The 57,671-nt window shown below is 39.1% G+C and carries 50 protein-coding genes and 2 pseudogenes (2 of these 52 running past the window's edge); 36 read left to right on the forward strand and 16 right to left on the reverse strand.

The window, feature by feature from the left end; genetic code table 11:
- From KO02_RS21015 to KO02_RS23060, 7 genes are all read left to right on the forward strand, one after another.
- Nucleotides 1-349: the 3' portion of an RNA polymerase sigma factor gene (locus KO02_RS21015; RefSeq protein WP_051960165.1), read on the forward strand. The gene continues 284 nt to the left of window position 1, outside the view; the window shows 349 of its 633 coding nt (coding positions 285-633); its start codon lies beyond the left edge, outside the window; its stop codon occupies nt 347-349.
- A gap of 122 nt (nt 350-471) precedes the next feature.
- Nucleotides 472-1,368 carry a FecR family protein gene (locus tag KO02_RS21020; protein ID WP_051960167.1) on the forward strand — a complete coding sequence of 299 codons (897 nt, stop codon included), beginning with the start codon at nt 472-474 and terminating at the stop codon, nt 1,366-1,368.
- A gap of 57 nt (nt 1,369-1,425) precedes the next feature.
- Complete coding sequence (locus tag KO02_RS23055) at nt 1,426-1,674, forward strand: FecR domain-containing protein (protein ID WP_051960168.1); 249 nt, start codon at nt 1,426-1,428, stop codon at nt 1,672-1,674.
- A 119-nt stretch (nt 1,675-1,793) separates the two neighbouring features.
- Nucleotides 1,794-5,534, forward strand: a complete 3,741-nt coding sequence (locus KO02_RS21025) for a SusC/RagA family TonB-linked outer membrane protein (RefSeq protein ID WP_038701469.1) — start codon at nt 1,794-1,796, stop codon at nt 5,532-5,534.
- A gap of 11 nt (nt 5,535-5,545) precedes the next feature.
- Complete coding sequence (locus KO02_RS21030; protein ID WP_038701471.1) at nt 5,546-7,006, forward strand: RagB/SusD family nutrient uptake outer membrane protein; 1,461 nt, start codon at nt 5,546-5,548, stop codon at nt 7,004-7,006.
- Complete coding sequence (locus KO02_RS21035; protein ID WP_081918451.1) at nt 6,997-9,042, forward strand: DPP IV N-terminal domain-containing protein; 2,046 nt, start codon at nt 6,997-6,999, stop codon at nt 9,040-9,042. The genes KO02_RS21030 and KO02_RS21035 overlap by 10 nt, the downstream gene beginning before the upstream one ends.
- 10 nt (nt 9,043-9,052) lie before the next feature.
- A complete protein-coding gene (locus KO02_RS23060; RefSeq protein ID WP_051960173.1) occupies nt 9,053-10,210 on the forward strand; it encodes a TlpA family protein disulfide reductase in 1,158 nt (385 codons plus the stop codon).
- A gap of 641 nt (nt 10,211-10,851) precedes the next feature.
- On the opposite strand, the gene KO02_RS21045 is transcribed toward KO02_RS23060, so the two are convergent.
- Both KO02_RS21045 and KO02_RS21050 read right to left on the reverse strand, forming a co-directional pair.
- Complete coding sequence (locus KO02_RS21045; RefSeq protein WP_038701473.1) at nt 10,852-11,241, reverse strand: hypothetical protein; 390 nt, start codon at nt 11,239-11,241, stop codon at nt 10,852-10,854.
- Nucleotides 11,242-11,354: 113 nt separating this feature from the next.
- Complete coding sequence (locus tag KO02_RS21050; RefSeq protein WP_038701475.1) at nt 11,355-11,885, reverse strand: hypothetical protein; 531 nt, start codon at nt 11,883-11,885, stop codon at nt 11,355-11,357.
- Nucleotides 11,886-12,460: 575 nt separating this feature from the next.
- Between KO02_RS21050 and KO02_RS21055 the strand changes: the two genes are divergently transcribed.
- Nucleotides 12,461-12,802, forward strand: coding sequence for a Fic/DOC family N-terminal domain-containing protein (locus KO02_RS21055; protein WP_038701477.1), 342 nt, complete (start codon nt 12,461-12,463; stop codon nt 12,800-12,802).
- Between the two features lie 409 nt (nt 12,803-13,211).
- Entirely contained in the window at nt 13,212-13,622 is a 411-nt protein-coding gene (locus KO02_RS23675; RefSeq protein ID WP_158500329.1) for a hypothetical protein, read from the forward strand.
- Between the two features lie 166 nt (nt 13,623-13,788).
- Here KO02_RS23675 and KO02_RS21060 read toward each other — a convergent pair whose 3' ends face one another.
- Entirely contained in the window at nt 13,789-14,937 is a 1,149-nt protein-coding gene (locus tag KO02_RS21060) for an IS4 family transposase (protein WP_200878581.1), read from the reverse strand.
- 119 nt (nt 14,938-15,056) lie between these two features.
- Between KO02_RS21060 and KO02_RS21065 the strand changes: the two genes are divergently transcribed.
- From KO02_RS21065 to KO02_RS24435, 6 genes and pseudogenes are all read left to right on the forward strand, one after another.
- Nucleotides 15,057-15,371: a transposase gene (locus tag KO02_RS21065; protein WP_038701479.1), complete on the forward strand. Its 315-nt coding sequence runs from the start codon at nt 15,057-15,059 to the stop codon at nt 15,369-15,371.
- Complete coding sequence (locus KO02_RS21070) at nt 15,368-15,880, forward strand: IS3 family transposase (RefSeq protein ID WP_235212404.1); 513 nt, start codon at nt 15,368-15,370, stop codon at nt 15,878-15,880. Before KO02_RS21065 ends, KO02_RS21070 begins: the two co-directional genes overlap by 4 nt.
- Nucleotides 15,881-15,906: 26 nt before the next feature.
- On the forward strand, nt 15,907-16,278 hold the full coding sequence (locus KO02_RS23065; protein ID WP_051960177.1) for a transposase: 372 nt from the start codon (nt 15,907-15,909) through the stop codon (nt 16,276-16,278).
- Nucleotides 16,279-16,406: 128 nt separating this feature from the next.
- Entirely contained in the window at nt 16,407-16,514 is a 108-nt protein-coding gene (locus KO02_RS24425; protein WP_410528219.1) for a hypothetical protein, read from the forward strand.
- Between the two features lie 796 nt (nt 16,515-17,310).
- Entirely contained in the window at nt 17,311-17,478 is a 168-nt protein-coding gene (locus KO02_RS24430; protein WP_081918453.1) for a group II intron maturase-specific domain-containing protein, read from the forward strand.
- Nucleotides 17,479-17,695: 217 nt separating this feature from the next.
- A pseudogene (locus KO02_RS24435) lies at nt 17,696-17,893 on the forward strand (IS3 family transposase); the annotation flags it as partial.
- Here KO02_RS24435 and KO02_RS21085 read toward each other — a convergent pair.
- The gene (locus tag KO02_RS21085) at nt 17,867-18,283 is read right to left on the reverse strand and encodes a Fur family transcriptional regulator (protein WP_081918454.1); all 417 of its coding nucleotides are present in this window, start codon (nt 18,281-18,283) and stop codon (nt 17,867-17,869) included. The pseudogene KO02_RS24435 and the gene KO02_RS21085 sit on opposite strands and share 27 nt — an antisense overlap.
- A 411-nt stretch (nt 18,284-18,694) precedes the next feature.
- Between KO02_RS21085 and KO02_RS21090 the strand changes: the two genes are divergently transcribed.
- The 7 genes from KO02_RS21090 (at nt 18,695) to KO02_RS21120 (ending at nt 29,289) form a co-directional block, all read left to right on the forward strand.
- Nucleotides 18,695-19,939, forward strand: coding sequence for a GTP-binding protein (locus KO02_RS21090; RefSeq protein ID WP_051960181.1), 1,245 nt, complete (start codon nt 18,695-18,697; stop codon nt 19,937-19,939).
- Between the two features lie 63 nt (nt 19,940-20,002).
- Nucleotides 20,003-22,363: an outer membrane beta-barrel family protein gene (locus tag KO02_RS21095; protein WP_038701481.1), complete on the forward strand. Its 2,361-nt coding sequence runs from the start codon at nt 20,003-20,005 to the stop codon at nt 22,361-22,363.
- A 25-nt stretch (nt 22,364-22,388) separates the two neighbouring features.
- Entirely contained in the window at nt 22,389-24,605 is a 2,217-nt protein-coding gene (locus tag KO02_RS21100) for a TonB-dependent receptor (RefSeq protein WP_051960184.1), read from the forward strand.
- Nucleotides 24,606-24,713: 108 nt separating this feature from the next.
- Entirely contained in the window at nt 24,714-25,415 is a 702-nt protein-coding gene (locus KO02_RS21105; RefSeq protein ID WP_038701483.1) for an ABC transporter ATP-binding protein, read from the forward strand.
- An 8-nt stretch (nt 25,416-25,423) separates the two neighbouring features.
- The gene (locus tag KO02_RS21110) at nt 25,424-26,836 is read left to right on the forward strand and encodes a DUF3526 domain-containing protein (protein ID WP_038701485.1); all 1,413 of its coding nucleotides are present in this window, start codon (nt 25,424-25,426) and stop codon (nt 26,834-26,836) included.
- Nucleotides 26,833-28,146: a DUF3526 domain-containing protein gene (locus KO02_RS21115; protein WP_038701487.1), complete on the forward strand. Its 1,314-nt coding sequence runs from the start codon at nt 26,833-26,835 to the stop codon at nt 28,144-28,146. Before KO02_RS21110 ends, KO02_RS21115 begins: the two co-directional genes overlap by 4 nt.
- A 564-nt stretch (nt 28,147-28,710) precedes the next feature.
- A complete protein-coding gene (locus KO02_RS21120) occupies nt 28,711-29,289 on the forward strand; it encodes an MliC family protein (RefSeq protein WP_038701489.1) in 579 nt (192 codons plus the stop codon).
- Between the two features lie 1,012 nt (nt 29,290-30,301).
- Here KO02_RS21120 and KO02_RS21130 read toward each other — a convergent pair.
- The 3 genes from KO02_RS21130 to KO02_RS21140 are packed head-to-tail and all read right to left on the reverse strand — an operon-like array spanning nt 30,302 to nt 33,898.
- On the reverse strand, nt 30,302-31,186 hold the full coding sequence (locus KO02_RS21130) for a hypothetical protein (RefSeq protein WP_038701493.1): 885 nt from the start codon (nt 31,184-31,186) through the stop codon (nt 30,302-30,304).
- A 10-nt stretch (nt 31,187-31,196) separates the two neighbouring features.
- Nucleotides 31,197-33,266 carry a TonB-dependent receptor plug domain-containing protein gene (locus KO02_RS21135; protein ID WP_038701495.1) on the reverse strand — a complete coding sequence of 690 codons (2,070 nt, stop codon included), beginning with the start codon at nt 33,264-33,266 and terminating at the stop codon, nt 31,197-31,199.
- A 17-nt stretch (nt 33,267-33,283) separates the two neighbouring features.
- Nucleotides 33,284-33,898, reverse strand: coding sequence for a hypothetical protein (locus KO02_RS21140; RefSeq protein WP_038701497.1), 615 nt, complete (start codon nt 33,896-33,898; stop codon nt 33,284-33,286).
- Between the two features lie 330 nt (nt 33,899-34,228).
- Between KO02_RS21140 and KO02_RS23425 the strand changes: the two are divergent.
- Nucleotides 34,229-35,470, forward strand: a pseudogene (locus tag KO02_RS23425) (IS3 family transposase).
- Between the two features lie 137 nt (nt 35,471-35,607).
- Here the strand turns inward: KO02_RS23425 and KO02_RS21155 are convergent.
- Nucleotides 35,608-35,922, reverse strand: a complete 315-nt coding sequence (locus tag KO02_RS21155) for a transposase (protein ID WP_038701501.1) — start codon at nt 35,920-35,922, stop codon at nt 35,608-35,610.
- A 31-nt stretch (nt 35,923-35,953) separates the two neighbouring features.
- On the reverse strand, nt 35,954-36,151 hold the full coding sequence (locus KO02_RS21160) for a DUF4172 domain-containing protein (RefSeq protein ID WP_038701503.1): 198 nt from the start codon (nt 36,149-36,151) through the stop codon (nt 35,954-35,956).
- 216 nt (nt 36,152-36,367) lie between these two features.
- Here KO02_RS21160 and KO02_RS21165 point away from each other — a divergent pair, with 216 nt between their 5' ends.
- The 8 genes from KO02_RS21165 (at nt 36,368) to KO02_RS21205 (ending at nt 46,893) form a co-directional block, all read left to right on the forward strand.
- The gene (locus tag KO02_RS21165; protein ID WP_038701505.1) at nt 36,368-36,589 is read left to right on the forward strand and encodes a hypothetical protein; all 222 of its coding nucleotides are present in this window, start codon (nt 36,368-36,370) and stop codon (nt 36,587-36,589) included.
- 379 nt (nt 36,590-36,968) lie between these two features.
- Nucleotides 36,969-37,547, forward strand: a complete 579-nt coding sequence (locus KO02_RS21175; RefSeq protein ID WP_038701508.1) for an outer membrane beta-barrel protein — start codon at nt 36,969-36,971, stop codon at nt 37,545-37,547.
- 399 nt (nt 37,548-37,946) lie between these two features.
- Complete coding sequence (locus tag KO02_RS21180) at nt 37,947-39,122, forward strand: IS4 family transposase (RefSeq protein ID WP_038694773.1); 1,176 nt, start codon at nt 37,947-37,949, stop codon at nt 39,120-39,122.
- A 308-nt stretch (nt 39,123-39,430) separates the two neighbouring features.
- Nucleotides 39,431-40,768: an IPT/TIG domain-containing protein gene (locus KO02_RS21185; RefSeq protein ID WP_038701510.1), complete on the forward strand. Its 1,338-nt coding sequence runs from the start codon at nt 39,431-39,433 to the stop codon at nt 40,766-40,768.
- A 118-nt stretch (nt 40,769-40,886) separates the two neighbouring features.
- Nucleotides 40,887-41,282, forward strand: a complete 396-nt coding sequence (locus tag KO02_RS24190) for a carboxypeptidase-like regulatory domain-containing protein (RefSeq protein ID WP_235212301.1) — start codon at nt 40,887-40,889, stop codon at nt 41,280-41,282.
- Entirely contained in the window at nt 41,233-43,926 is a 2,694-nt protein-coding gene (locus KO02_RS21195) for a SusC/RagA family TonB-linked outer membrane protein (RefSeq protein WP_235212302.1), read from the forward strand. Before KO02_RS24190 ends, KO02_RS21195 begins: the two co-directional genes overlap by 50 nt.
- 20 nt (nt 43,927-43,946) lie before the next feature.
- Nucleotides 43,947-45,977 carry a RagB/SusD family nutrient uptake outer membrane protein gene (locus KO02_RS21200; protein WP_038703179.1) on the forward strand — a complete coding sequence of 677 codons (2,031 nt, stop codon included), beginning with the start codon at nt 43,947-43,949 and terminating at the stop codon, nt 45,975-45,977.
- A 19-nt stretch (nt 45,978-45,996) separates the two neighbouring features.
- Nucleotides 45,997-46,893, forward strand: a complete 897-nt coding sequence (locus KO02_RS21205) for a BT_3044 domain-containing protein (RefSeq protein WP_038701514.1) — start codon at nt 45,997-45,999, stop codon at nt 46,891-46,893.
- A 192-nt stretch (nt 46,894-47,085) separates the two neighbouring features.
- Here the strand turns inward: KO02_RS21205 and KO02_RS21210 are convergent, their stop codons facing one another.
- On the reverse strand, nt 47,086-47,556 hold the full coding sequence (locus KO02_RS21210) for a hypothetical protein (protein ID WP_038701516.1): 471 nt from the start codon (nt 47,554-47,556) through the stop codon (nt 47,086-47,088).
- A 731-nt stretch (nt 47,557-48,287) separates the two neighbouring features.
- On the opposite strand from KO02_RS21210, the gene KO02_RS21215 reads away from it, so the two are divergent.
- On the forward strand, nt 48,288-48,572 hold the full coding sequence (locus KO02_RS21215) for a helix-turn-helix domain-containing protein (RefSeq protein WP_038701518.1): 285 nt from the start codon (nt 48,288-48,290) through the stop codon (nt 48,570-48,572).
- 79 nt (nt 48,573-48,651) lie between these two features.
- Here the strand turns inward: KO02_RS21215 and KO02_RS21220 are convergent, their stop codons facing one another.
- Entirely contained in the window at nt 48,652-49,479 is an 828-nt protein-coding gene (locus KO02_RS21220) for an AraC family transcriptional regulator (protein ID WP_200878582.1), read from the reverse strand.
- 165 nt (nt 49,480-49,644) lie between these two features.
- Here KO02_RS21220 and KO02_RS21225 point away from each other — a divergent pair, with 165 nt between their 5' ends.
- The 4 genes from KO02_RS21225 to KO02_RS21240 all read left to right on the forward strand — a co-directional run bounded on the left by KO02_RS21225 (nt 49,645) and on the right by KO02_RS21240 (nt 54,171).
- Nucleotides 49,645-50,991, forward strand: a complete 1,347-nt coding sequence (locus tag KO02_RS21225; RefSeq protein WP_038701522.1) for a TolC family protein — start codon at nt 49,645-49,647, stop codon at nt 50,989-50,991.
- A 109-nt stretch (nt 50,992-51,100) separates the two neighbouring features.
- On the forward strand, nt 51,101-52,165 hold the full coding sequence (locus KO02_RS21230) for an HlyD family secretion protein (RefSeq protein WP_038701524.1): 1,065 nt from the start codon (nt 51,101-51,103) through the stop codon (nt 52,163-52,165).
- Nucleotides 52,125-53,747, forward strand: a complete 1,623-nt coding sequence (locus tag KO02_RS21235; RefSeq protein ID WP_200878583.1) for a transporter — start codon at nt 52,125-52,127, stop codon at nt 53,745-53,747. Before KO02_RS21230 ends, KO02_RS21235 begins: the two co-directional genes overlap by 41 nt.
- Before the next feature lie 19 nt (nt 53,748-53,766).
- The gene (locus KO02_RS21240) at nt 53,767-54,171 is read left to right on the forward strand and encodes a hypothetical protein (RefSeq protein ID WP_038701527.1); all 405 of its coding nucleotides are present in this window, start codon (nt 53,767-53,769) and stop codon (nt 54,169-54,171) included.
- 154 nt (nt 54,172-54,325) lie between these two features.
- Here the strand turns inward: KO02_RS21240 and KO02_RS21245 are convergent, their stop codons facing one another.
- The 5 genes in view from KO02_RS21245 to KO02_RS21260 are tightly spaced (at most 10 nt apart) and all read right to left on the reverse strand, a layout consistent with a single transcriptional unit that may run on beyond the window.
- Nucleotides 54,326-55,855: a sulfatase gene (locus KO02_RS21245; RefSeq protein WP_038701528.1), complete on the reverse strand. Its 1,530-nt coding sequence runs from the start codon at nt 55,853-55,855 to the stop codon at nt 54,326-54,328.
- On the reverse strand, nt 55,852-56,136 hold the full coding sequence (locus tag KO02_RS21250) for a hypothetical protein (RefSeq protein ID WP_038701530.1): 285 nt from the start codon (nt 56,134-56,136) through the stop codon (nt 55,852-55,854). The genes KO02_RS21245 and KO02_RS21250 overlap by 4 nt, the downstream gene beginning before the upstream one ends.
- Entirely contained in the window at nt 56,137-56,247 is a 111-nt protein-coding gene (locus KO02_RS24440; RefSeq protein ID WP_081918506.1) for a RagB/SusD family nutrient uptake outer membrane protein, read from the reverse strand.
- Nucleotides 56,244-57,419 (reverse strand): aminopeptidase C, encoded by a 1,176-nt coding sequence (locus KO02_RS21255; protein ID WP_051960187.1) that lies wholly within the window; start codon nt 57,417-57,419, stop codon nt 56,244-56,246. The genes KO02_RS24440 and KO02_RS21255 overlap by 4 nt, the downstream gene beginning before the upstream one ends.
- Nucleotides 57,420-57,429: 10 nt before the next feature.
- A protein-coding gene (locus KO02_RS21260; protein ID WP_200878584.1) for an acyltransferase family protein crosses the window boundary here: on the reverse strand, nt 57,430-57,671 show its 3' portion. It continues 886 nt past the right edge of the window; the window shows 242 of its 1,128 coding nt (coding positions 887-1,128); its start codon lies off the right edge, out of view; it ends in the stop codon at nt 57,430-57,432.

Here is a 57,671-nt window from a genome sequence, read left to right on the forward strand (position 1 = left end):
TCTTGTAATCGACTACTACCGCAAAGCAGCGCACGATAAAACCCTTTACGACCTCCTGCTCCAATCGACAGATTGGTATAGCCCGATTGAAGAACAGCTCATAAAAAAAGAGAACAAAGAAATCTTTGAATCACTCCTGAATAAACTTCCGCCACAACAGCGCCGTGCTTTCGAACTACACAAGCTAAAAGGAAAAAGTTACAAGGAGATTGTCGAAATTATGGGGATTACCCCAACAACAATCAACAAACATATTTATCAAGCATCACAGAGTATCAAAGAACAGGTACTGAAATCACCACATCTCTTCAGGGCAATTCTGATTCCCGTTATACTAGCTTATCTATAAGGCTGTAATCAAGATTGTTCTTTATTTCATCTTTAAAAAAAAAAAACAAAATCATATGGATACTTTTTCGGAGTCGACCGTATTAAGATATAGTTTGTTCCCAAAGACCGTACAATTATAAGATGGATGTAGAAAATTTATATTTCAAATTTTTGGCAGGAACCTGTTCCGATGCCGAACTCAGATTGCTGCTCGAACATTTTGAAAGCGAGGAGCAGCGCTCCACCCTGGCGTCTAAGATTACGGCAACGCTGCAGGAAAGTACTGAAATTTCGGATCCTGCTTTAAAAAAACGGGTCGATAAACTTCTTGTACAAACTGACAGTTACTTTGAAGCACTCTTGCAAGAATCAAAGCAACCACCTCTAGACCGCAGCAACACGAGTGTCGGAACCTTCCGGTATTGGAAATACTATGCGGCTGCAGCTGCCTTAATCGTTTGCGCTATCACAGGGATTCTGTTCTGGCAACATTACCATTTGGCAGAAAACCGGAATGCAACAACTCTTGAATTGAAAAAATTCTCACCAGGGACAGACAAAGCCATATTGACACTTGCCGATGGAAAACAGATCATCTTATTGCCCAGCGGTCAGGACACCATCAGTAAAGGACGAAGTATCAATATGCTCAACGGACGTGATGGGCTGACTGTAACAGCACAATCCAAAGAGGATAATCCTATTTTGACTGCATTTAATACCCTTTCCACTCCCAATGGCACGCAATACAAATTGCAGCTCGCCGACGGAACCAAGGTATGGCTAAATGCAGGCTCTTCACTAAAATTCCCTTCTGTTTTCAAAGGGAAAACCAGACAAGTAGAGCTTACTGGAGAGGCATATTTTGAGGTAGCACATCGGGCGGATTGCCCATTTTCCGTAACCTTACCAAAGCTAAAAGTTGAAGTGTTGGGTACACATTTCAATGTCAAAGCATACCCTAATGAAAGTAATATTGAAACTACTCTCCTTCAAGGTGCCGTCAAAGTGAGCACGAAAGACCGCGCAGTACTTTAACCTGGCGAGCAAAGTCGCTACAACCAAAGTAATGCAACGCTCAGCGATGCACAAGCCGTGGATGCAGCCACGATAGCTGCTTGGAAAGAAGGTATCTTTTCGTTTAACAATACCGATATCAGAGAAGTGCTCCGTCAGCTCTCCAGATGGTACAATATCCAGGTCGTATTTCGGGGTAAGGTACCCGATCGCAAGTTTAGCGGTGGATTTGAACGACAAGCCAACCTAGAACAGGTGATCCAAATCTTGAAAGAAAGTAATATCAATTGTATTGTCAAAGACAATAAACTTGTCATATACGACTAACTGCAAGAAGGGTGGATAAAAAACTCTCTCGTTTACGAGACGAGAGAGTCGAAATATAAGGCTATCCAACTTGGTGTCTACACACAACAGTGAATTTATAACCCTAACAAAACAAATTTATGAAATTAAAGGATATTTCCGTCGTAGGATGGAAATTGGCTCCCCCCATAGGGGGGGCACTACCGAAAACCAAACTAGCAATGAAACTAACCGCAGTATTTCTACTTTCGGGAACGCTACTTGTCCATGCAAATGCATTTTCCCAAAAAGTGAGTCTCCATCAGAAAAACAGCTCATTGAAGACAGTGTTTGATGCCCTAAAGAAGCAAACAAAATACCAGTTCTTCTACGAACCAGAGGTTCTCAATAAAGCGATACCCATTTCGCTCCATATAAAAGACAGTGAATTTAAGGAAGTACTGGACGAATGTTTTAGAGGGCAGCCCATGAGCTATTCCATTATTGGAAATACCGTTGTGGTCAAACTCAAGCCTAAAGCCGAACAGCGCAATGCGATCATACAAGAGATGGTCGTTTCGGGTAGAACAGTCAATACAAAAGGAGAGCCCCTGTCCGGAATCACTATTTTAGAAAAAGGTACTAGAAATGCTACTGCATCGGATGACAATGGTCATTTTACATTAAAGAAAGTAAAGGTTGACGCTACACTCCTCTTTTCTAGTGTTGGTATGTTATCTAAAGAGGTCGGCGTGAACAACAACCAAAACATGGGCACCATTACGCTAGAGCCAAAAGTTATCCTTGGTGAAGAGATTATCATAGAGGTCAATACGGGTTATCAAACGCTCAGCCGTGAGCGTTCGACTGGTGCTTATGATATTATAGACAAAAGCAAGATCGAGAAACGAATCTTTACCAATGTAACCGAGATTCTTGAAGGACAAGCGGCAGGTGTAAGTGCCTACAAAGGAGCGCCCGTAGTACGGGGCATAAGTACCTTTTCGAGCAATATCGGAAACGATCCTTTGTTGGTCATAGACGGTCTACCTACCGAACGAAATCTTGACGACATCAATGTAACTGATATAGAGACAATTACCGTGCTTAAAGATGCTGCAGCATCATCCATCTATGGGGTAAGGGCTGCCAACGGTGTAGTTGTGATCACAACCAAAGGAGGTAACCTAACCGACCAGAATAAAACAGCGGTACAGTTCACTTCAGACTGGCGCAGGATAGAAAATCCTTCACTAGCAGACTATCATTATGCTTCGACAAAAGGTATCATCGACTACCAACTCGCTACTTACAAACGAAATGCAGATAAAGCGAACCAGTCCGAGCTAGATTATCTGACAAATAACTTGAAAGGAATAGGTCAAGCTGGCTCGACAAGCAATTCTATCAACTATTATAGTCCGCTTCAAATGACCCGTCTCCAATATTTAAATGCGGAAATTTCAAAAAAGGATTATGACAATGCCTTAAGCGAGTGGGCTAAAAACGATTATAGACAAGAATATATGGATTTGGCGTGGCAGACACCTTTTCGTCAGAGCTACAACCTATCGATAAACAGTTCGGGCAAAAGCCAGAGTACTTTTGCTTCACTAAATTATATCAAAGATGGCCAACAGAACAGGTTTGAAAAAAATCAATACATAAAGGGTTATATCAAATCGACACAGGTACTCAATGAATGGTTTTCATTTGATATAGGGTCGGACATTCAGTATAACGGACGTCAAAACATAAGCAGTGTCTATGGAAATCTGAATCTACTCGAACCCTATACAGCTATATTGGATGAAAATGGAGACAAAATCTACCGTGATTATGTGGATATCATCGGTATGCAGGGAGGTTTACATGTCAATCCTAAGATATTATCAGCCATAAATGGTCAACCCCAGTTTGAATCCTACCGCTTTAATATTCTAGACGAACTGAAGGACAATCAGACCAATCAAAATAATTATACCATACGGAGTTTTGCCAGATTAAATTTTAATCTGGGCAAAGGATTTCGCTTCTCTACTAGCGGAGAGTATGAATTTGGCAAAGCAAATATGGAGGAATTCAGATCACGGGATTCGTACTTTTATCGTTTCTTGCGTAATAAGTTCGCCACGAAAGACCCTGCCAATTCAATTATTCCCATTGGTGGACGGATGCAAATGGAGGAGACTTCCAGAAACAGCTGGGTATGGCGTAATCAGTTAGATTATAACCGTAGTTTTGGAAACGATCACCAAGTAACGGCAACAGGTGGACTTGAGCTACGTGAAATCAATATCAATATTCCTACAAATGCACTATACTATGGATATGATCCCATTGCACTGACCTACACGCAACTCAACAACTACGACATATACCATGTGGGGTACCGCAATTCCTATATCTATAACAATGCAACTGGTCTACCAGATGCAGTCCTCGACGGAAATAATATCAAGATCGCTGACTCCGATATGTATCCAAGCCTGAGTGCGGTGAAAAATCGATATGTAGGTCTATATGCGGTGTCTGGCTATACATATAAAGGGAAATATAGTGCAACAGGGAGTGTACGCGTAGACCAGACCAATCTTTTTGGTACCGATCCAAAATACCGTTACCGTTCTTTATGGTCTGCGGGCCTCAAATGGAACATAGCCAAAGAGGGTTTTATGCACGCATTGAACTGGGTTGACATACTCGATTTCAGGGCATCTTATGGTCTGACCGGAAATGTCGATCAGACGACAACACCTTTTCTGGTGGCAAGTTTGAGCAATCAGTCATCCTATACAGCGCAATCCATTCCTTATGCAAGCATCAGTTCTGCCCCAAATCCGATGCTCCGTTGGGAAAAGACGACATCTTATAATGTAGGCTTCGACTACAGTTTACTGAAAGGGAAGCTATCCGGTAAACTCGACTTATACTATAAAAATAGCGAAGATCTATTAGGATCCAAAGAAGTCCATTTTACTTCAGGGTATACAACACAACGTGTCAACTCGGGAGCCATGCGCAATACCGGTTTTGAGATTACGGTCGGTTCGCCGTGGTTCAAGAATAAAGAATGGGTGGTCTCATCCACACTGCTCTTTGCCTACAATAAAAATAAGATTACCAAGACTTACTACAACCCCACACAAGCATCACATTTGGCCATCAGTGGCTACCTCGTAAATGGTATGCCTTATGACGCGCTTTATGCCTACCGCTATGGCGGAATCACCAGCGGCGGCACCGAATATCAGAACGGTGTACCGATCATTGAACGTGCTGACGGTACGACCATGCATCATTTTCAGGAAGACGGCACCTTGCTCCTAGATGGCTCTTCTTCCATGTCTCCACAGGATCTGACCTATATGGGTACCAAAACACCATTGGTCAATGCCTCGCTGATCCAGAACATTCGATACAAAAATTTCGAGCTATCCGCCATGTTCCTCTACTATGGCGGACATAAAATGTATAGACCTAGCTTTGCTTTCAATTCTACCGATGGCAACGAAGACTGGGTCGCAAAGAGCTGGACACCTGAAAATACCAGCAGCACGGTACCAAAGGCCCCTATTTATTATGAACCCAATATCAGTGTCGTTAACCTAGGCTCCTTGGCTGGAATGTATATCCGCTCGACTGAAAATGTTGTCAAGGGTGACTTTATTCGTCTTCGGAATATTTCCCTCAGCTACCACCTGCCTCAAGTATTTCCTCACTCCCTTAAAATTGAAAGGGTGAAAATTACCGGACAGATCAACAACCCTTGGATATGGAGTGCCGCCGGAAAATCCATTGATGCTGAGATACAGTCGTCTGCAAGCAATACGGCTTCACTGAGCAACTGGGCACTACCGACAGCAAAAAGCTACTTCATTAGACTGGATATCATCTTTTAAAGACAAAACACATGAAATTAAAAAATAGTATTTATAGTTGCATCGTCGTCGTCTTATTGACATCATGCAATAAATGGCTTGATCTGCAGCCTACCGGAAAAATCCTGCTGGATTCTGCCGAAGAATACGGCATGCTTTTCGACAATATTACCACATATGACATTGCCGATATTGCGTACATCAGTGACGAAAACTGGCTCAATGCCCAGAACGTTTCGAGCGTATGGGGCGCTCCGAATCTGGCTACTGCAAACTTTCTTTTTCTGACCGAATATGACCGTAGCCTAAATGCAAGTGGAAATTCAGGAACAAATGGGACATCCATGTACCAAACTCTTTATCAACGGATCACAAAAATAGCCAATACCATTATCTACGAAAAGGATAATATGTCGGGAACAACCGCAGAAAAAGCCAGTGTCATAGCGGAATCCAAGATGTTACGCGCATTTGCTTATTTTATTTTGATCAATACCTATGCGAAACCATACGACAAAGCGACCGCAGCTACTGATGGTGGCGTAGCATTGAAACTGGATCCCCTCATCGAAACACAACCTAGTCTGGCCAAATCAACTGTTGCTGAGGTGTATCAGCAAATTGAGACGGATATCAACGACGCGATCCCCGAGCTGAACATAAATGCCAAAACACCGTATCGTTTCAATAAAGCGGCTGCATATGCATTGAAAGCCAAGGTACATCTCTTTAAAAAAGAATACGATGCATGTATTGCTGCAGCGCTTCAATCTTATAAGCTCAACCACCAAACATATGATCTTGTCAATCTGATCGATGCTTCCAACAATAAACCTAGCACACCGATATATGCTACAGGTGAGGAAAATCTCTTTTTTGCCACAACTGGAACCAGCTATACCTATATCGGAGAAGAAATGATCTATCTTTATCGCAATGGTTTACTGGCTAATGGACAGTCAAATGCAGTAAAAGATGTTCGATTGGACCTTTATAAACAACCTGCATCTACGATCAAAGACTATAAACATATGCGCGCATGGGAACCAAATGCAAAAGAGTTTTCGGTCAACAATGTCGGATTGACTACGACCGAAGTGATGCTCATGCTTGCTGAATGTTATGCGCGCAAAGGAGAATATGAACGCACCAAGCAATATCTCAAACCTTACTTACAGAGTCGTTATAAAAACTACGACCACAACAGTTTCACCTTGCCTAGCAGCGAAGAGAACGTCGTAAATTTTGTCTTAGCAGAACGTCGTAAAGAACTCGTAAGGGGTATCAATCGCTTTTTGGACCTCCGTCGGTTGAATACCGAAGTGGCTTATCAAAAAACAGTTAGCAGACGCTTCCCTGCAGATCCAGTTGCAACACCGAATGTTCCGCAGCAAGACTTTGTCCTACCGGTAAAATCTCCTTTATACATTTTACCATTTCCAAGCAAAGTACTCGAAAATGATCCACGATTAACCTCAAACTCATGGCAATAAAACACATTAGATCCCGTTTTGGCCTGTGTCTTTGCTTGGTACTGTTTGGGATGTTCGCAAAGGGACAGATCCGTTTGGATACCACAGTAGTAAAAGCACTACCGCATATCCTAGGCTGGAAAGATAACGAGCATTATATCCAATCAAAATACATAGGAAAACAACAACATTTGACAGTCATTGCTAGTAAAACTGGAAAAGTAACTGCGGAAGATTCCACAACAAATAGCAACACACGGAGCACTGCAGAACCTGAACCCCTAAAGATAAAAGGTGCTATCCTGCCGCTGCTATCACCAGATAAAAAATGGATAGCTTATCTGAAGAATAATAACCTGTATGCTCGAAATGTGGAAACGGATCAGGAGATTCAGTTTACCAACGACGGTACAAGCACATGGATGAATGGCTATGCCTCTTGGGTGTATTACGAAGAAATTCTGAAACGAGATAGTCATTACCGTTCATTTTGGTGGTCGCCTGATAGCAGGTATATTGCATTCTACCGTTTTGATGATAGCAAAGTGCCAACCATGCTGCTCCACAATCCAATTGGACAGCATGGCAGAACTGAAATAACACATTATCCGAAAGCTGGAGATCCCAACCCAACTGTCACCTTGGGAATAGCATCACTTGAAGAACAATGCGTACGTTGGTCAGATCTTGAGAGTGCAAAAGACCATTACCTTGGGACACCCTTTTGGCGACCTGACAGCAAAGGTTTATTGGTGCAGTGGATGCCTCGTCGACAAAATCAATTGCGATTACTTGACGTCAATCCTACTACGGGCGACTATACTTCAATCTACCAAGAGCAACAGGAAACCTGGGTGGACTGGATAAAAAAAATCTATTGGACCAATGAGGGCTTTTTTCTTATTCGAGATTTTTCAGGATGGGAACAGATTTATCAGTACGCACACGATGGACGTTTGAAAAATATCGTCACAAGTGGGAAAAACTGGGATACCCAAATCTTACGGATCGATTCGGGAGAAAAAGTAATTTATTTTACGTCCAGTGCTGAGAATGCTATCCGTACATATCTTTATAAAGTGCGGTGGGATAGTCGGGAACAAAAGCGACTTACATTTGGCGATTATACACATAATAAAATCTTACTCTCACCAAAGGGAGATAAATTCATCACGCAATATTCCAATGCTTCAACACCCACTCGCATCGGATTGGTTGACAGTAGATCTGGAAAAGTGATCGATATAGCCGATTCTAAAGCAGCTCAATTTGATACGACCCGTATTCGAAAAAAAGAAATTCTCTGGTTAAGGACGGAAGAGGGCATGATGCTACCAGCAAGTGTATCTTGGCCAAAACAGATGGTAAAGGGCAGAAAATATCCCGTCACGATCCGTATTTATGGTGGCCCTAAATATTCAACGGTAACAGATAGCTGGAGCACTCCTATGATCAATAGCAACGATGACCAGGCCATTCGGGTAGTTTTTGAACATCGGGGTTCGGGACATAACGGTAAATCAGGGCTCAACTATCTCTATGGTAACCTTGGCAAATGGGAAATTCAGGATTACATCAGCTGGGTAAAAAAACTCAAGGAAAATCCATTTGTAGATCCGGACCGAATTTTCATCAATGGTGGTAGTTATGGCGGGTATCTAACAGCATTGGCGTTAACCCTTGGTGCCGAGCATTTTAATTATGGTATTGCGGACTATCCGGTCACGGACTGGAAACTTTACGACAGTCATTATACAGAACGGTATATGGGCCTTCCAAAAGACAATCCTGATGGTTACCGATATGGGTCGGTAATGACCCATGTAGACCGATACCAAAGTTATGGTCCAGCCATGTTATTGATTGAGCATGGTGTTATGGATGACAATGTCCATATCCAACAATCCTATCAACTGGTGGACCTATTGCAACGAAAAAATAAAAAATTCGAATTGATGATCTATCCAACTGAAAGACATGGCTGGAAAGGTCCGAAGATACCATTCACGGGGTCGGTAAAAGAAGCATTTCAACAAAAATATATATTCAACAAATAAAAAAAACCAAATGAAATTTTTAAGCAGCATATTACTTTTAGTTTTCAGTATAACAATAGCTTATGGACAGGATTCGGCTGTTATAAAAGGCCATATCTCAAGACTCAACGACCATAACATTTCAATACAGTATAAAGAAGATGGAAAAAGGAAGAAAATCGTCGTACCCTGTACAGCTGGAGAGTTTGAAGTTACATTGTCCGTGGCACATGCCCTCGAGGTTAACATTTATCCGGAAAAGTATTTCGACAATGCGGTGCAGATCAAGGGGAGCAAGAGCTATCTGATAGCTCCCCCACTCTTATTATTTGTTGCACCCGGGGATGTTATAACCGTGGAGGGAGACGCCATGCAATTATGGACAGCAACCACCACCGGTGGACAGTTTAGCAAGCAGTTAGCGCAGTTCAATAAGTCTTTTGTTCCGCTTACCACTGCAATATTCAATTTGAGTTCCAAACAACAAAATTGGAAAAATCAAGATTTACAAGACTCAATAAAAAAGGTCAGGGAAGAAATAAGAGGGCTTGCTAGTGACAAAAAACGTATCGTTATGGATTATATTACCGCATATCCTGACAATCTTTTCTCTCTAAATTTATTTACACAGCGGATGGGCGGTTTATCTACCGATAAAGTCAACGACATTTACAATCAGTTTCCTGTAGATTTACAACAGTCTTTCTATGGAACTGCTGTAAAAGACTTTATGACCAAGAACGAGAATGCAGCACTGGGTAAGGAAATGATTCCATTTTCTGGAAAATCATTGACAGGAGAAGCTATCCATAGTTCGGATTTCCGAGGTAAATACCTACTGCTGGATTTTTGGGGGAGCTGGTGTCAGCCATGTCGTAAAAGCCATCCTCATCTGCTGGCACTATACAACAAATATAAATCCCAGGGATTTGAAATCGTAGGTATCGCTCAAGAGCGGGGATCCGATCCGATTAGTTCTTGGAAAAAAGCGATTAAGGAAGATGATATCAATTGGATACATCTATTGAATAACCAACAGAAGGAAAAACAGGATCTAGTATCAGAGTACCATGTTAGTGCTTTTCCAACTAAGATCTTAATCGATCCGACCGGAAAGATTATCTGGAAAGGGATAGGCAATGCTGGTAACGAATTGGATTCCAAACTCGCTGAACTTTTCGGTGAATAATGTTAACCTGCTTCAATAGCATTTTCAAAATCAACTCCATAATTAATTATAAAACATTGAGTTCTTTGGTATGACTTCCAAAGAACTCAATCAATTAATAGCAATTTCATTAAATGACACGAAATTACTCATTATTACAACAAAGCTTTTACTATAATTTTTCACTGAATAAGATACGCTCTTTATCTGAATCATGGATTATCCGCTGATTTGAGGTCCTAACTTTAAACAAGTAACACAGTGACGAGTAACGCAGTAACGATCAGTCTAACTTACTCACCAAATAACCTGACGAGTAACACAGTGACGATTAGTCTAACTTACTCACCTGATAACGCTAAAAAACGATGAACGTCCAGTAATAGGATTACCTAAGCCAGCTGACAAGGACAAAGGTGAGGGATAGAGGTTATCGGCATCATGGATTATCCACAGGCTTTAGGTTCTAACTTACTCACCTCATAACATGATAACCTTAAAAAAATGGTGAGCGTCCAGTAATAGGATTACCTAAGCCTGCTGATGGAGATGCAAGTGAGGGATAAGGTGATTACCGATGATAGTAAGGCAGATTGACCTATAACAGACATAGCCGAGTGGTCATCCAATCGGCTATGCATATTTTATGGTAATAAATTTTATTATAACTTTTCAATTTCAGCTAAAGAAAGACCTAAAATTTCACTAATCTCTTCTTTTCCGGTACCTCTAGCGAGCATTTTACGAGCAGACTCGCATGCTTGTTCATGAGCTTCTTCCAATAAGGTTTGAAGCTTCAATTCTAATGCATGTTTTTCAGCTGCAATCCTTTTCTTTTCAGCGGCAATCTTAGCGCGCTCTTCGAGCCCTTTCTCAATTCCAGCAGCTAATCCTGCAGACATTCCAGCTTCTCTTTCTTGTTTTTTAATTATTTCTATTACTCCCATGTTGATAGCGCCTCCAGACACTTCGTAAATATATGAATCAAAATTAGTGTTTATTGTTTCATCTTGTATAAAGATAAAGCTTTTTAAGAAAAATAAAAAATGCATAATCCGCTCTTTATCATATTTCTTAGTGCCCAAAAGTGCGCGAACGATCGTACTTCGATCTGCCGCCAACTCCTCTTGTGCAACCTTACCTTCTAGTAAGGCCTTTTGACAGGCTACAACAATATAAGCAAAGATATTGTCACAATCGAGAAGTTCGGTCGCCGAGTTGTCAAAAATTTGATACGACAGATACTTGAATGTATGGAGGTGTGTATCCCCAGCTCCAAATATTCGCAAGGCCTACGTTGCTTGCGATCGCCAGTAAAGACTGCAATGGTCTCTACAGGTACATCAAACTTATCACGTATACGATAGTGATATTGATAAATACGATGTGCGAAATCGGAACTATTACCGCCTTCAATCTCGGTATGCACCATAATCCACTTCTCCGTGCCATCTTTCAGGTAAACTTTCGCAAGTAAATCTGCGATACGCTTACCATCTGAACGCTCACGGTCAGGGATAATTTTAAATAGCTCCTTATTCTTAAAGGAGAATCCACGATCAAAATCAAAAATCTCTTTTGCATTGGGATACATAAACTGTAGAAAATCTTGAAAATTTTCCTCGAATACACCTTTCAGCAACTCATCGTTCTGCTTGCGTGGAAGGCCACCTAAATTTGTCTGTCCTGAATTCATAAATTCATGGTATTGGTTAGTTCTCTAAAGATGCAAAACTAATTAAATTAGCTTAAAATACTAAATTTTATATCAAACATGATTCACTACTTCGAATAGTTCATGATAAGTAGGCTTTGTTCTTTATCGGTATCATGGAATACCCGCAGACTTTAGGTTTAAACAAGTAACACAGTGACGAGTAACGATCAGTCTAACGTTTTAACCTAACAAGTAACACAGTGACGAGTAACGAAGTAACGATTAGTTTAACTTACTCACCTAACAACCTGATAAAATTAAAAAAATGGCGAACGTCCAGTAATAGGATTACCTAAGCCAGCTGATGGAGATGCAAGTAAGCGGGTAAAGCGCTTTGAGAATAAGTAGAATAGAGGAAAATTAAGTCTATAAAAAACGAAACCCGCTAATTTGAATATGAATTCAGGGACCAACGGGAATAAGGTAATACAAAGATACCTTAATTAACTGAAATATAAACAAGGGTAAATATTACCTGCATTAGATAAACGAGAGTAAATTTTCACTATTTTTACTCTTATAAAGAGTACACAAGTAAAACTTACCTTTAAGTTATGAGCACATTCGATGTCAAAAAACCTTATAATGCATTACCTCTATTACCACCAAATGTTGATATAGAAACTAAAATAGTTCTACGTAAAACAATTACTGCTGGTAGAGCTCTAGCACAATTAAATGGAACATTATTAAATTTACCAAATCCCACACTTTTTTTAGACACAATTTATCTGCAAGAAGCCAAAGCAAGTTCAGAAGTCGAAAAGATTATAACAACAAATGATCAATTATACAAATCATTTGTCTCTGACAAAAAGAACGAAGATCTAGCAACTAAAGAGGTTTTAAGCTATAAGGAGGCATTATGGCTTGGATTAGAAGAACACTCTACCTAAATAAAAAATTGATAACAATTCTTGAAGATAAAAAAGTACAGTAAGTCTTTGTGCGATGAGGAATATGTTGTTGCGCTTGAATCTTTGCGCGACAAATCCTCTGCCTACAAACTTTAGGGTCTAACCTACTCACTAAATAACCTATTAACTTTTACAAACGATGAGCGCCCAGTTATTGGCTTGTTACCGAAAGCAGCTGATGGAGATAAAGGTTAATGGGGCTTAAAACTTGAATTTGAAAAAAAGCAATGTTGTCGAATTAATAAGACAACAAAAAAGGGATCCTTACGAATCCCTTTATATCTTATATTTGGTTACATTTCAGAAATGAAAGAGGCTTGACCAAGTCTTGCAATGTAAATATAGTAATTAAGACAAATCAAATACATATCATATAAAATAAAGAAATTTGTTTATAATTGATATCCGTTGGATCTTCAAAATACTTTTTAACTTGGCGATTATTATTATTATCGGCAGGTTATTTTATGCACCGTACGAACCCAAGTTACAGGGTACCAACCTGGTATATATACTACCATGCATTGGTCTGCTGAGCAGTTACCTCTACCTCGCGGTTTGGTTTGGCTGGAAAAAAGGATTTAAAATATTATGCTATGTCGCTGGATATTTCTTATTTACAGGTTATTTTGCCTTGAGAGACTCCTTACCGAAGTGGCTTGATTACACCATAACAGTGGCAATACTCTCCTTAATAGGTTATGGTTGTTACCGCATCATTAAATTCCTGATCAACCTAGTGAAAAACCTAAAAATGAGATTTGAAGCTTACAGGATGCGCAATAAAAATAGAAGATAATCATGGACTGTCTACAGGACTTTGCTTCAAACTTTTAGAAAAGTAACTCAATAACGAGTAACGCAGTAATAATCAGTCTAACTTACTCACCTAATAACATTAAGAAATGGCGACCATCCTATAATAGTGCTATTACCTTAAGATAAAAGTGAGAGGTATGGAGTTGCTACATTTGAACAGACATAAAGTTAAGGGAAATTAATAACTTTAAACTAAGTACATGACAATTTTGTATAGTACAGAAATCCAATTTATTATATCCAGACAGGAGTGTTTCAGCGAGATAATCGAGTCCATATTTGAATACAGATTTTGCTTTTCTGCCGTGTTTCTTGATCGTTATCGGTTTTATTTCCCGATCAATGTAGTCTCCGATAAGATAGCACCAGATAAACGCCAACATAGTAAGCATCATTAATTTTTCAAGTCTGTCGAGTGCCGTTACATGTGTATCTTCGATATTGAACCCACTGGATTTCATTCCTTTGAAAAGGGTTTCGACTTGCCAACGTTCTTTGTAATACCTCAATGCTTCATCAGGCTTATTAAAAGAGACCAGTATAAGCAATTCGATCTTTCCTTGCGCACTAGATTTTGTGGCCGATAGATAGCAAAGTTCTCCGCCTAGCTGTACAATATGCTGATAATGTTGATATTGCTTAACCTTTATCGAATTGAACAGATAGGAAGCTTTGATAAAAGATTGTTTTCTTGGTAAGAAGACCTTAAAGTTATTACGTATCCTGATATGATAACGAATATTATTGAGGTTTAAGAAGTTGAGCCAGAGATCTCCCACAAACTCCCTGTCGGCCAATAGGCAATCAATCTGATCCAGGCCAAACCAATCGATGAAGTTCTGCATCAGATCGATCCGTTCCTGTGTGTTGGAGTTTCCTCTTTTGTCAAGCATCTTAAATAGAAGGGGAATAGCCACACCTTTGTATATCACGCCCAACATCAAGATATTGATATTACTGCTCCCGAACTTCCAATTTGTTCGGTCCATGACCAATATTAGCTTTCCTTTTACAGGTAGCATACTGAATATCAAAGAACTGATAAGCTTCATCGGCAATTCTGCCTCCGCCATAAAGCGCTGTATGCGCCGCATGCAGCTCGAGGCTAGGCTTGCAGAGTCAAATCCTGCAGACACTTTCACAAAGTTCACAGACTTTGTTTTGCATAGCGCTGTTACGAATAGGCAAACAAGTCGGATCCTGGCTAGGTGAAGATCTTTGCTCATATGAGCTTTAAATAGTGTCAATAAGTCTGTATCTTTAGCCCTAAGGCTGGAGTTCTTTTTTAAAGGCATTACCTGAATAATAATCCTTTAATTTACTGAATTTCAGCCTTTTAACCAAATTAACAGGAGATTATTTTATTGGTTTTTAGATACTTGTGAGTTTTGTCATGTACTAAAAACTTTAAAACATGTCAAGAGAGAGAAAAGTGTACACCAAGGAATTCAAGCTAATGAGCGTTGAATTGAGTAATACCAGAAATGATTTGACAGCTCTGTCCAAAGAATTGGATATCACACCCTCGTTGCTTTATCGGTGGCGTAAGGAGTATTCGAGTAAACCAGATACTAGTTTCCCTGGTAATGGGAAAGTAATATTGACAGAAGCTGAGCAGGAAGTAGCTAGGCTAAAGAAAGAACTACGTGAAACGCAGATGGAGCGTGACATCTTAAAAAAGGCTGTCAGCATCTTCTCCAAGAGCTATGGCAAATATTCGGGTTCATAAAGAATCACAGTAGAATATTTTCTATCGGGAAGATGTGTTCGGTATTTAATGTAAGCAGAGGCGGTTATTATACCTGGTTGAAGCGTGTTCCTTCACGCCGTAGTATAGAAAACCAAATGCTTGAGCAAGAAATACTGGAAGCTTTTCAGAACAGCAAATACAGATATGGAAGTCCCCGAATTACCAGGGCTTTGAACAAAAAAAGGATTAAAGTGTCTAGACCCCGTGTGGCCAAGATAATGAAGAGAAATCATTTACGAAGTATTGTAAAGAAAAAGTTCAAGGTTACGACAGACTCTAGTCATAAGTTTACGGTGCCTGCAAACAAGTTGGACCGGAATTTCAAACCAGATACGTTAGGAGCTGCCTGGGTATCGGATATAACATATATAAGAACAAAACAAGGGTGGTTATACCTGACAACAGTTATAGATCTTGGTGACAGAAAAGTAATCGGTTGGGCACTGAGCGCAACTGGAAGTGCTACATTTGAGTGGACATCAAGTTAAGTGAATTTGGTAACTTAACAGAAATTATGTCACAAGAAAGAAAAACCTATCCAAAAGAGTTCAAGTTAATGAGTGTTGAACTGAGTAATACCCGTACAGACCTGAGTGCCCTTGCGAAAGAACTAGATATTAGTCCAGCGATGTTGTATCGCTGTGGGAAAGTCATACTCAGCGCAGCGGAGCAAGAGCTTTCTTTATTGAAGAAGGAATTGCGTGAAACACAGATGGAGCACGGTATCTTAAACTATCTCGATACGGGATATACGGGGGGATGTGGGACGTCTCAAAAAAGGTTATCAGCATTTTCTGCAAGGGAGACAACAAATATTCGGGTTCATAAAGGATCACTGCAGAATATTTTTAGTTGTGAAGATGTGTTCAGTATTAAAAGTGAGTAGGGCTGGATTTTACAAGTGGACGGTCAGCAGTCCATCAAACAGAAGTGTTGAAAATCAGATGATTGAAGCCGAGATTTTTACAAGCCTTTGAGAATAGTAAAAAGAAATATGGCAGTCCCAGGATTACCTTGGAACTGCATAAAAAAGCTATTAGCGTATCCCGACCGAGAGTTACAAGAATCATGAAGAAAGCAAAATTGAGAAGCATTGAGAAGTATAGTGAAGAAAAAATTTAAAGTTACTACAGATTCAAGCTGTAAATTTCCTGTACCAGAAAATGTACTGGAACGCGATTTTAAGCCTGGAATATTGGGTGCTGTCTGGGTGTCCGATATTACTTACATTAGAACCAGGCAAGCTGTATTTAACAACGTTGATTGATCTAGGTGATAGAAAAATCATTGGCTGGGCAAAGCAAACGACACCGTGCTTCCTGCTTTCAAAATGGCGCAAGCAAGACGACCAGTCACTCAGCAGCTCATTTTTCATTTTGATCGTGGGGTCCAGTATGCCTGTAATAAATTTCGATGGGAACTGGAGAAAAATCCTTTGATCATCAGAAGCATGAGCCGAAAAGGTAATTGCTGGGACAACGGTGTGCCACGAAGACTTACGATCGTCAGTTAAAGACAATTGACAAAGTCATACTGCACTAAAGATGAGGGTCGGTCCCTCGAAATCTGAGTACAGGCTCTGGTTTCAAACCACCACGAGCTGCCAAGTTCAAAAGGCTTGGTGATGAGCGTCGTTGGAAAAGGCATACTAGTTAAAATGTCAGGTAAGAATTAAGAAGATAAGCAATTACAGTTTGTAGAAAGAAATCTGAAAGACCGCCTGGCCACATGTAAATTGGAGCTATGCTCGGAAAAGACAAAAATTGTCTATTGCAAGGATTCAAATCAGCCAGAAACCTATAATACCTATAGTTTTGACTTTTTAGGCTTCACATTTAGGCCAAGAAGCCGTCGCTGTAAAAATGGAAGTTTTTTCGTGAGTTTTTCTCCAGCCGTTTCTCAAAAGAAATTAACTTTAATGCGGACGAAGCTAAAGAACCATCCTGTAATTAAAGGGTGCTATAGTGTTAGTTTAGAGGAATATGCGAAAAATATCAATCCAGTCATTCAAGGTTGGATAAACTATTATGGAAAATTCAGAAAGTCGTCATTAAATTCTTTTATCGGTATATCAATGATAAGCTGACAAATTGGTTAATGAGGAAGTACAAATCTTTACAAAGACGTGTTACTGGTGCTGGGAAGTTTTTTTAAGACAACTGTATCTTAAAGACCCAAGATTATTTGCTCATTGGAAACATTTTAAATGGGTGACTGAATAACAAGAGCCGTATGAGTCGAGAGGCTCACATACGGTTCTGTGAGAGATTTAGGGGTGAGACTCCCCTTTATCTACTCGACCAGTAGCTGAGAGCTTCTTTAAAACACTTAAAGCCGAATGTGTCTATCAACACAAGTTCATCGACAAAGAGCACGCAGTACGCATTGTATTCGAGCATATTGAAACTTGGTACAATCGTAAAAGGCTACATTCTGCACTTGGATACGTATCCCCAGAGGAATTCGGAAGAAATTTAAACAAACAAAATATTGCAGCTTAACCGAATGTCTACTTTATTGTTGCAATTCCAACTTGGACATATACCTGACAAAGTAAAATTTAATTTCTGTACCTGATATTGGGCTGGCATCTTATAAATTGGTTCTACTTTTTCAAGACAGGTTACGGTACCACATTCGACACAACTGAAATGTGCATGATTATGATGAAGATGGTCCTTACAATTACGACAGTCTGCAAATTTAAGATGCCCATCTATATTGATAAATTTATGGATATGTCCCTCTTCTTCAAGCCGCTCCAATACTCTGTAAATAGTAACCCTATTACATAACCCCACCAAGCTCTTTTCTATTTCCGAATGGGATAAAGCAACCGATGCATTGCTTATAAGATTGAATATTTCTGTTTTTGCAAGTGTATTTTTCATAATTTTTATACTTTATCTAACGCAACTTTGTTGCCTTAGATTTTTTTCGTATGTTTGCAACTATGTTGCAATAAAAGCGCGAATAATATATGATTCCTCAAGCATTTGAGTATTGGAAAAACCACATAATAATTGATTCCAACATTAACCTGATCAAATAATCTGCATGGATAAGATTTGGCGTATATAGCGATCTGGGAAATCTGGAAACACAAAAATTCGCTAACTTCCATGGGATCCAATACCTTCAGAACGTCATTCATTGGTTAAAAAAACTTGTGATAGTATCTAGGCAGGGGTCAGAAATAATGGACGGTTGATCGCTACTGATATATGCTGCACAATAGGAGGCAATTGTACCCATAAGAAGAATAAAAATACAAACGATAAAATCTCAAAAGAATTATATAAATGCAAGGACAATCATTAATACCAAAAAGCGAACAGTTTGTTGGCAATAGGAAACTACCCGTTACAGTTTTAAGTGGTTTTCTTGGTGCAGGTAAAACTACGCTGCTTAACCATATTCTACATAACAAAGATGGACTAAAGGTCGCTGTCATAGTCAATGACATGAGTGAGGTAAACGTTGACGTAAGATTGGTGGAAAACGAAAACACATTATCTCGTACGGAAGAGAAATTAGTGGAAATGAGTAATGGTTGCATCTGCTGTACGCTTCGTGAAGATTTGATGGTTGAAGTGGAAAAACTGGCAGAAGAAGGGCGGTTCGATTACCTTTTAATTGAAAGTACGGGTATCAGTGAGCCAATCCCTATAGCCCAGACATTTTCGTACGTCGATGAAGAAAATGGCATAGACTTGTCTCGCTTCTCCTATATAGATACGATGGTAACCGTGGTGGATTGTTTCAACTTTTTTAAAGATTTTGGAACAAATCAATTATTACAGGATCGTGATCTCACAGATATAGAAGGTGATTACCGAACCATTGTCAACTTGCTCATCGATCAGATTGAATTTGCCAATGTCATTATCCTGAATAAAACAGATTTGGTTGATAAGGATACTTTAGGTGTTTTAAAAGCATCTATTCGTAAATTAAATCCTGAAGCAAAACTCATTAACTCAGAATTTAGTAAAGTAGATCCGAAAGAAATTTTGAATACAAAATTATTCAACTTTGAAGATGCTCAAACATCAGCTGGCTGGCAGAAAGAATTGGAAGCAGAAAGTCATACACCCGAAACTGAAGAATACGGTATTACTTCCTTTGTATTTCGCAATCAGAAACCTTTTCACCCTGAACGCTTTTGGAGTTACCTCAATACAGATTACCCGAATGGAATTATCCGGGCAAAGGGTCTGTTTTGGCTGGCGTCACGCCCAAATAACGCACTAAACTTCTCACAATCAGGAGGTTCTTCCCGACTAGAAAGTGCTGGTGTATGGTGGTGTAGCATGCCTTATTCTGAAAGAATAAATTATACGCCGTTTTTGGAGAACGAAGACATAATAGAAGAGCGCTGGAGTAAACAATGGGGCGACCGCCTGAATGAATTGGTTTTCATCGGGCAGCATATTGACAAAGAAACGGTAATTGTCGATCTCGAGAAATGCTTGCTACAGATCGACGAACAATATTTGTTTGATGAGAACTTTAAGTTTGAAGATCCATTTCCAAAGGATATTTAATAATGAAATACAAATTAACAAAGCATACTACATAAGTGTAAAACATAGGAGTACTGAAACTAGATGAAAATATTAAGCAGCATATTAACTTTTATTTTAATAGCAATCCCAACTTGGGTTTTAGCACAGAATATAGAAATTAAAGGAAAAGTAACAGATTCCGAAAATATTGCTTTACCCGGAGTTAACATTCAGGTAAAAGGAACAGATGCAGGAACCCTCTCCGATTTGGAAGGCAACTATTCCGTTAATACTCTAAAAGGAGCCGTACTTATTTTTTTACTTGTTGGTATGGCAACACAGGAAAAAGAAGTGAGCGAATCAGCAATTCTGAATGTGTCCCTGAAAGATGATGCGACTGAATTAGAAGAAGTTACCATTACATTAAAAAAGCCAGTTATTGTGGCTGATAAAGGAAAATTAACCTTTAATGTTTCTAATAATGCTGCAAATAGTGGTGTTTCCGCATTCGATTTGTTGAAAAAAATTCCTGGAATAGGAGTCAGTCAGAACGATGACATTTCACTGCGAGGTTCTGGTGTTAATGTCATGATAGACGGTAAGATGAGTTTCATTTCTGGCAATCAACTCGGCATTTATCTCAAAGGTTTAAATGCGGATGATATCAGAAAAATCGAATTGATAACTAATCCTTCCGCAGCATTTGATGCTTCAGGAAATACTGGCCTTATTAACATTGTAACCAAAAAAAATAAAAGTAAAGGTTATGCACTTAGTTTACGCAGTGGTATTTCCAAAGGTACTTTTTGGATGAATAATCAAAATATATCAGCAAGTATCAATGAAGAAAAATGGAGTGTTTATGGTTCATTTGATTACAATACACCACATCGAGAAAGAAATAGCACAAGTGGCAACAGCATAATTGAAAATGGAGAACGTATTAATTTGGAAAGAAGCAACACTATCCCTTTCCAAATATATTATTATACCTATAAAGTAGGTGGTAATTGGAACTTCTCACCTAGGCACACCTTGGGAATGCACTATCATGGATATCTTGATGATTTCTCTGGAACAAAAACTTCAGATATTTTAAAGAAAAAAGAAGATGGTACATTGCTTTCAAAAGTATATTCTACTTATGAATTAAAAGAACCCTATCATTATGATGCCTATAATTTAGATTATCAGTTTCTCATCGATTCAATGGGAAAAAAAATAACTGCTGATGCCCGATATATTTCTTATAGAAATTACTCTGATGCAGTGATGATTGGAACGCATACAGGAGCAAATGGAAACACACTTTTTATCAATAATATCCGTACCCATCAACCAGGGTCTATTAAAATAAAATCAGCTCAGATAGATGCAGAATTGCCTTTTGAAGGAATTAACATGAAAACAGGATTAAAGTTTGCTGAAGTGACCAATGACAATAATTTTCATTCAGAAGAGTTGATCAATGGCGAGTATTTACCAATTCCTTCAATGAACGATCATTTCAAATACAAAGAACAAATAAGTGCTGTTTATGGTTCAGCCTCAAAATCTTTTGGTAAAACGTCTATTGATCTTGGTTTAAGAGTTGAACACACTTCATCAAATTCCAGTTTAATTGATACCCAATTTAATCGGAAGAATGAATATACTCGATTTTTCCCTAATTTATCGGTCGGTCATCAATTTGAAAATGACAACAAACTTAACGTATCTATAAGTAGAAGGATTAATCGTCCTGCCTATTCTGAGTTGAATCCCGTAAGATGGTATAATGACGAATATTTTTATTTTGATGGGAATCCCGATTTAGTCCCAGAGATGGCTTGGTTGTCATCGGCTTCTTATGTGATAGCAAATAAATATATTTTTACGGCGGAATATGGTAAACGAAGCAATTACATTTCTCGCAGCCTTTCTTACGATCCCAATGGCGTAACCATACGGTCGCAAAGTACCAACTTTGAAAATTTTGAAAGATTGGACCTCACTGTAATAACACCGTTGAAAGTAATTACTAATTGGGACATTCAATTGATGACGGGTGCAAATTATACAAAATATCCAATTTCAGAATCTGGTGTTGAAAATAATATTAAAAGATGGGCAGCCTTAGTATCTCTACAGCAACAAATAAAATTTCTGAAACATTATTCGGCAGACATTTCACTTAAATACACCTCTCAGGAGCTTAGAGGTGTCTACCTAACGAATGATATCTTTTTTATGGATTTTGGCGTTAAGCGTTCGTTTTTTAATAATAAGCTAGACGTAGCTATTTCCCTTAATGATGCTTTTAATACGTATCGGGAAAAGGGATATTCAAAAAGTCACCTCACAAATTATCATTATAATGATAAACCTGATTCAAGACGGTTCGGGATAACGTTGAGGTATAATTTTGGGGGAGATCTGATCAATAACAACAAAAAGAAAAGTGAAGAACAAGAGAGACTTTAAAACGAATTGAAAACAAGAAATAAATATGACCAAATACAAGATTAACACAGATCCTGGGCTTTTAGATGATGCCAGAGGGAATTTTGAACATAGAATAATTGGGAATTGTCCCTTTAAGAAAATACTATATGGACTGGGCATCGCTGTGCTGTGCAGTAATGCAGTGCATGCCCAACAGGTGCAGAAAGATACCCTAACCACTTTGGACGAAGTAGTAATATTAGCACCGCTAAACAGGTCGTACGAAGTCAATGTCGGTGCTTTTGGAGCCAAGCATGTGATGGAAGTGCCGCTTTCCATTCAGAGCTATGGAGCAAGGCGTATTCGTGAGATGTCCGCACGGACGGTTCGTGACGTGCTGATCGCTGATCCTTCAGTACAGAGTTCCTCTTATGGAGGTGGTTTTGATAACTTTCGTTTGCGCGGTTTTGCGATGGATAACTTTAATACCATCCGCCGTGATGGGCTTGCACTTGCGCCCCATTATGATGTACCATTGGAACTGGTAGAACGGGTTGACGTACTCAAAGGCCCGTCTGGATTCCTGTACGGATTTAATTCCCCCGGAGGCACCATCAACTATATTCCCAAGCGGCCTAACCTTGAACCCTACACCAGTCTTACACTTCAGGGCTCTTCTTTGGGAGGATATTATGCTGCCTTGGACCAGAGCATGGTGTTAATGAAAGGTAAGATCGGTTACCGTCTTAATACAGGCTATGAGAAAGTCGGTAATTTCAACCATATGGGGGATCTGGAACGGAAGTTTGTCGGGCTGGCTACTGACTTGCGCATCAGTAAACGTGCCTTGCTACAATTGAATGCAGATTGGGTGTCTAAAAGTGCCATGTCCGATCCCTTATTACGTGCCGACCAAAGTGGTCGCACCGATTTGCTCGATCCTTCCACCTATATTCTTCCTCCAAAGGTAGACCGTAGGGATGCACTCTCGCCATCCTGGTATAAACATAAGACTCAAGCGTTTAACATAGAAGCCAAGTTCAATTATACCCTGAATGAGCGCTGGACTTCCATTACACAGGCAAACTACTCCCAGGTGACCCGTCATGGCGGTTATGTGGATCTGTTCAATATCCAACCCAATGGCGATATAGGCTATGCTGATTTGTACCAGTCCCGTGGTGAAGTATTCAGTACCTGGTCGATACAAAGTTATCTGGCAGGAAAGTTCTCCACCGCAGCGGTATCCCATGATCTGTTCACTGGCGTATCCCACCGGCAGTTCAAGGATAAAAGCCCTTTCTGGGATTTTGTGGAAAGTGCTGATGGCATCACAGTTAGTGATATATCTGTGGGTAATATCCTGAACCCGGTACAGCCTGACCGTTGGGATTTCGGTGTTGAAAAAGAAATTGATTTCAAATCCAGTATCCAGGAAAGTTCAGTTTTCGCAAGTGACCTGATTACATTGAACAAAAAGTTTCAGGTATTATTGGGCGGACGGTACATCTGGTACAAGGCCCGTAACTTGTCGACCGACGCCTTACCGCAGGATAGAAACGTATTTGTTCCTACCGGAGCCTTCATTTACCGCCCGCTCGGCAGCATGATGACCTATCTAAGTTATTCCCGAGGATTTGAAAAAGGTGAAAATGCCCCCTTTAATGCCAACAATGCAAACCAGCCTACCGATGCCATTGAATCCGTACAGTATGAATTGGGACTGAAGCTAGACCTCAATAAAAGCATTAACATGGGTATTGCCCTGTTCGATGTGAGGCGAGATGCTACCTATCTCAACACGGCCAATGATTTTGTCAGCGACGGGAGGTTCCACCACCGTGGAATTGAACTTAATGCTGCTGCCAGAGCGATTCGTAATCTGACGCTGCTAGGCAATATTGCCTATTTGGATACCGAACTTAAAGACGTGACCGATGAGGCTACAAGCGGTAAACGTACCGAAGGGACGCCACGTTGGAAAGGTACGTTTGGAGCACGCTACGCATTCACGAGTTTACCAAAACTTTCATTGGATGCGAACCTGAACCATACGGGAAGTCGTCCCGTAGACGCTCAGAACAGTGGTTTTATTCCAAGTTATACACTCCTGGATGCAGGGGTCAGCTACAATACCAAATTCGGTAAAACAACTACTTTATTGCGCTTACATGCCAGAAACCTAACCAATGAATATTATTATGCTGGGGTCTATTACAGCGGTGGTCTGGAGGTTGGACGTAGCCGAGAGGTTTTCTTGTCGGCACAGTTCAAATTTTGATTGCTGAACGGGAAAAATAATGGATAGAGAAAGTAAACCTATTGAATCGTTAATTGATTACAGCTTTAAACCTATTAACACAATCACTTGCACTAAAAAAATAAAAATATGATAACGATAGAAAATACAAAGAAGTCTTTCAAAGGCAAAATGGCGGTTCAGGGGCTTTCATTATCCGTGAAAGAGGGTCAGATATACGGCTTGCTTGGACCGAACGGGGCAGGAAAATCGACTACCCTGAATATGCTGCTTGGATTTTTGCAGCCCGATAGTGGCACTACACACATCAATGGAATAGATGTTGGGCAAAATGCAACTGAAAGCCGAAAACAGATCGGTTACATTCCCGAAAATGTCAATCTGTACCCGTATCTCTCAGGAATGGAGAACCTGGATTATTTCTGCAAACTTTCAGGCTTAACCTATAGCAATGACGAACTTTCTGGTTTTTTATCAGATTGTGGACTTCAGCCAGAAGCCCATCATAAGCGGACAGAAACTTACTCCAAAGGTATGCGCCAGAAAGTAGGGATTGCTATTGCTTACGCAAAAAAAGCTAAAGTATATCTGTTGGACGAACCAGCGAGCGGCCTAGATCCTATGGCAAGTAATGAGCTGTCGGCTATCCTAAAAAAACTTGCAGATGACGGTGCGGCAGTCCTGATGGCTTCACATGATATTTTCAGGGTTAGGGAAACTTGCCATAAAATCGGGATCCTAAAAAATGGCATCCTAGTGAAGGAACTTGAAACTAAAACCGTTACTGCTGAAGAACTGGAGCAGATCTACCTTGATTATATGAACAATTAAATAGTAAAATGATGAAACAGATCATATCAAACGAATGGAAATCGTTGCTCAGGGTGAAGGCTTTTTCTTATCTGACCTATTTCTTTATCATGAGCTTAGGAGTTGTTTCCTGGCTGGGAACAGTACAGAACAAGGAGCAAGATGTACAGCAAAAAAAAGCTACTGAACATGTTCGTGCGCAATGGGAAAACATTAAACAAATGAACACACATAGTGCAGCTCATTTTGGTTCGTATGCGTTTAAACCTGTTACTCCTTTGAGTAGTATGGATGATGGTGTAAGTGCGAGTACAGGAAATGTAATTCGTTTGGAAGCTCATGTCCAGAATGAAACTGCATATTCGGAGGCTTCACAATCTCTCAGCATTTCAAAATTCGGAAAGCTTAAACCATCACTAATTCTGCAATTTGTCATCCCCTTATTTCTGATCTTTCTAGCCTTTAATTCAGTAAGCAAAGAAAAAGAACAGGGAAGATTGAAACTGCTGGTCTTACAGGGAGCCAGCCTGCCCAAATTGGTTGTAGCAAAAACCATCGGCGTCTGGACGTATGGAGTTTTATTACTGCTGTTTACCCTGGTGGTCCAGATCCTGCTGAACCTCCAAAGTATTTCGGTAGACTATTTTTGGAGATTATCTTTATTGTTCTTCTCCTACTGCGCCTACTATTATGTGGTTACGGCATTAACCGTTTATTTTTCGGCCAGATTAGCAAATAATACAGCTGCTCTTTCTTCCATGATTGCCGTATGGCTGCTATGGACCATCTTCCTGCCTAAAATATGGGGTAATTCGGTAGAGAAAATATATCCCCTGCCCAGCCGTGAGGAGTTTAAAGCTTTAATGGCTCAAGATCGTTCCCAAGGCATTGACGGTCATAATCCTTCCGATAAAAGAGGAAAGGCATTCGAGGAAAAAATACTGGCGCAGTACAAGATGGATAGTTTATCCCAACTTCCCGTCAACTTCGATGGCATGCGCATGCAACAGGACGAGGAATACGGAAATATGGTATGGGACAGGCATTTTGGGAACAAATATAAGGTGCTGGAAAAACAAAAAAAAACCTATCAATATTCCGGTATTATCAATCCCTTTGCCTCTTTACAGGATGCCAGTATGGGATTCAGCGGCAGTGACATGTTACATTTTGTGAATTTCCAATTGCAGGCAGAACACTACCGTAGGATTCTGATCAAAACCCTCAATGACAAACAGACTTATGGAGGTTCAAAAACCGGGGACTGGGGCTGGAAAGAAAACAATGATTTTTACCGGTCGGTAAAGGATTTTGAATATCGGACGCCGGTATTAAAGGAGGTTTGGTCCAGCTATAGTCTTAATCTTCTGACATTGGCACTATGGGTCGTTTTTACCACCATATTGATCATTTTTGGTTCTAAAAAAACAACTATATTATGAAAATCAGTCAGCACATAAAATTCGAAATTTTACATTTTTCAAGAAGCAGATTCAAGGTTATCTCATTGTTTCTGTTTCTTATTGCCGCCGTTTACGGGTTGCAGAGCGGATGGGAACTGTTTCAAAAACAGACACGGCAAATAACAGCCATTGAAAGCAAAAATGCCCAGAGCGTGCGTGATGTTCTAAACTGGTACGATACCCAAAAGAAAGGTCCGGAGGAAAAATACTGGATCGATATTACAACGCCTTATTGGGCAAGTATGTACGCACCGATTACTGTTTTGAAGAAACCTTCCACGTTATTGCCCTTCAGTATAGGCCAGACAGAACAGTACGGATATTACAAGAATGTCAACATCAGAAGCTCGGTATTTGATGCAGACCTGGCCGAAGAAATTTCCAATCCTGAACGATTGAGTGTAGGGACATTGGATTTCGGTTTTGTAGTGATTTATTTATTACCGTTATTGATTATCATCTTATTATTTAATGTTGGTGGACTGGAGAAAGATCTTGATTTTTACCGTTTGATAGAGGTGCAGCAGGGAGCTTCGTCCCGATGGCTTATCGCTCGATATGCATTTTATTACGGTTTATTAGGATTGTTGCTATTACTGGTAGCACTTCCTTATGCATATATGAGTGGAGCATTGTACCAACAAGCTTTTCAGTTTTTTTTATTACCTATTTTGCTGTACGGATATATGTTGCTTTGGTTTGTTATTTACTATCTAGTGAATAGAGAAGGTAAAGGAAGTGCGAGCCAAGCGATAAAGATGGTTTCTGTATGGGTGATGCTGAGTGTCATTCTTCCTGGTTCTATTCACCAATTTGCTTCATTGAAGTATCCTATGACTTACCTTACCGATTTTTTAGAAGCCAATAGGGATGAACTATACAAACTGCAGGACACACCACCGGAAAAAGTTACCCAAAATCTTTTTACAGCATATCCAGAATTGGCAAAAACAAAATCTGCAATGGAAGACAGTATCCCAGATAAAAATATCATTGGAAATTCATTGGATGCTTTGATCAATATATCAAGTAAACAAGCTGCAAAACGGGAAGAAAAATATAATGAAACCAAGAACGGTTTTATTAAAAGCACCTATTTGATAAACCCTGTGTTATTTTTTCAAAATACGCTTAATGCCCTATGTGGTACAGATTATTATGCATATCAACAGTTCAGAAGTGAAATCCAAACCGCTATCGATAAAAAAGCAGGTACTCTTTTATTCGATACCTGGAATAAGGAGGTCATAAATAAAGAAAATTACCTGAAATATCTGAGCGTGGAATAATTATCTGAATAATATTAAACTGCATTATGTACGGATGATTCAACTTGATAATTCTTGATGAAAGTTGCTTTATGAAAAGAAAATAGGCCAGATGAATTTATAAAATAGGAAAAGTCTGTCGTATCGGTGATAGCCATGCTTTTCCTTTGCATCATTTGAAATTTAATTTTATTCCAAGGAGCTAAAATTTTGCTGTAATCCTCATTGTTAATAAAGAATAAACGCGTCCTCTTGATTTATCCTTTAACAGTGAGTGTTTTTTACTTCCGGTGAGTAATGACTTTTTGCTTCAGCTGGGGTAATGTTTTAGTTGAAAAATTTGTATTAATATGCTATTATTGCTTTTCAATTCCGATTTGTTTTTGTAATTTGACTTCATTGAAAAAGCATCGGCTACGTTTGGTCGAAAATTGAACTAAAGTAAAGTTCCCTTTAGCCCGTGTTTCGCCAATACTTTTCCCTTTGCAGTTATTTTTTGGATACAGTCCAACAGATAAACCACAATAGCGGAACCATTAAGGCTTATGTATAGCGAAAGAATAATAATTAAATAAATATAAAGAAATGACAAGTAAATTTTTGACAATTGCAATGGTGATTTCAGTTTTATTAACTGCCTGTAAACAAGGATCAAAGGAAGAAAAAACGGGTAGCACAAAAACAGAACAAGTGACAGCTACGCCTAATGACATCGCTACCCAATCACTAGCTGACAAAGAAGGCAATAAACTTGCAATGTCTTTTGACAATGTCAAAGACATTGCAACAATAACAATTAATGGAGAAACAGCGGAACTTGTTAGCCAAAAACCTGCATCTGGCATTTGGTATAAGAATGACCACTATGAATTGAGAGGTAAAGGGAACGACATCCAGCTAGTGAAAGACGGAAAGGTAATTTTTGAACATCAGGACGATAAGGTCGAAATTGAAGTAAAGAATGACAGAGGCGATGTTTTAAATATGACCTTCAACAACACAGACGGAACTGTTAAAACCTATCTGAACGGAGGGGAACAAATTGATTTAGTAGCGCAAAAAGCTGCTTCCGGAATATGGTATAAAAACGACGATTACGAATTATCTGGCAAGGGTGATAAGTATGAATTATTAAAAGATGGAAAAACAGTATTCAAAAATTAAAACTACTTCGAATAACCAAGCTTTAGTTTTGTTCGCAGAACAAGATAATAAAACCTGTTGAACAAAACCTTCGAGAACTTTTCTTCTATTTTTTTTGCGAAGGAGTTGTCAGTTTTAGAGTTTAGTAGAGCAAAGCAGTATTTTTGAAATACTGCTTTTTTTGTCGTGGTAACGTGATTTTTAAGGCATCAACAACTCTTCTTTTTGCTCATAGAATACAAAAACCCCTACCTGCAAACTTATTTAATAGGGGAATTTTAGAATAAGGCTAAAAATCCTGCGACGTTTCACGCTATCAGAAATGAGGGCTGCCGTTGCAGTTTTTTACCATCTACTCTAAATAAACTGACAGTCATTGGATTTAGTATCGATTAATTTCTTTTAAAAAAGAAGGGAACTAGGTTGTCATCCTAGTTCCCTTAGCTACTAATTAGGAGACTCTTTTTCAAACCATCTTTGAAGTTTTACGTGTTGATAAACGCTATTGCCTCGCAAGGGACAATCTTGCATAGTAACTTCATTATGGAACCGTGAGCAGCTAATATTAGATTACTAAGTTCTTTAGGAACAATATTGCGCTCTTCAAAATAAAGATGTATGATTTCATTTTGTTCAGTGGTTTTTACTTGAAATATCAAAAAATAACTATATAGAAGTTTATGAGGCGTAAGTTCCATAAAAGATGACGATTTAGCAATAGTGCTAATTCCATTTAGCATCCACTATTTTTTCTTGTAAAGTGAAAAACAAATCGAATAAACTTTTGAGTCTGTACTCCTTTTACTTATCAGGTTTATTTCAATGAAACTGGTGGGACTTTCATCATTTATATCAATTATTTTTTCTATTATACCTAATTTGATTCAAGAAACATAATAAATGCCTAACTCAACAGTCCTTTTAACAATAAACTTAAAAACAAGAACAAAAAAAATGATATTGAGAAGTTATTCTCTCAATATCATTTAATTTCTTTATATCTGTAATATATTTTAAAACAGAATAATGAAATTTACATCCAATAACTTCCACTTTCAAAGGGAGTATCTACCGCCTCTTCCCAATCAGCTTCAGCTTCTTCAACAGAGACATTAAATTCATTCGCTATATCGGAAATAAATTGATCAAAATCATCACCAGAAGGACGTTCAGCAAATACTCTAACAGGAATTTTAAGATTTAAATCTTGGGTGGCTAAAAAGGCATTACTTGGTGCATTAAATGGAGATGGATTTCCGTTTTGATCTAACTTATTGCCTTTCATTATATGAACCAAAATAACATTCAAATCAAATTGGGTGTAAGATTGATTAACAAAAAAGTAACCTTTTAAACCTATTGGATCCTTGCTGCCCCGTAAGACAACACCGTTATGTGTGAACATACCATCCTCAGGATTAGTATCACGATATACATAGTCTAAAATTGTACTGGCAGCAGGAAAATCAATATCCGTATCGATTTTCTTGGCATTTTTTGATAGAAAAAAATGTTGATGAATCGGTGCATTTTTCTCGGTTGTGAATTCAGAATTCATACGTTCTCCTTTTTTATTAAAATAAATAATTTCCAAAGCATAGATTTCATCTTTAATTAACCGAATAGGCACATCTGGCTTAATTAAATTTCCGGTTTCATCGTACTCATAACTGATTTCCTGAACGGATTTGAAATATTTAACGTTGTCATTAATGGGATTTCCATGAAAAGTTGCACCATGCAGATGTCCACGGTGAAATTTAAATGTTACTTTAGCCCAATCATCATGTCCTAAATCTGAGGTTTCATCAGTGGGGGTTACAGGCATATCGTCATCTTTACTGCAAGAGGTTAATCCTAACATAATCATGACTGAGAATGCAAATAAAACGGTTTTAAACAATTGTCGTGTTTTCATAAAAAAAAAATTAAAAATTAAATTGAATGTTCACATTAATACTACGACCTCTATCGTGAACAAAATAGCGGTGTAAATTTAAATAGTCTTTATAAAGGGTATTAAATAGATTATCTATGCTACCAGTAAATCTTAAATTTAGATTTTTGTCAAATGAATATTGTGAGCTAATCGCAATATTAAATATGTTATATGCACTAGGTGTTTGGGTCGATAATTCATAATCGGGATTAAAATTCCTTTTCTTTCCTACCCAATCATGACTAATCTGTATGCTGTTATCATCGAATCTGGCAAAAAATGGAAATTGATAACTTAAGTGATTATGCAATCTTATTGGTGAAATGTTGGGCAGTGAATTTTTAGATTTAACTTCTTCTCCTTGAATCCAAGATAATTTATTTGTGAATTCTAATTTGGGAGTAATGTCTGTAATATGAATTAGATCCAATCCATATATTAAAGCATCTTGTTGCTTGAATTGGAAAATGGCCGCTGGTCCAGAAAAAAGTTGCTTGTATTGATGGGTAGGAATAGCGTAGATGTAATCATTTAGCCTATTGACGAAACCTTGAAGTTCTAAGGTTGTTTCTTTGATTTTATATTTAATGGTATTCATCCATTTTAACCCCTTTTCCGCTTTCATTTTCTTATCACCAACAAAATAAATAGGAATTCCGTGTTGCTTTCCATTAGCATACAATTCATAAGATTCGGGAACGCGCCATCCATAACTTAAAGAAGAATTAAAATCCCACTTTCCAGTAGATAATTTGGTGGCTAACTGAGTAGATAGGGAAGAAAAGTCTTTATTCTCGCCATATGTTTGCCCCAAAAAGTTAATTCCTCGAGCGTTCATTAGTGCCCAATCATAACGTAAGCCAGCGTTTAAGATCCAATGGTTAAGCAGTAAAGTATGATGTGTGTAAATTGATTTTTCTTTGTAAATATAATTAGGCAAAGCAGGCGTTACACCGGTTCCGGGTTGATTGAAATTTTCTTTGTTTCTGATTTGAAAACCAAGCGCTGAATGAAGAAAATTTTTTCTGAATTCTATTTCTGAATTGATATGAGTAGAACTCAATATCATTTCTTGAACAGGAACTGAATTTGATGTACTCCGTCTTATATCAAATTCTTCTCTATGATTTTTTTGATAGGTATATTGCGCTTTTGCAAACCAATGTGGTGCAAGTGTCCATTTGGCAGTTGCATTTGCAATTTGGTGCACACTCTTCTGATAAGGCGCTTGAATATTAAATGAATAAGGATAAGTTAGCAATGGTCTGCCCAACTCAATACGCTCTTCAAATTCTTCAATATTTCCTGTTAGCGCACCAAAATAATTACCTTGTTTGGAATTATAATTAGAATAAAAAGTTTTAATTACTACCTTATTGAGTTCGTATTCTATCTCCGCTTGATAGCTCTCTAGTCTTGTTCCGGAATTGGTTACATTATATTCTGCTGTGTGATAATCCCCATTTTGTGTATTATTACCACTTAAACGCCAACGTAGCCCCTTTATCTGGCTCAAATTTTGGTAAACTTTAAAGTTCCCTCCCCAGCCACCTGTATTACCTAAATAATGGGTTGTTACGGAACCGCTAACCTCTTTGTTAATAGGAATTCTACCTGCATTTACATTTACAACACCTCCCAGTGCATTTGAACCATATTTTACTGTTTCTGCGCCACGTAAAATACTTAAATTATTGGCTAAATCTGCATCAATTTCAGGCGAATGTGCGTCTGCCCAGTCCTGATTTTCTAATTTCACACCATTAATCATATATACTAATCGACTACTGGATAAACCATCTATTATTGGTTTAGAAACATTCGTCCCAGACTTACGAATTTGAACTCCAGATAAGGATTCCAAATGATGTGCTAAATCTTTGCCTGTATTGGTACGATGTATGAAATCACTAACTTTCTGAGGTTGATAAATAGATTTATGCGGATTGATATATTTTAATATAACCTCATCTAATTGTACTACTGTACTATCACTTTGCCCAAATACTGATATATTAACCAATAGTAAAGCAAGGAATAGTATTTTATGATAATGCATTTTTTTTTGTTTTAATTTTAAAGAAGGTTACGGGCTTTGCTGTCAGTAAGATCATTCTCAGCAATTGATATACGCGTATTATGATTATGCTCATTTAAACCATAATTAAATTTGGTCTCGCTTTTGTACAGGTACTGCCCTGGCGAAAATGCGCCCCTTCGATCCATCAATTCCAACGTAACATCATAATGAGACGCTAAAGTAAGCCCACCAAGACGAAGGGTAGTAATATTGTCCATTGCAAATCCAAGCAGACAAAAATTGTCGAACCCTACTCCATAAGAAGAACTTTGTACGGAAGGATCTGACATCAAAATATCGTGAACAGTTATGGCTGATATTCCCCGTATGTTCTTTGCCCCAAAAGTTTGTATTGTCAGCGGTACGTCCATTATATCCTTGCTCTCAAATCCTCCCACGTTTACTTCAAAGGATTCTCTTAGAAGTGCGGTAATAATTACTTCCTGTAATAAGGTTGTTGTATCTTTCGGAATTCCTTGACCGAAAAGAGAAGAGGAGAACGTTGCACTAAAAAAAATGTAGGAGGAAAGAACCACTACCTTTTTTCGTATTGATTTGCGAGGTAAAATATTCTCAAATTCACAAAAACGCTTATTAATAGATTTATTCATATATTTTATGGGCTAATTATTTATATTTGCAATCAATGCAACATTGTTGCAAATATAACGATTATATCCACAAACGCAACATTGTTGCTGTAATAAAATAATAGAAAGATGAAACAAACAAGAAATACAGTAGCTAAGGCGGAAATATTAAGATTTATCAGCCAATCTGAAATTGCTCTATCTCATTCTGAAATACAACATACTCTGAATGGCTTGCGTGATAGGGTTACTACTTACAGAATATTAGATTGACCTCCTCCCAAAAAACTGGAGCATTTAAAAGTAGAGAATTCGGATTTGAATTACTAATTTTAAATAGGAGGAAAAACGATGAAAAGATCGAAGTTTACCGAAGCTCAGATCGCCTTTGCGATCAAGCAGTCTGAGACGGGTACCCGGGTGGAGGAAGTCTGCCGTAAAATGGGTATCAGCGAGGCGACATTCTACAATTGGAAGAAAAAATACGGAGGTCTGGGTATCTCCGAACTTCGAAAACTGCGCCAGCTTGAAGAAGAAAATGCTCAGCTGAAGAAGTTTGTTGCCGATCTGAGTTTGGATAAACAGATGTTGCAGGATGTGTTAAAAAAAACTAAGCATAGCGTCTCATGAATTCCATAGGAAATATACAATAATGAATAAAAGTATTGAGACCTTCTCAACGTAGAAAAATACTGAAGGGATTAGTTGCGGACTATCGGGTTTCATTGCGGAAAGCATGCAAGGTATCACTACTAAGTACTTCTGTTTGGTACTATAAAGCCCACCGTCGCAAAAATCTTCCATTACGCTTAAGGTTACGTAATATAGCCGAAACATGGGTACGTTATGGACTCTGGCGAGTCTATATTCTTTTACGTCGTGAAGGTTGGTCTGACAACCATAAACGTGTATATCGGATCTATAAAGAAGAAGGTCTAGAACTTAAGGAGTAAACGCCCTCGATGCGACAGAGCAGCCTCTCATCGTTCTGAAAGACCTTCGTTTTCCAATTTACATGACTGCTGGAGCATGGAGTTAGCTTCGCTGCTACTTCGTGGTTGTGGCAGACGCACTGTTTGACGGGAAGAAAATCCGTTGCTTAACTATAGTGGATAATTATAGTCGTAAATGCATGGCGATCCATGTTGGACAGGGTATAAAAGGCTATCAGGTTGTAGAAGTTCTGGAAGAATTGAGGTTGTTTAAAGGAGCCAAAACAAAGAAAATTCAAGTGGATAATGGCTCTGAATTGCAAAGCAATCATGAACTCCGAGAAAAACAGACACGAGTGAATAATTTATCTCAAAGGAAATGGATAGGTGGGACTACGAACAAAAAGTTGAACTTGTCTTTTCAAGACCTGGAAAACCTACGGATAATGCGTATATTGAGTCGTTCAATGGGAGCTTTCGTGATGAATGCTTAAACACCAATTGGTTCCTTTCGTTGGAGGTTGCTAAGCAGAAAATTGAAGACTGGAGAGACGAATATAACACTTTCAGACCCCATAGCTGTTTAGGGGATTTAACACCTGAAATGTTTATTGAAAATCAGGTCAAAACAGCAAATTTTTCTACTTTAGAATACTCCTGAAATTGGAATGACGTCATCGTCCTGATGGTCAATACTTCTGTTTGATGGACGACTGATGGACCATTTGTAAAATCCAGCTCTACTCACTTTAAATACTGAACACATCTTCCCAACTAAAAATATACTGCTATGATTCTTTATGAACATGAATATTTGTTGTCGCCCTTGGAGAAGACGCTGATAGCCTTTTTTAAAATGTCGCGCTCCATCTGCGTTTCTCGCAGTTCTTTCTTCAATAATGCCAGCTCTTGTTCAGCTGCACTGAGGATAACTTTACCATTCCCAGGGAAGCTACTGCTTTGTTTAATCGAAAACTCTTTCCGCCAACGGTACAACAATGCAGGACTGACATCTAGTTCTTTGGCCAGTGCACTCAAATCTGTACGGGTATTACTCAGTTCAACACTCATGATCTTGAACTCTTTAGGGTATGCTTTTCTTTCTCGTGACATAATTTCTGTTAAGTTATCAAATTCCCTTAACTTACTGTCTACTCAAAGATAGCAACTCCAAAGTAAGTGTACTCAAATTCGTTTCTTCCTGAATGGAGAAACCTAAAAAGCTCATTTGTCCAGTAATTTTTCCTTGCAAATGGCGCACTTCACCAAAAGCAACATTTATTGCTTTATTATTCCAAGTAAAATTTGTCCAGTTTTTATGTTGATAGATGTATTTTGCCATTGCTTTTTTTATTCTTACGGTGAATAATACAATTAATCTCCGCAATCAAATTGAACACCTTAGATAAATATTATCTTTTTACGTCTAAAAATTGGATTTAGTACGAATACATAATGTCCAGACACTGTCTGGACACCTGACTTGGTTATTTATTTGTAAACTTTTAATCATTGGTGATAAAAACAAAAAAAGCTTTTTGGAACTGAAAATAAAGCGATGAATTTCATTAAATTCAATCATGCAGATATACTTAAGGAATCTGGATTTGCACCAACGCGATGGTACCATTGCGAAGTATGTGACGGGTGGCATATCAGCAGCAGCAAAAAATTGAATTTTGCACCTCCCGAATTACCTGAAATAGCTACTGCCCCAACGATACTACACTTGCCTAATCAATACAAAGGATTGAGAGCTAGAGATAGAAAACCACTCTAAAACCGTCCTAGTTAGCAGCAAGCTTTACCTCTCGACCAAGCAGATTCATCAAAAGCTCTTGGAGCATTTTTTTTGAAACAATATTTCCATCCTGCTTATTATAGCAGATTACAAAAGCTACAAGAAGAAGAGAAAATAGAATACCGTGGCGAAGGTAAATCTGGAGGCTACTGGGTTGTTGATTAAGGAGCATGCTAAATGAAACTATCGGTAGCCGAATATGGGGCTTGAACTTTCCCACAGAAAACAGCTGGAAGAGATGATAAATGCGATCTTAATGAAAGAAAGAAAATAATAATCGGTTGGAATAACCCAAATTATTGACCATATCTTTACAAAAGTCAATAAGCTGAGCTCTTAAGAAAAGCTACTTTTGTACATGTTTAAAAATACTCGATCTGCAATAGTGGTTTTGTTGTTTCTTTTAATACCCGTGAGCAAGAGCTTTTCTCAAATCGGAGTTGGAATAAAATTTGGTGGAAATTTATCCCATGCTGATGGATTATCATTCCACTCATCGAATCGCGTCGGTTTTCAAGCCGGAGGAATAATTAGCTATCATTTTAGACCTAATATGGCTATTCAAGTAGAACCTACATATAACATCAGCCGCATAAGGGCAAATTCTGAAACTGTCGATTACCTTAACGGGATTGCTAAAGGAAACAAGGCACTCCAATTTTTTGATTTCCTTATATTGTTTAAATTGAACGTTACCTCAGGTTTTGCATTGTTGGGTGGTATAGAATTCAATGAACTTCTAAATGAGGATAAATATCATCTGAATAATGGAGAGAGGGCATTTAATAGCGGCTCTCAATTAGGTTACACTTTTGGATTAGAATTGGGAAAATTATATTTTCGATATCGAGCTGTAGAAAGAAAAACCGTGGTATACCGCAATTGGAACACGCTTATTGAGCAATATCAAATTGGCGTAAAATGGATTGTTTTTTAAACAATCCATTTTAGTTAAAATACAGTTTATTATATCGACAAAAGATATTCCTAGAAAAAATTAATGAAGCCAAAAGCGGAATTTGGATAGACTCCTGATTTAAAAAATAAACCTCTTTAACAACAGCATCTCTCGCTGACTTCAAAATACCAACCAACAGCTCAAATTCCTACGGAAGACAATCATTAACTCCATATTTTTTAAATAGCCTTTCAGGTATAGTTTCAGTGGTAAATTTACCTGTACATAGTAAACATGCACAGATTCATAATTGAAATGAGGCCTATGGTCATCTCATTAAGATATAAAAGCAGTAGCGTCCTAAACGTTGAAAAAAGTGGCGGTGTTTTGCTATAGCAAAGTTGCTATATTTAAATCGTCAAATTTTAACACACCGCCATGGTAAATTTAAACGTTTTTAGTCAGATTTTATCACTTATCGACCGCGAATTATTCAAGGTTTTGGTTGCTAAGCACAAGAGTGACAAACATTGTAAAGGGATCAACAGCTGGACGCATCTTGCTAGCATGTTGTTTTGCCATTTTTCTTCTGCAGATTCAGTTCGTGATATCAGTAATGGCTTACGTAGTACGACTGGTAATTTGAACCATTTAGGTGTTGGTAGAGCACCCAGCAAGTCCAATATTTCCTATATCAACAAGCACCGCACCCATGAACTCTTTAAAGATCTGTACTTTTCGCTATTAGATAAGCTATGGCAAAAGGATACCCATTTGCGCAAAGATCTAACGCAATTAAAGCGCAAGGTTTATCTGATGGATGCCAGTATCATCCCTTTATGTTTATCTGTATTTGACTGGGCTAAATTTAGAAGCACCAAAGGTGCTGTAAAACTGCACACTGTGCTGGATTATGATGGATGTCTTCCTGTTTTCATGCAGATTACAGACGGGAAAGTTCATGAAAGCCAGCGTGCGGGTAGCTATAGTTTTTCCAAAGGAAGCGTTGTAGTGGTGGATAGAGGTTATGTGGATTACAACTGGCTCGGGGATTTGGACAGCAGAGGTTGTTATTTTGTTACCAGGAGTAAAACTAACATGAAGTACAACGTTATCAAGTCATACCAGAGTGAAGCACTCCTTGAAAAGGGAATCATTAAAGATGAGATCATTGAGCTTTCTGGTCCATCAGCAGATAGATACAACTCTAAACCATTACGCTTGATTCACTTTTGGGACAGCAGCACAGACAACCAGTACCACTTTCTGACAAATAATATCCAATGGAAGGCATCACTAGTAGCTAACATTTATAAACAGCGATGGCAGATCGAGATTTTCTTCAAGCATCTGAAGCAACGCTTAAAAATATCATCTTTTGTGGGTACTTCTGAAAATGCGGTCATGATCCAAATATGGACTTCGTTGATTGGAATATTACTGCTCAAATACCTTCAGAAGAAGGCTAAATACGATTGGAATCTGTCTAACTTGGTCGGGTTTATCAGGATGAATATATTCGTGAAAATAAATATATGGCAATGGATAGATGATCCTTTTATCAGGCCACCAGTTAAGGGTAAAAATGGACAGCTACAGATATTCTCAGACTAAAAAATAGGGTCAAAATTGAAATTATCTAAAAATAGATACTGTTTCAAGGGAAACACGCGCCTAAAATTTATTTAGGACGGAAGTGATATAAAAGATTTTAAACAATAAAAAGGTTTCAATGTGAAAGAATGTCCACTTTCTATTTAACAAAATGTTAATTAAATTATCTTAAAAAAGCCTTCAACACATCTTATCTAATAGGTTTAACAAATTCATTACGTTTTGATAATAAGCAGTTAATTGAAAGAAAAAACGGATATCGTAACATTGCTCTATCTAAATAATATTGAATTAAAAACCATTCCACAATGAATCGCTACCTATTGTTAGCCAAATTTTTAGGAGCCTTATTTTGTTTAACAAGTTGTGATAGCAAAAGTGAGCTTACTGAAAAAAAACATGACCCTAGTAAACCGGTCATGCTTACATCTTTTTACCCAAATGAAGGCGGAGCACGAGACAAAATCCTGTTAGACGGTGAAAATTTCGGAACTGACCCGAGCAAAATCAACGTTTATTTCAACCGTGCCAAAGCCTCTGTAATCGCAGCCAGTGGCAATCGTATCTATGCCATTGTTCCACGTCTTCCAGGCGATAACCCCAGCATCTCTGTTGTTGTAAACGGAGATTCGGTGGTTTACAACGACCCTTTTATTTACCATATACAGGCACAGGTAAGCACCGTGACGGGCAACGGGCAAAAAAACTTTAAGCCTGGTGTCCTTTCTGAGGCTGAAGTGTATGGCAAATACCTAGAACTTGATGCCGAGGGCAACATCTTTATGTCATGGCGCGATGGGGGCACCCCAGCCACTTTTGGAGTAGCCCGGATTAACGAGCGACAGAACATCGTTACGCCATTGATAGAATCTGTCGCGACCGGACGTATCCTCTATGCCAATGGCTTGACCGTAGACCGCGCTACGGGAATGCTAACTGTTGCGCATGAATCGGTCAAGGAAGTCATATTTACATTCGACCCACGAGAAGCTTGGTATCCGCGCCAACGAAACGTTAAGTACTCAACGGCAGATTATAATTCGATTGTAGCTGCCGATTTGTACAAAAATTTTGTCACTTTCTGCCCGTATGATGGGTATCTATACACACGATACCGCGATGGAAAGATTGCCAAAATACATCCCGAGACCCTTGAAGCAACCATTGTACACCAAGGCCCCTATGGATCCCAGTACGGTCAGGCAATCAATCCGGCCAAACCTTGGTTGCTGTACATTACCCTACATTCGAATGCCACACCCACCGAATTCAAACAAGGCATTTCGGTACTCGACCTACGCGACCCCAACGGAACCGGAGGATTTAAACGCCTCAATGCACCTGGTGGCAGAGGTTTTAAAGATGGTCCAATTGCCGATGCCCTTTTCAACTACCCTAAAGACATTAAGTTTGACAACAGCGGCAATATGTTTGTTGCCGATTATGGCAACCATTGTATCCGTATGGTATCTGCCGACAATATTGTGACCACAGTAGCTGGGCAGCCAGGTACTCCAGGATATAAAGATGGAGGTCCTGTAGAATCGCAATTCAATCAACCTTGGGGAGTAGCAGTCAACGAGCAGGGAGATATCTACATCGCAGATTGGAGCAATGCACGCATACGTAAATTAGTTATCGAGTAACGAATCCAAGCATACCTTTAAATGGAGTAGAATCAGCACTTACTGTTTTTAGGAAAGCCGCAAGCTTTGAAAAACACCTTATCCAACAGAAGATAATAACATATATAGCTAACAAAAAATGAAGTTCATTCAGATTATGTGCCTACTGTGCTGTTGCATTGCACACACTACAACCTTTGCACAACAAGTGAAAGAGTTACTAATTGCAGGTACCATTGTCGATAAAAATAGAGAGCCAATTTCCAACGTATCCGTATATATCAAGGACAAACCATCAGTCGGTACATCTACTAGCCAAGCGGGTAAATTTAGTATTAGAGCTAACTATGGCGATAAAATCGTGTTCAGTTATGTTGGTTACAACGCGGTAGAGCATCTCGCTGTAGAAACTAACGATCAACTGAGAATCTCCCTCATGGACAACAGTACCACTATGGACGAAGTTATGGTCGTAGGTCTGGGCAATGTGCAACGGAAGATCAGCTGGTGTCATATCCAGACTGAGCAGTGGTGAACCGGGGAAAAACATTTCCGAGTTTTGGGTACGTGGTATCGGAACATTTGGTGCCAACAGCAGTGCTTTGGTGCTTATTGACGGTTTAGAGGGTGATCTCAACACGATCGATGCGGCAGATGTAGAAAGTTTCTCAATCTTAAAAGATGCTTCGGCCACTGCCGTATACGGTGTTCGCGGTGCCAACGGTGTGGTACTGGTTACGACCAAACGAGGTATCGTCGATCGGATTCAACTGACGGCAAGAGCAAATACAACGCTTTCCCTCCTTAACCGTTTACCAGAATATTTACAGGCCTACGATTATGCAAAATTAGCAAATGAAGCTAGTATGCTCCGTGGACAAAGCCCTCTATACGACCAAACAGAAATGGGCATCATCCGTGATGGTCTAGACTTGGATATGTATCCCGACGTAAACTGGCAAGATGAAATTCTTAATAAAAATTTCTGGCGCCACAGTTATTATGTAAGTGGTAGAGGAGGATCTGAAGTGGCCCGCTACTTCTTGAGTCTAGGCGGAAAAAGCGAAACTGCGGCATATAAAGTGGATAAAAATAGCGTATACAGCTCCAACGTAGGCTTCAACACCTACAACTACCGCATCAATCTGGATATCAACTTGACCAAAACAACGAAAGTATTTTTGGGTTCTGACGGTTTTTTATCCAAATTAGACCAGCCCGGCTTAGCCAATACGGACTACATCTGGGGCGCACAATCGCGCCTTACTCCCTTATCTATTCCAGTACAGTATTCAAACGGCCACCTACCCGGTCTTGGTGGCGAAGACCAATCGTCGCCATATACCATGATTAATCGTACGGGGAAAGCCTCGGACCAGGTGTTCAAAGGAAAAACAACCTTAGCACTCAACCAAGACTTATCCTCAATATTAGATGGTCTTAAGTTTCGTGCACAAGGTGCTTACGACATCAACAGCTATTTTGAAGAACGCAGACGCGTACAGCCGGCACTTTACAGAGCCCTGGGCCGTGCATACGACGGCTCACTTATTATGCAAGAAACCGTGCAAGAAAAAAAAGCATCTTACAGCAAATCTACACGTCAGTACCGTAAATATCATTTTGAGTCTGTTATCAATTACGATCAACTATTTGGAACCGACCATCGCACATCAGCATTGGTATATTATTATCTGAGCGATGCCAAAGATACCGACGATGCCAATAGTAACCTCAATGCCATACCGCTACGTTACCAGGGTGTATCCAGTAGACTTACCTACGGTTTCCGAGACACTTATTTGTTAGATGTCAACTTTGGATATACAGGTTCCGAAAACTTCCAGCCTGGTAAGCAGTATGGTTTTTTCCCATCCGTAGCTGTAGGTTGGGTGCCTACTGGCTACCAATTTGTGAAAGAGGTAGCTCCTTGGCTTAATTACTTTAAGATCAGGGCTTCCTATGGTACTGTCGGCAACGACCGTATTTCCAATATCAGATTCCCCTACCTAACTAAAGTAAACCAAGGCAATAACGATGTATGGGGAATCCCAGATATAGAAACCATCCATGAGACACGCATTGGCGCCGACAATCTAGCCTGGGAGAAAGCCATTAAATCAAATCTGGGTATTGAAGGCAAGCTTTTTAACAACAAACTGGATTTTGTAGTCGACTTTTTCAAAGATCAGCGTAATGGCATCTTCCAGCAACGCGTACAGATTCCAGAATATGTAGGCGTCATATCCAACCCTTTTGCCAATGTAGGTCGTATGAAAAGTTCGGGTGTTGACGGAAACATCAGCTATACTCACAACATTTCTAAAGATTTAGGCTTCACGTTGCGAGGAAATTTCACTTACTCGAAAAACCTGGTACAGAACTGGGAGCAATCTTATTTGGAGTACCCTTACTTGGAGTACAATGGATTTCCGTACAATTCCATCCGTGGCTATCAATCCATAGGGCTATTTAAAGATCAGGACGATATCAAATATAGTCCTAAACAATCCTTCGGAGAAGTATTACCTGGTGATATCAAATATAAAGATGTAAATGGTGACGGCACGATTGACAAACTCGATATGGTACCGCTCACCCATAGCAATTACCCAGCAGCAATGTACGGTTTCGGTGGCGAATTTCGCTACAAGAAACTAACCTTGGGTATGCTGTTTAAAGGAACCGGAAAAACATCCTTTTTCTACGTTGGCCAATCGACGAAGATCGGTACTACCTCGACATTGAACGGTATGGGCTACATGCCATTTTTTGAGGGCAACTTGGGTAATGTACTCACCATGGCGGCAGACCCGAGCAACCGTTGGATCCCGAGGGACTATGCAATAGCCAATGGCATAGATCCAGCATTGGCGGAAAACCCCAATGCTAGATTTCCACGCTTGCAATACGGCAACAATAGCAACAACAGTCAATTGTCAACCTACTGGCAAGGCGATGCGCGCTATGTAAGATTGGAAGAACTGACGCTAAGCTACAATATCAATCCAGCGTTTCTGAAACGTATCGGAGTTTCTTCAATGGACCTGCAGTTTGTAGGTAACAACCTTTACATCTGGGACAATGTCAAAATATTTGATCCAGAACAAGCTGCTTGGAATGGTCGTAAATACCCGATACCGTCTACTTATTCCTTTCAGATATACGTCAATTTTTAATGCAAATACAGTTAAATACTATGAGAACATCTATTATAAAAAGAATCATATTTGTCGCTACGGCAGTCCAAATGCTATTCATGACAACTTCCTGCAAGGATTACCTCAATATCGACGAATATTTCGACGATGAATTTAACATCGACTCGGCCTTTTCCAATGTTCGCAATATGGAGGCTTATATGTGGGGTGCAGCCGCGATGTTTCCCGACGAGTCCAACACGGTTCGATATGGCTACACCCCGGGCCCTATGGCAACCGATGAAGGCCTCAACGGATTGACCGGTGCTGGTTCGACAAATGTCTATTACGGCATGGATTTCGTAACTGGAAATATATCGCCTGATTTTTTCGGAGGTGGATCTTCAACAAAGTACAACCTCAACGAATGGGGGCGATACTACAAAATCATCCGTAAGTGTAACAACATCCTCCAGAACTTAGACCGTCCGAGCGATCTAAATAATATGGATCGCCTACGGATCGAGGGGTATACCCGTTTTATCCGTGCCTATGCTTATTACAACATCTTGGTAGACTACGGACCAGCCATCCTAGTGGGCGATGAAGTGGTGAATACTAATGAACCCATCACTTATTACGACAGACCGAGAGCAACCTACGATGAGACCATGGACTATACCTGTTCGGAATTTGAAAAAGCGGCACAATTCATGCCCCTAGATGTGTCGTTATTGGATTTTGGACGTCCGTCTAAAGGTGCAGCCTACGCTTTGGTTGCCCGTCTACGTCTCATTCATGCTAGTCCGTTGTTCAACGGTGGACCAGTGGCCAACGCATATTATGGCAACTGGACGCGCAAAACCGACAATGTACACTACGTGTCGCAACAATACAGTGAAGCAAAATGGGCTGTAGCGGCCGCTGCGGCAAAACGTGTCATAGATCTTGGACAGTACCAATTATACACAGTAGTTAGTGATAACAAAACGCCCGCACTTCCAAAAGGAGTGATGTCCGACCCTAATTTCTATGAAGAGTTCCCGAATGGAGCAGCAGGCATCGATCCTTTAAGATCCTACTCTGATATTTTTACAGGAGAAGCAGTTGCTTCTATTAACAAAGAAATCATCTGGGGCAGAAATACCGAATACCTAAAGACCACTATTAGTCAAGGGGCAATGCCCCCTTCATTGGGTGGCTGGGGACGTTTCTGTGTCACACAGAAAGTAGTCGATGCCTATTTGATGGACGACGGACGAACCAAAGAAGAGGCATCATCAGACAATTATTATTCGGAAACGGGTTTTACAACCCAGCCTCGCAATTTCTCGGGATATCCGCTCAATTCAGGAGTATATAATATGTATGCGAATCGTGAGATGCGCTTCTACGCCTCTATTGGGTTTAACGAAGCTGTATGGCAAGCACTTTCCAGTACTTCGATCAATAATTATACAGCAAAATACTATTATCAGGATGCCGATGGTCGCGGTGGTGTAACCGCTATTTCGCCCAATTACCCCATCACAGGATATGTTATCAAGAAATATAACCACCCTATGGATGCCTTTCAAGGTACTGGTGCTCGTCACATGAAAAAATCGTACTCCATCATCCGCTATGCCGAGATTTTGTTGTCTTACGCGGAAGCACTCAACAACCTCACTGGAAGTCACTCAATACAGCTCGGAGACCAGAATTACACCATATCTCGTGATTTGGAAGCGATAAAAAATACTTTTAACCTGGTTCGATACCGTGCTGGACTTCCGGGACTTAGTGCCAACCAACTCAGCAGTTCCGTAACAATTCAAAAACAGATCGAGCGTGAACGTATGGTAGAGTTTCTGTGGGAAAACAGACGCTTCTATGATGTGCGTCGCTGGGGAATTTACGAAGAAACTGAACGCGAACCTATACGTGGTATGAATCCCGATGGCGCTACCAAAGAAACCTATTACCAACGCGTCATTCCAGGGACATCGTCATTCCTGACCCGCGTCGTTGACAAAAAATTGATTTGGATACCTATACCACGTGCCGAAATGAGAAGGCTTCCTTCTGTCGATCAAAATCCCGGTTATTAAGCTCATAAAAAAGAAAGAGATGAAAGTAAGATATATAAAGATATTGGCAGTAAGCATGCTGCTGTCAGCATGCAAAGACAACGAATTGTTTGAAAAGGAAATGTATCGAAATGAAGTCGCATTAATCAGTAATAACTATTATAACACATTTCAGGAAGTAGTTGATCTGACGAATGAAGAGGTAACCGGATATATAACTGCTTCTACTGGAGGCACACACGCCCCCACGATTAATCTTGCCATTCAATTGGAAGAAGACCAAACCCAATTCGATATATACAACCGGTCTCTTTTTGACAACGATGAAAAGTTATACGCGAAACTATTGCCTAGGGATAAATATGAAATTGTAAATAATTACATCAGCATTGAGGCTGGCACACGTACAGGACGTACGAGCGTCAAGATTCGTCCAGCTGGACTTTCTCCAGATTCGACCTATTTAATTGGGTTGCAGGCTACAGCTGCACCTGGTATAGACATCAATCCAAAGAAAAAAAACATACTATATCAAGTACTGATCAAGAATGCTTATGCTTCACAAGCAGAAAACGCGTTTTACGCCATGTCTGGTCTAGTAAACGGCATGGTCACTGCGGGCAATAAGAAGTTGTTTCCATTAACAGGTAACAGTGTTCGCGTGATTGCTGGAATAGAATCATTTGAAAGCAAAGCGGATCTTATCAACGCAACTTCCATTTTACTCGAAGTGGGTACGGACAACCATGTAACCATCAAGCCCTACCGCAATATCAAGGTAACCCAAATAGATGGCGATAGCCGATACCCCAATGAATTCAGGATAGAAGAATATTTTGGACGCCAGTTCAATGTATTTCTACTTTCATATAGCTACGAACTTAAAGGCGTGACACGTCAGATGCAAGAAGAACTGCGCATCGAGATCAAGCGCTAATCGGGTCGCTCTTACAGTTTAAAAACTGGGCACAACCTTTCTTCATTCAATTAAAATGCCTTCTTCTAGCAAATGGAAGAAGGCATTTTAATTGAATCTTGAGGTTAAAATCCCATATTCTCGATTACGATATAATGGGTGACAGGATTATTATTTTTACCTTTACTAAAACCAATTGGTTTCCTTCCCCTCTTACTTCCAGAATTCATCTTTCCAGATAATTTCAACTACATCATCATTGTGGACCGATTCGAGCTTTTGCCAATCTTCCAAACTTGCCGTTTCTTGAACTAAAGGAAATAGTTCCCTTTCTTCAAAACGAATATGTTTTTCTAATGTTTCCTCTATTCGATTAATCGTTTTATAAGTATAAACTGGAGTAAGAAAAAGTCTCCTTAATAAGCGATGTTCTTTCCGTGCCCGTATGACCCCCACATGTTCCTCTCCTAGAATTGGTAAAATCAAACGCTCTTCTATATCGAAATGCTCGGCAATCTGATTTTCCCATAAATATATAATGTAATCTTGCAATCGTTTTACTTCAATAGCTTGTTCCAATCCCTTCCTAATTTTCCAACACAACAGTAACGAGAAATGATGTTCTCGGCTTAGTGGTTGTAAAGATGGGTGCCTACCCAAAGGACGTATACTGTTGGTTTCCATAACGATAATAATTATTATAACATTGAAATAGATGATCAATCTTTTAGAGATCTAAAAGATTAATATAAAGCATGAGGTTACATTTAGGCAAGCGTACATAAATGAATCACAATAGTCTTTGTATTATTGCCTAAAATGAGGACTATTTTATAGGATAGATCAACTTTGAGCATCAATAACTAAGGTAATAAAATACTTTATATAAAAAGATACAAAGGTATTTTATTAACCACAATGCTATCTTAAATAGTAAATAACTGTTTTTAATGCTATAAGAAATCGTCATGCAAATAAAGGTATTGAAGTGAAAAAATATAACTTCAATACAAATGTTCATTATGTCTTGAATCAATAAAAACATGTCTTTTATAGGATAGCCCAAAATAATTCTTATCCCTAATTTTGTCCCAATGAAAAAAGAAGTATAGTTTAAATAAAAAATATGTTTTTTAATTGTTTATAAATAATTTGTCTTTGCAACTCTCGCTTAATCAGAGTCCGATACGCTTATTCTCGCTCCAGAATACATACCTTATCCCATGTATAATAGCGCGTTGGATGAAAGCGGAGTTGCTCAGCAAATTAATTACTGCAAAAAGCACATCCAACTTTAAAAAATAAATCGATTCTTTTAAACATACACAGTCTTATAATGACTCTTGTGCTATCATGCGCCGCAGATTACGAGGTAAGTTAATCGCATAGTCAAGTCTAATTAATAATTATTGAATATGGTCACACTTGGAGAAAAGCTCAAAGAATTGAGAGAAGCCAATAATTTAATGCAAAAAGAAATTGGTATTTTAATTCATGTAGGAGGTGCATTTATTAGCAAAATCGAAAGAAATGAAACCTTAGTCAGTAAAAGTCACTTGAAAACTCTGAGCGGTTTTTTCAGTGTAAAAGAAGAGGAATTAATGACTTTATGGCTTGCTGAGAAAATCAGAGAGCTCATTCGAAATGAATATGTTGGAAAAAATGCACTGGAAACCGTATTAAAAGATTTTGAAATCTAACATAGATCGCAAACATGCCCCACACGAGTTCTGCCATAGACCAACGCAACCTTGTGCTCGCTTTATGCAACCACAGCACCTAGGATTTATTAAAAAATAAAGCATTATTTTTCCTCAGATCTGATGGTCTTGAGTGTGTAAAGGTTTGAAAAGTATTACTGAAAGACCCCACTGTATCATAGCCTACCGCAAATGCAATCTCCGTAATGGACACATTGCTTTGTAATAGCATCTCTATTGCCTTAATCATGCGCAGTGTTTTAAAATACTGTAAAAAAGAGACATGCAACTGCGTCTGAAATATGCGGGACATCGACCGTTCACTCATATAAAAGCGGTCACTGATGTGTTTCAAAGTGATTTGTTCTGCCAGATTATCTTCCAGGTAACGAATAACCTCTAGCATTCTTTGATCTGTACTCGTTGGTAAAACAATGGGAAGTGCGCTACTATTAAGTTGAGGCAAGAGTTTCTTGATCGATACTAAAAAATCAAAATAATAATCTGTAGGTATCACATGCCGCTCATCCCAACGCTCGGTATGATTGATCATCTGGATCAAAAGCTCTGTGGCAGGATAAATACCCAGTTTACCGTAAAAAGTATCCACATCATCGTCATCAGTATAAAAATAGATCGACCGTAATACGGTGCCGGAATGACCAATCCGTAAAATATGAGGAATACCAAACGGAATCCAAAAGTAATGACGAGCCGGTACGACATAGGTTTTACCTTGAATGGTAATATAAGCTATCCCTCCTTCCACAAAGCCTAATTGACCTTTCTTGTGTGTATGTAAAGGAATGAGTTTTTCTGATCTTTCATGCATCACAAAAGCTGATTCTGCATGTTCATCTATCTCAGGCAATAAAGCAATAAGTCCCATATCATTATTTGTTGTCAAAAATACAGGATATGCTAGAAGAATGAAATTTATTATGCTGATTTAGTGAAAATATTTTGAGATTTACATTATGGCTTGATTCAATAAAAACATGTCTATTATAAGATATTTCAGAAGGGCGCTTACCTCTAATTTTGTCCCGATCAAAAAATAGATATATTTCAAATGCAAAAAACCCTAACCCTGTTGTTTTTCTTCGTTTTTAAACAATTTGCCTTTGCAACGCCTCCTTCTCAAAATCCCCTAGCGCCACATGTCGTTCCAATAGATACGGTTTACCTGACATTACCAGAAGCCTGGGAAAAAGCAGAATTGCACAGCAAATTAATCATTATTCAGAGGAAAAACACCGCAATAGCACTGGCGGAATACAAGGATGCTAAAATCGAATTATTTCCAGAGATTTCTGTAAAAGGAACAGCAGAAAAGGCGTCCAATATCCCAATTTATGAGAATGGACTATTTTCAAAACCCACACAACACGAAGTCATCCATACCCTATATCATATGGGAGCCGAGTTTTATCAAGTACTGTATCATGGTAACAAATTCAGATTAAAGATCAAAGAGGACAAAACATTGCATCAACTCAGTATGGTGCAGGAGAATAAGATGATTTCAGATATTCGATACAGAACAGCTTCACTATATCTCGATTTACAACGTTGTCTACTTTTCAAAGACCTGATCATACAAGACATTGCCGACCAAGAAAAACAATTGATCGAAATCAAGCATTTTCACGAAAATGGAACGGTATTAAAGAGCGATGTTTTACGTGTTGAACTTGATCTTTCCAAAAGAAGAATGACCTTGATCACCATCGAAAATGATATCCTTATTGCCACTCAAAAGCTGAACATCATCTTTGGCGAACCGGATGATAAGGTCATCACACCTAAACCATTAGACCAAAAAAAGGGAGAGAATACGTCCTATGAGCAATATTTGGAACAAGCTTTGAAACACTCATTTTCGTATCATATATCAGAAAAGCAAACCGAATTGAGCGCTATTAATCTGAAACAGGTCAAGGCCAATGTTCGTCCAAACATCGGTATATATGGTGATTTCTACTACGCAAATCCTCAAATATTCTTAGCTCCATATAATCCGGATTGGTACTCTTTGGGCGTCATTGGGGTGAAAGCAACTTTTCCCATTTCATCCATATATCATAATATCCACAAAGTAAAGGCTGCCAAATTAGAATTGGAGAAAGAAGAAGAAGCGCACCACAACATCGGAGATATAGTACGGCAGAACGTAAAAGAAGCCTACTTACGTTATCAAGAAGCGCTAAAACAGATTGCGGTGGCTGAAGTGGATGTACTGCAAGCTAAGGAGAACGCGCGTATCATTAAAAACACGTATTTCAACCAAACTTCCTTGATAACCGATCTACTTGACGCAGATATTCAACTGCTACAAACCCATTTTGAGTTAGCATCTGCACGTATCCTAGCACAAGACAAATATTACTTACTACAAAACATTATAGGTGTCCTGTAAACTTTATTATCAATGATTGTGATGATAATAAAGCTTTAATCATCTTTTAACCGAGTGAAACGATCTCATGTAGACCATGGAGAGCGAACACGACTAAATAACGAAAGAAATGAAAAACAAATACACAGTTACCGACCGTTTGATTACTCGAATAACAGGCTTTATTGCAGGCCTTATTGTTATCGTCATGATGGTATGGGGAGGCTATACACTATGGGGGTATTTTATTTACGAACAGACCAATGATGCACAAGTACAAGAATACGTTAATCCCATTATTTCAAGAGCCGGTGGCTTTGTCGAAACCGTTCAATTTGAAGAAAACCAACACGTAACAAAGGGAGATACACTTTTTATCATTGACAGTCGAGAATATATTTTACAACAAAAACAAACCGAAGCATCGCTACAAAAAGAACAAGCACAACTGCGCGTATTGGATAGTAAGATCGAAACGCTAACGAAAACAGCAAGCGCATATGGAGCACAAGTAAACAGCAATAAAGCAAAATTATGGAAAGAGCAATTGGATTTTGATCGTTACGAAAAACTCTTTCAGGAAGAATCTGCTACAAAACAAAAAGTGGAAGAAATGCAAGCTATTCTCGATGTGAACAGCAACAATTATCAAGCCGCTAGAGACAACCACGATGCCTCACTTTTAAGCATAGAAGATATTAAGGTAGAGCGATCTGTAGTCCTTTCAGAAATCTCTCGTTTAAAATCGTTATTGGACCGCCATAAACTGGATGTAAGCTACACCGTCATTGTAGCTCCCTACAATGGCCGGATGGGAAGACGGACCATCGAAGCTGGACAAATGATCGATGTAGGCGAACCATTGGCATTCATCGTAAATGATGATACCGATAAATGGGTCGTCGCTAATTATAAAGAAACACAAGTGGCCAACATGCGTATCGGTGATACCGTCAAAGTATTCGCTGACGCTTATCCCAGTCAAGAATTTAAAGGAACTATTATTTCGCTATCACCAGCTACAGGGTCTAGTTTCTCGCTCTTACCTCCAGATAACTCGACGGGTAATTACGTTAAGATTGTACAAAGAATTCCAGTGCGTATACGCATAGATGGAAAGCGTAGTGAAATCGACATTTTAAAAGTGGGTATGAATGTCAATGTCTTTACATCAAAAAAACAAAACCGTGGTTAATACGATTCCTATTTTCAAGTCCTGGGTACCAGAATGGATGATAAAAGCAATCTTATTTATCTTATTATTGCCCAGTATCGTTTTATTTTTCATCCCTATAACAAATATTCCCGCTGCAGCAGGATATTATGGAAGTGAGCCGGCAGACATGCAGTTTTCGGTAGCCTTATTTTATGCTGGCTATGTTGGATTTTACAGTTTGGAACGTCGTTTCTTTAATTATTTGGCCGCGCGGGAATATTTTATACTATTCACATTCTTACTCATGCTCACCACATGGGTATGTTATTATACCCATGAAGTGTATATCTTCTTCCCCATCAGATTTGTACAGGGCTTATTATTTGCAAGCACGGTCAACCTCGCACTCTCCCTGATGTTTACACGATTAAAAAATGAAAGAGCAAGGGAAATAAGCTTTTCTGTTTTCTTTGGACTATTGATATGCGCACTCCCTTTCAATAATCTAGTAACTGCCAATCTCATTGATTCTTTTAATTTTAATATCATCTATAAAGGAGCACTGTACTCCTATCTTCCTAGTCTTATCTTACTCCCCTTAACGATGAATCGTATCCGATTGAACGTACGTTTCCCATTATACAAATTGGATTGGCAAAGCTTCTCACTCTACAGTATTGGCCTCGTACTGATTGGATACATCTTTATTTTCGGACAAGAATACTACTGGTTGACGGATAAAAGAATTCGCTATTCATGTATGGGTTTACTATTTCTATCCATCCTATTCATACTCAGACAACGGGCCATGAAACATCCTTATATTGACCTTCGTATATTTAGATCCCGTAGTTTCAAAGCCGGTCTTATGATACTTTTCGTCATGTACATATGTCGCTTCGTATCGGGAATAACCAATACCTATTTCACTGCTATATTAGGCTTTGATCCTATACATGTTTCATACATCAATTTATTTAATTTGGGTGGTTTAATACTTGGAACCATCATTTCTTGTTGGATGGTTATACAAAAAAGGAATATCAGGTTTATCTGGAGCATTGGATTTATCTTTTTACTGATTTTCCATATCATCCTATTTTTTCATACAGATGCCCAAGCAGATGAATTCAACTATTTTATTCCGCTATTTATACAAGGTTTTGGTGTTGGTCTTATCATGGTTCCAACGATCATATACAGCATATCGTCTGTCGCTACTTCTCGTAGCACCTCAGCAGCAGCGGTAAGTTTAGCAATCCGTTATCTTGGTTTCTGCAGCAGCATTGCTTTGATAAATTATTTTGAGCTATATGGAAAAAGCCAGCATTACAACACTTTTCAAGATCATTTAACCGTATTGGACAGTCCGGTTAAAGCACATCTTCAACATCAATCCAATATGCTCATCGAAAATGGATTGCACGCCGAATTATCATCAAAGGCAGCACACAAGTTATTGATCAATAGTCTGCATAAACAAGATCAATTGCGTTTTGCAATGGATTATTATGAATTAATAGCATGGATCATTGTCGGCATATTGCTCTTAATTGCATTATCACCCTATTTGAGCAAGACAATAATACGGTTAAGATCAAAAAATCTCTCTCCTGCTTAAAAACAATTTTACAATCGATATGAAAAAAATATTATTTATTACCCTATTATTCTTGAGCCTATCATGCAAAAAAGAAGACAAGATTTTTATATTAAAGACTATTCAGTTGAATCATTATAAAATACATGCAGATACGAGTAAACAAAATCTTTTTTTCAAAATTCTTAACCCGCGGGGGTCCATTCTTCTTGCTGAAACAGGTAGCTACCCGAGTGCATATACGCTCCCTGCCCAATTTGGAGTTTACCCTCATGTATCATTACCCATATATGCCCAGAACTATATCGTACAATTGTGGAGTGATCGCTCCGGACTTCTTGGGGAATGTGAAGTAGACATGCAGGCATACAAAATTATATTTCCAATAGAAATGGAAGTCGAAAGTGAAAATCTTGAAATATCCATTGCTGGAAGTTGGAAATAGGTTTAACAATCTTACGGAGATGGCGAGAAGAAAAATTGCACGATAACCTGAAAAGACCAGAATATGCCAAACAGCGATAACCTAGTAGAATATAAAAAAAGCATGCTCAATGTCTTGAGCATGCTTTTCCTATTAAAAAGGTAAGAAATCAATCTTATTTTGATTTAGCTAAAGCTTCATCTGGATACTTCGCCGGTAGACCTGTATTTTTATAAACCGGCATAATTGCTTTCCAGTGGCGCAGTTGCTGACTTAGCAAGCCCGCCAGTTCGTCCACCTTTGCAGGCTGCTCAGCAGCGACATCATATTGCTCACCGATATCCTGCTCCAAATTATACAATTCAATCTTACCTGTTTTCTGCGCATAGACCAATTTCCAGTCCCCCTTGCGAATAGCCGAATAATAATTTATTCCAGGACCATCTTGAGGAACCCACTTATTGGGCGTATGCCAAATGAATACGTGTTCTTTTAATTTTCTACCCGATAAAAGCGGATAGATATTACGTCCGTCCAGTTCCTGGACAATATCCTTCTTGAGTGTCGCACCTGCAATATGTAAAAGTGTCGGAAAAAAATCGGTTATAGCTATAGGCTCTTCTACTTTTCTAGCAGTTCGTTGATCGACAGCTTTAATCAAGAGCGGTACTCGGATTCCACCTTCATAGACAGAGCCTTTTCCAGCTCTTAGAGGTAGATTTTGTGTATGTTGCTCACCACTACGCATTGGCGGTAAGCTTAGTCCACCATTATCAGATAGGAAAACAACCACCGTATTGTCATACACCTGTTTCGATTTTAAATAAGCCACCAGCTCACCCACACTTTTATCCATCCCTTCGATCAAAGAAGCATAAGCCGCTTCTTTCGTATCAAGACCAGCATCGATATAGTGCTGAAAAAACCGTTTATCCGCTTGCAACGGCGTGTGAACAGCATAATGTCCCAGGTTAAGAAAGAAAGGCTGCCCCCGATCGATCGGTGTTTCAAGAGTTTTGATCGCCTCCAACGTAAGTGCATCCGTTAGAAAAGTATCTGTCTGATGGTATTTACTCAGATCCGGAACAGCCTGTAGTCCGGCCTTGCCCGGTATATTGCCATAATTTTCTTCCCCATAATAACTTTGCGGATGTCCGGCAGCATGTCCCGCAATATTGACCATAAACCCCAAATTATAAGGATTTGCCCCAGGTGTACCTGCCGCTCCCCAATGCGCCTTGCCTACATGGATCGTCACGTAACCATTGTCCTTTAATAGCTGTGGGAATGGTGTTGCAAATACTGTATTCGGAATATTTGGAATGGGGCTCATCCCATTAAAATTCCAATCCGCACGTTCAAAAACACTGTCCGTCACATCAGTAGGCTGATCCCTAACCGGAGATGTCCAGTTCGTCACCTTATGGTGCGCAGCATTCATCCCTGTCAGAAAACTCACACGCGAAGGCGTGCAAACAGGAGTAGCATAGGCATTGGTAAATTTGGTACTTCCCTTTGCCAAGGCCTCGATATTTGGTGTCTTATAGATTCGGTTGTTCTTCGATAATTTGTGATCAAAAGGTTCGGACAAATCCTGCCAGCCCAGATCATCGATCATGATCACTACAATATTAGGTTGCTGCTGCTGCGCAAATAATAGTACAGGAGCAAACAAACAAATCAGTAAACTAATGCTTTTTCTCATTTCTTTTTTTCTTGACGTAACACTTCCGCAGCTTCAGTATCTTCATATTGATCAATAAGCTCATTTAAGCGAAGTTTCAGTTTCTTAATTTCAGGTTGCAAAGCCTCCACTTGAATGCGTGGCGTATTGACCAACTGCGAGCCATAAGCTGAAATCGCTTGATAAGCATGATCATCCGATAGGATAAAAATAATATTGGGTTTTTCCTGGGTCTGTGCCTCCGAATTAAACTTGCCTAAACCTAGTAATAGACAAGTCAGTATCACATAATTTCTTTTCATTTAGTAGCCTGGATTTTGAGTTAGATTACTATTTCTATCAATCTCACTTTGTGGAATAGGATATAATTGTTGATAATCAGCAGCACTTTTACCACGAGCATAAAGTTTTATATCATATCCATTTTACTTTTAAGCGCCGCATTTAGCGCATCTTTGTGCAGCATCAGCGTGACCGTTTTGTAACGGACAAATTCCTTCGATACATAAAGAAGTCCCTTATATGCATTGGCTTTGCCCCACGAATTTTTAGCCATATAATAAGCTTTTCCATTTTGGTCTTTTGCGGTTCCTATAATGTGCATAGCATGGTCGTCCGTTGTTTGCCAATTGTCAAAATCTTTTTGCCTTTGTGCAGCCGTAACCTTCATCTCTGGTTGAGGGCGCACAAACATGGTTTCTTGTTCCTGACGGGTCATATCTTCATATGGTTTCTCTGGTACATATGCGATACCATGCTGCCACGAAAATCCCTTTTCAGAAATATCTGAAGTCCAAGCTACCGTATATCCCTTCAGCAATGCTTCATCAATGACATCCGTTAAGTCATTCATTTGCACATTATAAAAGCGATCAAACGACCAATTGTCGGGCACTAGCAGCACAAAGGGACTATAATAGGGTTGGTCGGATACAGAAGCGAGACCAATGTAATCATCCGGATTGATGCCAATGACCTGATCAGCGAACGTACGTGCTGTGTAAGTTTTTCCCTCATAATCAAATTGTTGCGGCACCTCGCCTAAATACTCGTCTAGCGTCGATGCATATCCCACTTCCCAATCCGGTTTCAGGGGTTTATTCTTTACCAAAACCTGCAACATCGTATTCAACCGCTGCGTCATTTTACCAAAATCGTTGTACTGATTTTTCCCCACAAGACCTGTATAAGCAGCCCGTGGCATTGCTCCGTATTTACGAAATACATGCAATACATCAAGCAATTGACCACCCTCTCCCATATGAAGCTCCCCGTGCAGACGCACAAAACTACGCGCCTTGTCCAAGTAGACCTTGCGTGCCGTATAAATTGGTGAAATGGGCACAGGTTTTTTACCCATACGAATCATCTCGGATTCCAAAAATGAGTTTCCAGTATATGACCAGCACGTATTGGAAATGCCCTGATGCTTTACCGATGTGCGACCCAAATGAATAACATCGGTAAATACATACTCAGATTGAATAGCATCAGTCCGGTTTTTATGATAAAATTTAAATCCATATCGAACCAAAAACACAACCACAAGAAGTCCGGCAGCAATCCACCATTTATATTTTTTCATATCATTTTAGCTATCGCCCTCCACTAATAAGCGAAGTAAAACGTGGTAAATATTTTTTCAATACGTTATAAATTAGTAAGCCCAGTAGGATTGTAATCGCTGGACAAACAATATATAAAAGCAATAATTCAATCTCGGAATTCGGATGAATAATCTTAAATAAAAATTTAATGACAAACACCAGTGGTAGGCGATGGTACGCGAAGATAAAGAAACTGCTATTGCCCAATGATGTACTATCACTCCAAGTAC

This window comes from Sphingobacterium sp. ML3W (assembly GCF_000747525.1).
GTDB lineage: Bacteria > Bacteroidota > Bacteroidia > Sphingobacteriales > Sphingobacteriaceae > Sphingobacterium.

Bases quoted from the DNA above. Each gene is read 5' to 3' on its own strand.
- KO02_RS21095 (WP_038701481.1), top strand. From the start codon at position 20,003: ATGAAAATATTAAGCAGCATATTAACTTTTATTTTAATAGCAATCCCA.
- KO02_RS21130 (WP_038701493.1), bottom strand. From the start codon at position 31,186: ATGAAAACACGACAATTGTTTAAAACCGTTTTATTTGCATTCTCAGTC.
- KO02_RS21240 (WP_038701527.1), top strand. From the start codon at position 53,767: ATGAAAAAAATATTATTTATTACCCTATTATTCTTGAGCCTATCATGC.
- KO02_RS21155 (WP_038701501.1), bottom strand. From the start codon at position 35,922: ATGTCACGAGAAAGAAAAGCATACCCTAAAGAGTTCAAGATCATGAGT.
- KO02_RS21195 (WP_235212302.1), top strand. From the start codon at position 41,233: ATGTGCAACGGAAGATCAGCTGGTGTCATATCCAGACTGAGCAGTGGT.
- KO02_RS21225 (WP_038701522.1), top strand. From the start codon at position 49,645: ATGCAAAAAACCCTAACCCTGTTGTTTTTCTTCGTTTTTAAACAATTT.
- KO02_RS21090 (WP_051960181.1), top strand. From the start codon at position 18,695: ATGCAAGGACAATCATTAATACCAAAAAGCGAACAGTTTGTTGGCAAT.
- KO02_RS21140 (WP_038701497.1), bottom strand. From the start codon at position 33,898: ATGAATAAATCTATTAATAAGCGTTTTTGTGAATTTGAGAATATTTTA.
- KO02_RS21045 (WP_038701473.1), bottom strand. From the start codon at position 11,241: ATGCATTTTTTATTTTTCTTAAAAAGCTTTATCTTTATACAAGATGAA.
- KO02_RS21245 (WP_038701528.1), bottom strand. From the start codon at position 55,855: ATGAGAAAAAGCATTAGTTTACTGATTTGTTTGTTTGCTCCTGTACTA.
- KO02_RS21250 (WP_038701530.1), bottom strand. From the start codon at position 56,136: ATGAAAAGAAATTATGTGATACTGACTTGTCTATTACTAGGTTTAGGC.
- KO02_RS21205 (WP_038701514.1), top strand. From the start codon at position 45,997: ATGAAAGTAAGATATATAAAGATATTGGCAGTAAGCATGCTGCTGTCA.
- KO02_RS21160 (WP_038701503.1), bottom strand. From the start codon at position 36,151: ATGGCAAAATACATCTATCAACATAAAAACTGGACAAATTTTACTTGG.
- KO02_RS21030 (WP_038701471.1), top strand. From the start codon at position 5,546: ATGAAATTAAAAAATAGTATTTATAGTTGCATCGTCGTCGTCTTATTG.
- KO02_RS21110 (WP_038701485.1), top strand. From the start codon at position 25,424: ATGATGAAACAGATCATATCAAACGAATGGAAATCGTTGCTCAGGGTG.
- KO02_RS21115 (WP_038701487.1), top strand. From the start codon at position 26,833: ATGAAAATCAGTCAGCACATAAAATTCGAAATTTTACATTTTTCAAGA.
- KO02_RS21175 (WP_038701508.1), top strand. From the start codon at position 36,969: ATGTTTAAAAATACTCGATCTGCAATAGTGGTTTTGTTGTTTCTTTTA.
- KO02_RS21215 (WP_038701518.1), top strand. From the start codon at position 48,288: ATGGTCACACTTGGAGAAAAGCTCAAAGAATTGAGAGAAGCCAATAAT.
- KO02_RS23060 (WP_051960173.1), top strand. From the start codon at position 9,053: ATGAAATTTTTAAGCAGCATATTACTTTTAGTTTTCAGTATAACAATA.
- KO02_RS21230 (WP_038701524.1), top strand. From the start codon at position 51,101: ATGAAAAACAAATACACAGTTACCGACCGTTTGATTACTCGAATAACA.
- KO02_RS21055 (WP_038701477.1), top strand. From the start codon at position 12,461: ATGAGCACATTCGATGTCAAAAAACCTTATAATGCATTACCTCTATTA.
- KO02_RS24190 (WP_235212301.1), top strand. From the start codon at position 40,887: ATGAAGTTCATTCAGATTATGTGCCTACTGTGCTGTTGCATTGCACAC.
- KO02_RS21120 (WP_038701489.1), top strand. From the start codon at position 28,711: ATGACAAGTAAATTTTTGACAATTGCAATGGTGATTTCAGTTTTATTA.
- KO02_RS21060 (WP_200878581.1), bottom strand. From the start codon at position 14,937: ATGCCTTTAAAAAAGAACTCCAGCCTTAGGGCTAAAGATACAGACTTA.
- KO02_RS21165 (WP_038701505.1), top strand. From the start codon at position 36,368: ATGAATTTCATTAAATTCAATCATGCAGATATACTTAAGGAATCTGGA.
- KO02_RS23065 (WP_051960177.1), top strand. From the start codon at position 15,907: ATGTCACAAGAAAGAAAAACCTATCCAAAAGAGTTCAAGTTAATGAGT.
- KO02_RS21255 (WP_051960187.1), bottom strand. From the start codon at position 57,419: ATGAAAAAATATAAATGGTGGATTGCTGCCGGACTTCTTGTGGTTGTG.
- KO02_RS21050 (WP_038701475.1), bottom strand. From the start codon at position 11,885: ATGAATTCAGGACAGACAAATTTAGGTGGCCTTCCACGCAAGCAGAAC.
- KO02_RS21180 (WP_038694773.1), top strand. From the start codon at position 37,947: ATGGTAAATTTAAACGTTTTTAGTCAGATTTTATCACTTATCGACCGC.
- KO02_RS21105 (WP_038701483.1), top strand. From the start codon at position 24,714: ATGATAACGATAGAAAATACAAAGAAGTCTTTCAAAGGCAAAATGGCG.
- KO02_RS21185 (WP_038701510.1), top strand. From the start codon at position 39,431: ATGAATCGCTACCTATTGTTAGCCAAATTTTTAGGAGCCTTATTTTGT.
- KO02_RS21100 (WP_051960184.1), top strand. From the start codon at position 22,389: ATGACCAAATACAAGATTAACACAGATCCTGGGCTTTTAGATGATGCC.
- KO02_RS21065 (WP_038701479.1), top strand. From the start codon at position 15,057: ATGTCAAGAGAGAGAAAAGTGTACACCAAGGAATTCAAGCTAATGAGC.
- KO02_RS21025 (WP_038701469.1), top strand. From the start codon at position 1,794: ATGAAATTAAAGGATATTTCCGTCGTAGGATGGAAATTGGCTCCCCCC.
- KO02_RS21235 (WP_200878583.1), top strand. From the start codon at position 52,125: ATGTCAATGTCTTTACATCAAAAAAACAAAACCGTGGTTAATACGATT.
- KO02_RS21035 (WP_081918451.1), top strand. From the start codon at position 6,997: ATGGCAATAAAACACATTAGATCCCGTTTTGGCCTGTGTCTTTGCTTG.
- KO02_RS21200 (WP_038703179.1), top strand. From the start codon at position 43,947: ATGAGAACATCTATTATAAAAAGAATCATATTTGTCGCTACGGCAGTC.
- KO02_RS21135 (WP_038701495.1), bottom strand. From the start codon at position 33,266: ATGCATTATCATAAAATACTATTCCTTGCTTTACTATTGGTTAATATA.
- KO02_RS21210 (WP_038701516.1), bottom strand. From the start codon at position 47,556: ATGGAAACCAACAGTATACGTCCTTTGGGTAGGCACCCATCTTTACAA.
- KO02_RS24430 (WP_081918453.1), top strand. From the start codon at position 17,311: ATGCGGACGAAGCTAAAGAACCATCCTGTAATTAAAGGGTGCTATAGT.
- KO02_RS21085 (WP_081918454.1), bottom strand. From the start codon at position 18,283: ATGAAAAATACACTTGCAAAAACAGAAATATTCAATCTTATAAGCAAT.
- KO02_RS21020 (WP_051960167.1), top strand. From the start codon at position 472: ATGGATGTAGAAAATTTATATTTCAAATTTTTGGCAGGAACCTGTTCC.